Consider the following 56,703-nt stretch of genomic DNA (forward strand, 5'->3'; position numbering starts at 1 on the left):
ACGCGTTCATTTCATTCAGCCCATCGCGATCTGATGCCGGGCCGTTCGTGAACGGAGTCGGCCGTTCGGTGCGAAGTGGCCGGTCGCGGCTCATCGATACCGCGACCGGTAAGACCGCCTTTGTCAATGCGCGTCAGACCGCAACCGCGCCGACGTAGTTTTCGGCCATCGCCATCGCCGCCGGGCGCGACGTCGTCACGTGCTCGAGCTCCGCGACCTGCAAGCGCTGCTCGAACGGCGACGCGTCGTCGAGACGATGCATCATGCGCGTCATCCAGTACGAGAAGTGTTCGGCACGCCAGATCCGGCGCAACGCGGTTTCGCTGTAGGCGTCGAGCAGATCCGTGCGGTCTTCGTCGTAGAACGCCTGCAGCGCGGACGTCAGGATGCGCACGTCCGACACCGCGAGATTGAGCCCCTTCGCGCCGGTCGGCGGCACGATATGCGCGGCGTCGCCGGCGAGGAACAACCGGCCGTGCTGCATCGTCGTCGACACGAAGCTGCGCATGCCGACGATGTTCTTCTGGAAGATCCGGCCTTCCACGACTTGCTGGCCATCCGCCGAATCGACGCGCGCATGCATCTCCGCCCAGATGCGATCGTCGGACCATTGCTCGACCGAATCCTTCGGATCGCACTGGAAATACATCCGCTGCACGTTCGGCGAGCGTGTACTGACGAGCGCGAAGCCGCGTTCGTGACGCGCATAGATCAATTCGTCCGACGACGGCGGCGCTTCGACGAGAATGCCGAACCAGCCGAACGGAAACACCCGCTCGTAATCCTGCCGCAACGCGGCGGGAATCATCGTGCGCGACACGCCCTGCGAGCCGTCGCAGCCGATCACGAAGTCGCAGTCGAGCGTCTGTTCGACGCCGTCGTGCGTGAAGCGGATCGACGGCGCATCGGTGTCAATGCCGGAAATAGTCGTGCCGGATACGTTGAAGTACAGCGCACCGCCGGCTGCGACGCGCGCGGCCACGAGATCCTTCAGCACCTCATGCTGCGCATAGACGGTAATCGCCTTGCCGGTCAGCTCCGTCAGATCGATACGGCGGCGCTTGCCCTCGAACGCCAGTTCGAAACCGTGATGCAGCGCGCCTTCCGCTTTCATCCGGTCGCCGACACCCGATTCCGCGAGCACGTCCATCGTGCCCTGCTCGAGCACGCCGGCACGAATGGTGGATTCGATCTGTGCGCGGCTGCGCGACTCGAGCACGACCGACTCGATACCGCGCAGATGAAGAAGATGGGAAAGCAGCAGGCCCGCGGGCCCAGCGCCGATGATGCCGACTTGCGTACGCATGAATGTCTCCTAGTGGGATTGATTTTGCGCAAGTGTGGCGGCGACGCGTGCTATCCCGCAACGCGATATCCGGAATATGGACTATCTCGATAATAGATAAAGGTGGTGCGCGAAGGGCGGCGCTATTCGTGGGGCGGGATGCAGCTCGAGCGACATGCGGCCTCTCGCGATGCTGCTGTTGCGCCGTCCGTTCCGGCGCATCGCGCGACCGGAAGCAGACCAGCGTGCGTTCGCGCTCACGCGGGCGGAAATGGCCGTCGCGACCGGGGTCGCCCGCGGCCTGACGCCGGCCGAATACGCGGCATGCAACGGCGCGGGGATCAGCACAGTGCGCGGTCAGATCAAGGCGATCTTCGCGACGATGGGCGCAACGCGGATCGTCGATCTCGTCGCGCTGTTCGGCGATTGAAGCCGCTCAGTTGCGCCGGCCGCGCGCGGGCTTGGTCTTGGCGTCGGTCTTGGCGTTGGACTTCGCGTTGATCTTCGTTTTCGTTTTGGTCCTGCCGATGTCCGCCCCCGGCCACTCTCCCGCGGTCATCCTGTCCAGCTGCCGGACGATCTCCGCGCGCAGCTCGGCCGAAATCTCCACGCTGTCGAGCAATTCCGAAATCCACAGCCCGTCGGCCGCGAGCCGGCAGATCATCAGCGTCGCCGCCTGCTCGAGCGGCACCGGGTCAGGCCGCGTCCACTCGCGCATCGGCACCGACCAGCGCGCACGCGTCTCCTGCTCGGTGATCATCGATGCGACCAGCACGCGCAGCACGTCGGTGCTCGCCGCCGGCTGTGCGGTATCGAGCACCGCATGCAGATACGCGCGGGCCGCCGCGCCGTCGCCGTGCGGATCGGCCGCGCGGCGCGCGTTCATCTGCGTCGCGAAGCGCTCGGTCGCCTGCCCGAACAGCGCATCGAGCAAGCCCTGTTTGTTCGCGAAGTGATACTGCAGCGCGCCCTTCGTCACGCCCGCGCGCTCGGCGACCGCGTCCAGTGTCAACGCGGCCACGCCCTGGTGGGTCGCGATGTCGGATGCCGCTTCCAGCAGTTGCGCGCGCACCTGCCCGGGCGCTTTTTTTCGGCGCACACCGGCGACCGGTGCGGGCGCCGCTTCTGCCGCGCCGGAGGCCCGCGCGTCGGCCGGTTCAGCCGTGTCGGCGGGCGTGGAAAGGTCGCGCGGAGCGGGTTCGAGGCGTTTTTTCATGACGGCGATGTTAGCACCCGCGGTCTCCGTATAAACATTCCGGCTGGATGGTATGATCCGCCGCATGAACAAACCCGCCCCTTCCTCCTGGTCCGCGCTCGACACCGCGATCGCCCGTGGACGCGACGCGTTGATGCGCCTTCAGCAGCCCGACGGCAGCTGGTGTTTCGAACTCGAATCCGACGCGACGATCACCGCGGAATACATCCTGATGATGCATTTCATGGACAAGATCGACGACGCGCGCCAGGAGCAGATGGCGCGCTACCTGCGTGCGATCCAGCGGCTCGACACGCACGGCGCGTGGGACCTGTACGTCGACGGCGATCCGGACGTGTCGTGCAGCGTGAAGGCGTACTTCGCGCTGAAGGCCGCGGGCGACCGCGAGGATGCACCGCACATGATCCGTGCGCGCGATGCGATCCTGAAGCTCGGCGGCGCGGCGCGCGCGAACGTGTTCACGCGCATCCTGCTCGCGACGTTCGGCCAGGTGCCGTGGCGCGCGGCGCCGTTCATGCCGATCGAATTCGTGCTGTTCCCGAAGTGGGTGCCGATCTCGATGTACAAGGTCGCGTACTGGGCGCGCACGACGATGGTGCCGCTGCTCGTGCTGTGTTCGCTGAAGGCGCGGGCGCGCAACCCGCGCAACATCGCGATTCCCGAGCTGTTCGTCACGCCGCCCGATCAGGAGCGTCACTACTTCCCGCCGGCGCGCGGGATGCGCCGCGCGTTCCTCGCGCTCGACCGAGTAGTGCGTCACGTCGAGCCGCTACTGCCGAAACGGCTGCGGCAACGCGCGATCCGGCATGCGCAAGCGTGGTGTGCGGAACGCATGAACGGCGAGGACGGGCTCGGCGGAATCTTTCCGCCGATCGTGTACAGCTACCAGATGATGGACGTGCTCGGCTACCCGGACGATCATCCGCTGCGCCGCGACTGCGAGAACGCGCTGGAGAAGCTGCTGGTGACGCGGCCCGACGGCAGCGTGTACTGCCAGCCGTGCCTGTCGCCGGTGTGGGACACCGCGTGGAGCACGATGGCGCTCGAACAGGCGCGCGGCGTGGCCGTGCCGGAAGCCGGCGAGCCCGAAGACGCAGGTGCGCTGCACGAACTCGACGACCGCATCGCCCGCGCCTACGACTGGCTCGCCGAGCGCCAGGTGAACGACCTGCGCGGCGACTGGATCGAGAACGCGCCCGCCGACACGCAACCGGGCGGCTGGGCATTCCAGTACGCGAACCCGTATTACCCCGACATCGACGACACCGCGGTGGTCACCGCGATGCTCGATCGCCGCGGCCGCACGCATCGCAACGCGGACGGCTCGCATCCGTATGCGGCGCGCGTCGCCCGCGCGCTCGACTGGATGCGCGGGCTGCAATCGCGCAACGGCGGCTTCGCGGCCTTCGATGCCGATTGCGATCGCATGTACCTGAACGCGATCCCGTTCGCCGATCACGGTGCGCTGCTCGATCCGCCGACCGAGGACGTGTCGGGCCGCGTGCTGCTGTGCTTCGGCGTCACGAAGCGTGCGGACGAACGCGCATCGCTCGCGCGCGCGATCGACTATGTGAAGCGCACGCAGCAGCCGGACGGCAGCTGGTGGGGCCGCTGGGGAACGAACTACATCTACGGCACGTGGAGCGTGCTGGCCGGGCTCGCGCTCGCGGGCGAGGACCCGTCGCAACCGTACATCGCCCGCGCGCTCGACTGGCTGCGCTCGCGGCAGCACGCGGACGGCGGCTGGGGCGAGACGAACGACAGCTACATCGACCCGGCGCTCGCAGGCACCAATGCGGGCGAAAGCACATCGAACTTCACCGCGTGGGCGCTGCTCGCGCAGATGGCGTTCGGCGACTGCGAATCCGACTCGGTGAAACGCGGCATCGCGTATCTGCAATCGGTGCAGCAGGACGACGGGTTCTGGTGGCACCGCTCGCACAATGCGCCGGGCTTTCCGCGCATCTTCTACCTGAAGTATCACGGCTATACCGCGTACTTCCCGCTGTGGGCGCTTGCGCGTTATCGGCGCCTGGCCGGCGCGAAACAGGCAGGTATGCCTTCGTCAAGCGGGTCGGGCGCGACGACCTCGCACACTGCGGACACCGCGCTCGCCTGAGCACGAGTGCAAGCGCGCGCTCGCACGGCTCAAACTCAAGCGGCAACGCGCCGGCACGCATCACGGCGTCCGGCGCGATCTCGCTCCCTTCCCTCCCCGCTCATTCGTCGCGCCGATCCCGCATCCGCGCGAACGCGTCGCGCAAATCCGTGCAGAATGCATCCCCGATCATCGACAGCGGCTGCGACGCGGACGTCACCAGATAGAAGTGATCCGGCACGGCCGGCTCGAACGGCTTGACGGCCACGCGATTGGCCGCATACGCGGCCGTCACCGGATCGATCAGCGCGACGCCCGCGCCGTTCGCGACGAACGCGACGATCGTCTGCGACAGCTGCGCCTCGATCGACAGCACGCGCGACACGCCGGCCTCGACGAACACGCGATCGATCGCGCTGCGCGCCTCGAAGCTCGGTGGAAACGAGATGAACGATTCGTCGCGCAGGTCGGCCGGCTGCACCACGCGCTTGCGTGCGAGCCGGTGCCCGCGCGGCACGATGCAGCACATCGCGCTTTCCGCGAGCCGCTCGCCGCGCACCGCCGGATGCGGCACCGGCTCGGCGATCAGCCCAACGTCGCATTGGCCTGACGCGACCTTGTCGACGACCGTCGACGCGCTGTGCGCGAGCAGCGTGATGTCGACGCCCGGATGCGCGGCCGAGAAGCGCGTGACGAGTTCAGGCAGCAGATCGAGCGCGACGGCGGGCGAGCCGGCCACGCGCAGCGTGCCGCGCCGCATCGCGCGGATCTGCTCGGCGGCCTGCGCGACGCGATCGAGCCCGACGAACGCGCGCTCGACTTCCTCGTACAGCACGCGCGCTTGCGCGGTGGGCGTGAAGCGGCCCTGCTCGCGCTCGAACAGCACGAAGCCGACACGATCCTCGAGGTCGGCGATCAGCCGGCTCACGGCCGGCTGCGAGATATGCAGATCGCGCGCCGCGCGCGTGACGGTATGACGCTGCATCACCGCGCGAAACGCTTCGATCTGACGGATCCTGAGTGAAGGTGTGGTCATAACACTGGGTTATGGATCGTTGATCAACCTGTATTGGACAGTCTATTTTGCCTGCCCGAACATCGGTTCAGCAACGTCAAATACGCAAGGAACCGCGCCGCCATGCCCCATAACATGCAGACACCGACCCGACAGTTCCGGAGCCGCACATGACCGTGCGCAGCTTCGACGTCGTCGTGATCGGCGGCGGGCTCGTCGGCATGGCGCTCGCGTGGGGCATCGCGCGCGTCGGCAAGCGCGTCGCCGTGTGCGACGGCGACGACATCGCGTATCGCGCTGCGCGCGGCAACTTCGGGTTGGTGTGGGTGCAGGGCAAGGGCGGGCGCTGCCTGCCCTACGCGCGCTGGTCGCGTGAATCGTCCGAGCGCTGGAGCGCATTCGCCGCGCAGTTGCAGCGCGAGACCGGCGTGAACTGCGGGTTCGAACGCCCGGGCGGCATCGAGCTCTTCGAACATGGCGCCGAACTGGAAAGCGCGACCGCGCTGCTCGAATCGCTGCATCGCCAGGACGCAGCGCTGTCGTACGAAGTGCTCGATCCGGCCGCGCTGCGCAAACGGATTCCCGCTGCGTCACCGGCGCTGGCCGGCGCGCTGTGGTCGCCGAACGACGGACACGCGAACCCGCTCTACACGCTGCGCGCGATGCTCCAGGCGTTCGTGCAAAGCGGTGGCGTCTATCTGCCGCGCAACGAGGTCAGCGAAATTCGTCCGCGCGCCGGACGCTTCGAGATCGATACGCGCGACGGCCGTCTCGAAGCCGCGCGCGTCGTGCTCGCGGCCGGCCTCGATAACGCGCGCCTTGCGCCGATGGTCGACATGGTCGCGCCGATCTCGCCGCTGCGCGGGCAGATCATGGTCACCGAACGCCTCGCACCGTTTCTCGACTATCCGACGCTGGTCGTCCGCCAAACGCCGGAAGGCTCGGTGCTGCTCGGCGACTCGGCGGAAGACGTCGGTTTCGACGACGGGCAGACGCGCCCGGCGATGGTCGACATCGCGCGCCGCGCGCGAAGCGCGTTTCCGGCACTCGCGCATGCACGCATCGTGCGCGCATGGGGCGCGCTGCGCATCATGACGCCGGACGGGCTGCCCGTCTACGAAGCATCGACCACGCATCCCGGCGCGTTCGTCGCGATCTGCCACAGCGGCGTGACGCTGGCGGCCGCGCACGCCGATCTGGTCGCGCCGTGGATCGCGGGCGCCGCCGCGCCCGCCGACCTGTCCGCCTTCAACACCGCGCGCTTCGCCGCGCCCACGGATGCCCGGCATGTTTGAATCCATCGTTCCCGCCGCCGCGACGCACAAGCGCGTGCGCATCCATATCGACGGCACGCCGCACGACGTGCCCGCGCATTACAGCGTCGCGGCCGCGCTGCTCGCCGCCGGCACGCTCGCGCGCCGCGAGAGTGCAGTGAGCGGCGCGCCGCGCGGCCCGTTCTGCATGATGGGCGTGTGCTTCGACTGTCTCGTCGAAATCGACGGCGTGCCGAACGTGCAGGGCTGCATGACGCCCGTGCGCGACGGCATGCAGGTGCGTGCGATGCACGGCAAGGCGAGGCTCGCATGACGCGCCGCCAGTGTGACCTGCTGATCGTCGGCGCGGGGCCGGCCGGGATGGCGGCGGCCACTGCCGCACGCGCGGCCGGCCTGTCGGTCGTCGTCGCCGACGAGGGCCGCGCGCCCGGCGGCCAGATCTATCGCAATGTCGCTGACGCGCCCGCGCAGCTCGCACAATGGCTTGGCAAGGATTACGTGGCCGGCCGCCCGCTCGTCGACGGTCTGCTCGCAAGCGGCGCACAGTACCTGCCGCGCAGCACGGTGTGGCAGATCGCGTTCGAACCTGAGCCGGTCGCGATGCTGACGCAGAGCGGCCCGTCCGGCGGCACGCTCGAAATCGGCGCGCGCGCGGTGCTGATCGCGACCGGCTCGCAGGAGCGGCCGTGGCCGGTGCGCGGCTGGACATTGCCGGGCGTGATGGGCGTCGGCGCCGCGCAAACATTGTTGAAATCGTCAGGGCTCGCGCCGTCGCCCGACACCGTGCTCGCCGGTAGCGGCCCGCTGCTGTGGCTGTTCGCCGCGCAGTTGCTGAATGCGGGCCGGCGCGTGCGCGCGCTGGTCGACACGACGCCGCGCGACGCATGGCGCAACGCACTCCCGCATGCGTTGCCGGCGCTGCGCGGCGCCGACTATCTGCTCAAGGGCTGGCGCATGCTGCGCGCGGTGCGTCACGCAGGCATTCCCGTCTATCGCGGCGCGACCGACGTCGGCATCGACGGCGACGGCCGCGCGCGACGCATCCGCTTTCGCGACGCGGACGGCATTCCTCAAACGCTCGACACATCGCTGGTGCTGCTGCATCAAGGCGTGATTCCGTCGACGCAGCTCGCACGCTCGCTCGGCTGTGCGCATGAATGGGACGAACGCGCGGCGTGCTGGCGCCCGCAATGCGATACACGCGGCCGCAGCAGCGTGCAGCAGGTGTGGATCGCCGGCGACGGCGCGGGAATCGGCGGCGCACAGGCCGCAGCGCTTGCAGGCGAGCTGTCGGCGCTCGACATCGCGGCCGCGCTCGGCGCGCTCGACCGTCAAAAGCACATCGAACGCGAACGCCCGCTGCTGCGCGCGTGGCGCCGTCATCTCGCGGTGCGTCCGCTGCTCGATGCGCTGTACACGCCGCCCGCCGCGCTGCGTCGCCCCGACGGCGACACGATCGTCTGCCGCTGCGAGGAGATCACGGCCGGCGAGATCCGCGAACTCGCGGCGCTCGGCTGCCAGGGACCCAACCAGATGAAGGCGTTCACGCGCTGCGGGATGGGCCCGTGCCAGGGACGCTGGTGCGGGACGACGGTCGGCGAACTGATCGCCGACGTGCAGCAGCGTGACGTCGGCGACGTGGGTCACTACCGGATCCGCGCGCCGATCAAGCCCGTCACCGTCGGCGAGATGGCCGACGCCCTCGAACTGTCGAACGATTTCCGGCGCGGCGAATTCCCGAGCTGAAGCGCGGCCCGCGCATGCCCGCGCTTCCCCACACGAACGGAGCCTGACCATGAAGAACAAGACGCGCATCACGATCCTGCTGTCCGCCGCCGCGATGACCTTCGCGACGCTCGCGTCGGCGAAGGAATGGACGACGATCCGCATCGGCGTCGACCCGACCTACCCGCCGTTCGAATCGACCGCGACCGACGGCACCGTGCAGGGCTTCGACGTCGATCTCGGCAACGCGCTGTGCGCGAAGCTCAACGCGAAATGCGTGTGGGTGTCGAGCAGCTTCGACGGATTGATTCCGGGGCTGCAGGCGCGCAAGTTCGACGTGATCCTGTCGTCGATGGCCGCGACCGAGCAGCGCCGCCAGCAGATCGACTTCACCGATCGCCTGTACCGCAACCAGACGCGTCTGATCGCGCGCACGGGCTCGGGGCTGCTGCCCGAAGCGGCGAAGCTCGCGGGCAAGCGCGTCGCGGTCGAACAGGGCACGATCCAGGAAACCTATGCGCGTGAAAAATGGGCGGCGGCGAAAGTCGAGGTCGTGCCGTATCCGAGCTACGACCAGGCGTATGCGGACCTGGTAACCGGGCGCGTCGACGGCGTGCTGATGGATGCGGTGCAGGGCCAGCTCGGCTTCCTCGCGACCCCGCGCGGCAAGGGCTTCTCGTTCGCGGGCGGTGTGGTGTTCGATCCGAAGATCATGGGTAACGGCGATGCGGCCGGCGTGCGCAAGGCCGATACCGACCTGCGCGATGCGCTGAACCGTGCGATCGCGCAGATCCGCAGCGACGGCACGTACAACAAGATCCAGTCGAAGTATTTCGATTTCGACATGTACGGAAATTGACGTCGGTCATCGCGCGTTGCGACGCGTGCGGCGCCGGTTCGCCGCACGCGCGCGAGCCGGTGCTGCATTAGCGGTCCTCAGGATCGCGTCCTTCGCGAACCGGACTATAATCGCCGCTTTCGGTTTGGTCGTTGCCATGAAGCCGCTGGCCGTTCCCTCTCTCGCGAACATCGCGTCGCGCCTTCGTCTGAAGCAGCTCAAGCTGCTGATCGCGCTCGAAAACCACGGTTCGCTGCACAAGGCCGCCGAAGAAATCGCGATCTCGCAACCCGGCGCCACCAAGGTGCTGCGCGAGATCGAGGACATCCTCGGCATGCCGCTGTTCGAGCGGCAACCGAAAGGTCTCGTTGCGAACGACCTCGGCCGCTGCGTCACGCGCTATGCGCGCCTCATCTACAGCGATCTCGAACACCTGCATACCGAAGTGCTCGCGATCACGCAGGGGCATGGCGGCCATCTGGCCGTCGGCGTGGTCATGGGCGCGGTGCCGCTGCTCACGCGCGCCCTCACCGACCTGCGCCGACGCCAGCCGCACCTGTCGGTCGAGATCGTCGAAGGCACCAGCGCGAGCCTGCTCGCGCTGATCGACGAAGGCCGCATCGATCTCGCGATCTGCCGCAACGGCAACAATCGGCGCCCGGAGGCATACGACTACGTGCCGCTGCAATCCGAACCGCTCTCCGTCGTGACCGCGCGCACGAATGCGCTGGCCGAACGTGACGCGCTGACGCTGCGCGATCTCGTCGACGCCGAATGGGTCGCGTATCCGGTCAACACGCCGATGCGGCTCGCGCTCGAGCGCGCGCTCGCGGATGCCGGCATCGAGGTGCCGCGCTATCCGATCGAAACGGCGTCTACGTTCGCGACGCTGACGCTGCTGCAGGCGAATCCGGAACTCGTCGCGGTGATTCCGCGCGCAGTGGCGGAATTCGGCGAGCGCTTCGGCCTCGTCGCATGCCTGCCGGTCGCGATTCCGGCGCTCGACGAGCCGTTCGGCGTGGTAGCCCGCGCGTTCGCGCACCTGACACCCGGCGCACGCCTGCTCGTCGACACGCTACAGGGTGCGCTGCTTGCCTGATCGGCGAGAACGCGGCGGACACAGCCGGTAAGCGCGTCGACCTTGCGTGCAGTGGTCAGACGTAGCGGATCCCGCGCGCCGACGCGGCTTCAAAAGTCGCGGAGGCTGCTTTGTCGGGGATATCGCGGAACGTGTTGCCGAGCGGCGCAGCGCGGAAACCGAGCGCATTGCCGCCCGGCAGCGTGCCTTTGACACGCGTGGATTTCTCCACAGGTTGCGGAAGGTGAGCCCAGTCTAGGTTGCGTAGTTATGTCTTCCAGAGACATAATTCTTACAACTTGAGTCTGCGAAGGTCTTATATGCTCGACATCCGTCAGCTTCAATATTTCATCGCGGTCGCGGAAGAGGAACACGTCGGCCGCGCCGCCGAACGCCTGCATATTTCCCAGTCGCCGCTCAGCCGCCAGATCGCGCAGCTCGAGGAAAAGCTCGGGCTGACGTTGTTCGAACGCAGCCAGCAACGCATTCGCCTGACGCGTGACGGCCGCACGTTCCTCAGCGAGACGCAGGCGTTCCTGCGTCACGCGAACCGGCTGGAATCGCTCGCGCGCCGACTTGGCCGCGGCGACGAAGGCGGGCTCTGCATCGGCTACCTCGAAACGGCCACGCACTCGGGCGTGCTGCCGCGCGCGCTGAAGACGCTGCGCGCGGATCGTCCGGCGGTGCATATCGCGCTGTACAACTACACGTCGGCTGCGCAGCTCGAAGGGCTGCGCGAGCGCAGCCTCGACATCGCGCTCGTTACCGAGCCGCCCGCGCCCGACGATCCCGAACTCGAGTCGATGCGCGTGCTGAACGATCCGATGCTGCTCGCGTTGCCCGAAGGGCATCCGCTCGCGAAGAAGAAGACGCTGGCCGCCGACGATCTCGCGACGCAGCCGTGGATCGGCGTCACGCAACAGGAAAGCGCGCCGCGTCACGGCGCGTTCGTCGCCGCGTGCGCGAAGGCCGGATTCTCGCCGGATATTTCCGTCGAGGCGAGCGAGCCGCTCGCGGCGCTCGGGCTCGTCGCCGCCGGGCTCGGCGTGACGATGATCCAGCAGAGCCTGCGTCACCAGGTGCCGGAAGGCGTCGTGCTGCGCGAGCTGCCGTGGTTCAGCTATCGCACGCCGCTGTGGGCCGCGTGGCACAAGGTCAATCTACGTCCGCTGGTGGGGGTGTTTCGCGAGATTCTGACCGGTGAGGACGTGGTCGCGGCGGTCAAGTGAGATCGGGGGCGGCGTATGTATTGACGGCGACTCCGGCCGGCATCGATGCGCGCGCAACTACATCGCATACGCGTCACACGATGCCGGCTTCCCGCTCGCGCGCTACTTCGCGAGCACAACCTTCCCGTCGAGCAACCGGTTGATACCCAGCGGATTCGACGCCTTAAGCGCATCGGGCAGCAGCGCGTCCGGCAGGTCCTGATAGCAGACCGGCCGCAGGAAACGACGGATCGCGAGACTGCCGACCGACGTCGAACGCCCGTCCGAAGTGGACGGATACGGGCCGCCGTGCACCATCGCGTGCGCGACTTCCACGCCGGTGCCGAAACCGTTGACGAGCACGCGGCCCGCACGCCGCTCCAGCGCCGGCAGGAGCGTGCGCGCGGCGGCGTAATCGGCCTCGTCGATGTGAATTGCCGCCGTCAGTTGCCCTTCCAGCGATTCGATCAGTTCGAGCATCGTGTCCAGGTCCGGACATCGAACGATCAGCGACGCCGCACCGAACGCCTCCTCGTGCAGCGCCTTCGATTCGCGGAACGCTTCCGCGCTCGTCGAGAACAATCCGCCGTGCCCCTGGTTCGCGCCGGTCGGCGCATGCGTGCGTGCGACGGTGCGCACCTGCGGATGCTGCGCGAATGCGTCCACCGATCGCTCGAACGCGCGATGAATGCCCGGCGTGAGCATCGTCGCCGCGGGCGCCTGCGCGAGCCGCTCCGCCGCCGCCGCGATAAAGCGCTCGAGCGCCGGCCCGTCCACCGCGAAGATCAACCCGGGGTTCGTGCAGAACTGCCCGGCGCCGAGCGTCAGCGACTGCACGAACTGCTGCGCGATCGCTTCGCCGCGCGCGTCGAGCGCGTTCGGGAACAGCAGCACCGGATTGATGCTGCTCATCTCCGCGTACACGGGAATCGGTTCGGCGCGCGCGCTTGCGATCGCGACGAGCGCGGTGCCCGCATGGCGCGAACCGGTGAAACCGACGGCCTTGATGCGAGGCTCGCGCACGAGACCCTGACCGATCTCGATACCGCTGTCGAACAGCAGCGAGAACGTGCCTTCCGGCATCCCGCAGGTCTTCACGGCCTGCTGCACGGCCAGCCCGACGAGTTCCGACGTGCCCGGATGCGCCGGGTGCGCCTTCACGATCACCGGGCAGCCGGCCGCGAGCGCGGACGCCGTATCGCCGCCCGCCACCGAAAACGCGAGCGGGAAATTGCTCGCGCCGAACACCGCGACCGGCCCGAGGGCGATATGGCGCAGGCGCAGGTCGGGTCGCGGTGCCGGCTGGCGCGCCGGTTGCGCGGGATCGATGCGCGCTTCGAGGTAGTCGCCCGCGCGCACGACGTCGGCGAACATCCGCAGCTGGCCGACCGTGCGGCCGCGTTCGCCTTCGATGCGTGCACGCGGCAGGCCGGTTTCGGCGATGCAGCGCTCGACCAGTTCGTCGCCGAGCGCGAGGATGTTCGTCGCGATCGTTTCGAGGAAGGTCGCGCGTGCTTCGGGTTGCGTTTCGCGATATGTGTCGAATGCGGCCCACGCGAGTGCGCATGCTTCGTCGAGATCGGCGACGCTCGCGCCGCCGAATGCCGGCTCCATGCGTTCGCCGCTGGCTGCGTTGATCCCATATAGCTCGCCGTTCGTGCCGCGCCGCGCGCGCTGGCCGATCAGCAGGTTGCCTGCGAGTGTCATTCCGTTGTTTCCTCTGTAGATGGATCGATTGCGAACGCCGTCCGATGACGGGTTCGCGTTTGTGTTGTGTGGCGTGCCGGCATGCATGTCGCGTCGTCGCGCGTGTGCCGGACTGGCTCGAATCCGAGCATGGTGGTGTGTCGGGCCCGGCGCGCATCGCACCACCCTGGCAATGCGTGCAGTGCCACAGAGCCGCTGCACCGACTTTGTCGATCAGAACGTGGCGGGGTACGCGCCGCCGTCGAGCAACACGTTCTGTCCGTGACGGCCGGGTTGAATTCGCGAAACTCGCGGGCAGTCGCTTCGAGCGCGGCGCCGGAAAACCCGCGCGATAGGCCAGCATAAAGAGTCATGCGCCGCGCGACAATTGACAGGATGTGATACCGGTATAACCGCTCGTTATCGCTCCGGCTCCGCCGTGCCTGGCGGGCTTGTCCCGCCTTCACCTCACGCAGTTGCGGCGCCGGTCACAGCATCTGCGCGCACGCTCCAAGGCCTTCCTCAGACAATTGACGCGCACGCGGCGACGCCGGTTCCGTGCCTCGTCACGCATGCAACCCGCAACGAACACAGGGAACCGGCCGGTGCCGAAAACTACCGGCACCCGATCGCGGCGCGCGACATCGTCACGCGATCACACCATCACTCCCCGAACCGCTTCGCCAGTTCGGCGAGACCGTCTTCGTAGATGCCGCGAAAGAGCTTGATCGCTTCATCGTCGGTCGCGCCGTTCGGCGTGAACGAACCCGACCACTCGACCGTCGACGCATTCGCGCCGTTCTCGCGCACGCGCAGCGTGGAGCGATAGTTCACGACCGGAAACGGCGCCGCGAGGATCGCGTACGTATAGCTGCGTGCCGCATCGTCGAACGCGACCAGACGCTCGACGATCGCGTCGCCGTCCGGGTTCGCGAGGCTGCGCACGCGACCGCCTTCGCTCAATTCGCTCGCCGGGATATACGACAGCCAGTCGGGCAACGACCCGAAGCCGCCGATCAGTTTCCAGACCGTGTCGGCCGAAGCCGCGATCTCGATGCTTGCATTTGCATTTGCCTGTGCCATGTCATCACCTTCGATGCATCACGCTTGACGATCAACGATCGATCGGCAGCGGTGCGTTGGCTGCGACGAGACCTTGTTCGCGCATGTCGCGCCAGAAGTCGGCCGGAATCGTCACGTTCAGCGCGGCCTGGTCTTCCGCGATCCGCTCCGGACGGCTTGCGCCCGGAATCACCGCGGCGGTGGCCGGATGCGCCATCGAGAACTGCAACGCGGCGGCCTTGATCGGCACGTCGTGGCGCGCCGCGATCGCCTTGATCCGGTCGACCTTCGCGAGAATTTCCGGCGACGCCTTCTGGTATTCGAAGTGCGTACCGCCTGCCAGCACGCCCGAGCTGTACGGGCCGCCGACGACGATCCCGACGCCTTGCGCGGCTGCCGCCGGCATCACGCGCTGCAGTGCGCGCTCGTGATCGAGCAGCGTGTAGCGGCCGGCCAGCAGCATGCCGTCCGGTTGCGGTTCGGCGAGGTCGAGCACCAGTTCGATCGGCTCGACGCGGTTCACGCCGAGACCCCAGGCCTTGATCACGCCCTCTTCACGCAGCTTGCTCAGCACGCGGAATGCACCCTTGCGCGCGATTTCGAATTGCGCGAGCCATTCGTCGCCGTAGAAGTCCTGCGCGATGTCGTGCACCCAGACGATGTCGAGGCGATCGGTGCGCAGGCGCTTCAGGCTGTCCTCGATCGAGCGCATCGTCGCCTCGGCCGTGTAATCGTTGACGATGCGGTTCGGCCGGCCGTGTTCGAACAGGCCGCCCTTCTCGCCGAGATCGCGCGCCGACACGTCTTCGACTTCGTCGAGGATCACGCGGCCGACCTTCGTGCTCAGCACGTATTCGTCGCGCGGATGGTGCGCGAGCGCGTCGCCCAGACGCATTTCGGCCAGACCGGCACCGTAGAACGGCGCGGAATCGAAGTAGCGGATGCCTTGCTGCCATGCGGCTTCGACGGTGGCCGCGGCTTCCGCGTCGGGGATGTTGCGGAACATGTTGCCGAGCGGCGCCGTACCGAAGCCGAGGATCTTTTCTGCGGGCAGCTTGCCTTTGAGACTCATGATTTTCTCCAGCTGTGAGGGAAAGTGAGCTCAGTCTAGGCAGACGGGTTAAGTCTGTCCAAGACGGAATTCGACACAGTTGAGTCCCGCGAGGTCTTATCGGGGGTGTAGACGGGTGACGCGCGGATCGCTCACCGACCGTGCCCACCCATCCCTAAGCAACTCCGCACGGGCGGCCACGTCGGGGGTTATTGCTTGCCGCCCAGCGACTCGACGATCCGGTACGCGGTCTTCACGCGATCCTCGATCGGGAAGCTGCGATTCGCGAGCATCACGATGGCAACGCGCTTCGCGGGGACAAAAGCGACATAGGTGCTGAACCCGTTGGTCGAGCCCGTCTTGTTGATCCACGTGTCCGGGCGCGGCGCGAGCGGCGGCTCGATGGCGGTCGCCGGCGTCGCGTCGTAGAGCATCGGCGGCGCATTGCCCGCGAGCAGGGTCGTCAGCGCGACCGGATACGGATACTGTTCCCAGATCAGATCCTGCGTGAGCGGGCCCGCACGGAAATAGCCGGTATGCGTGCGTTCGAGCGCGCGCCGCAGCCGTGGCGTCGTGTCGACGAGCCCCATGTTCGCCTGAACGAAGCGCAACAGGTCGGCCGCGGTCGTCCTGACACCGTAGGCCGGCTGCCACAGCATGCCGCCTTTCATCCGGATCGGCTTGCCGTCCTGCGTATAGCCCTGCGCATAGTCGGCCTGCCGCGCGGCAGGCACGTTGATGTACGTGTGCGTCATCCCGAGTGCGGGAAACAATCGCTGTTCCATCAGCGTCGCGAAGTCGCGGTTCAGCGCCTTCGCGGTGAGCTGCCCGAGCATCCCGATCGCGACGTTCGAATACGTGCGGCGCGTGCCCGGTGCATACGCGGGCCGCCACGTGTCGAGATAGCGCATCAGGCCCGCATCGTCGCGGATGCCGTCGGGCACCTGCAGCGGCATCCCGCCCGGCGTGTGGGTGCCTAGCTGGAGCAGCGTCACGCCGCCGAACGGCTTGCCCTGCAGCGCGGGCAGGTACTTGCCGGCCGGGTCCGACAGCGACAGCTCGCCGCTCTCCTGCGCGTCGGATGCGAGCGTCGCGGTGAGCGTCTTGCTGACGGAGCCGATCTCGAACAGCGTGTCGCCGGTCACCGGCTGGCCGGTTTGCGTCGACATCACGCCGTAGTCGAACACATAGGGCTTGCCGTCGGCGACGATGCCGATCGCCATGCCGGGAATGGCGAACTGCTTCATCAGCGGCGCGACGTTGCGCGTCACGGTGTCGTGGATCTCGTCCGGCGTGGCGGCGGTTGCACGGGCGGCCGTGGCGGCGGCGCACGCGGCGACGAACAGGGTCGCGGCGATGCGGATCGCATTGAAGCGCATGATTGCGGTTCCTTCGATTTTCTATTGGTTGCGTGAGCAACAGGTCCGGACGCGCCGCGCGACGGCTGCGGCAGCCGGCCTGTCGAAGCAGGACTATCCGCTGCCGGCCGCTCGTCAACAATCGACGATAAGTTGCGCGAGCCTAAAGAAAATCTTATGTGGGGCGGAAACCGGCCATCCGGACATCAGGCCGGCAACCGGTCGAGAAAGGCCAGCATCGCGGCGTTGAACTGCGCCGGCCGTTGCAGCGGCGCGAAGTGGCTCACGCCGGGCAGGATCGTCAGCGTCGCGTCCGGAATCGTGTGCGCGAGATACGCCGCATGTTCGGGACGGATGAACTCGTCGTGCTCGCCCTGCACGATCGCGACCGGCACCGCGATCGTCGCGAGGTCGGCCGCGCTGTAGTTCGGTTGCGTGCGCATCATTTCGCTCACAGCCGCGACGAACGCATCGAACGCGTCGGGCGTCGCCGACAACCGTACGTAATCCTTGCGATGCCGCGCGAAGCAGCGATCGATCAGCGTGCTTGGCGCCATCTCTTTCGTGCCGCCCGGGTCCATGTTGCACGCGAAGAAGAACACGCCCGCCGCGCGCTCCGGCGCGCGGGCCGCCAGCACGAGCGACACGCACGCGCCGTCGCTCCAGCCGACGAAGCGTGCGCGCTCGATGCGCAGCGCATCGAGTATCGCGAGCACGTCGGACGCCATGCGTTCGTACGAATAGGCGCGATCGTCGCGCGTGCTGCGGCCGTGGCCGCGGCTGTCGATCACGATCGCGCGGTAGCCGGCCGCGCGCAGCGCCGGCACCTGGTTGCCCCAGTTGCCGCCATGACCGAGGCCGCCGTGCAGCAGCACGACCGGCGGGCCATCGCCGAACGTCGCGTGCCAGAGGCGCGCGCCGTCGTGATCCAGCCATCCTTCGCTGTCGGCCGCGGGCAGCGGCGTGCCGCCCTGCGCGTCGAAGCGGACGAGGTCGTCGTCGGCGAATTCCGCATTCATCGTTGTGCCGTCCTGTCGAGGGAGACGAGCTTGCGATTGTAATGCGCGGGGTGGCGCACCGCGACGCGGCGGTGCGTAGGGGCGCGTACCGGTGCGCGGTGGTGCGCGCCGGTGCGCCGCCGTGCCGTCAGGCCTGCGTCGACACCAACCCGCCGGACGTCGAGCTGCCCGACTTCTGCAGGGCCTGCGCGAGTTGCGCGACGGCCGTCGACAGCGCGGCGGAGATCGAGCTCGCTTCCGAACTGAGCGTCTGCTGCTCGACCGCGGCGGCCGGGTCGTCCTTCGCGCGCTGGGCAGCGGCCGCCATTTGCTGCTGCAGCTGCGCGAGCTGCTTTTGCAGACGCTCGATGAGCTGTTTCAGCTGCGCGACCGCGGGATCCTCGGCCGAGGATCCCGATGCGCCCGGCGTCTGCCCCGCGTCGCCGGCCGGCGCGGCGCCGCTCGTCGAGGTTTTCGGTGCGGTGCCCGTCGGCGACGATGTGCCGGCCGTGGCCGTCGATGTGGCGCCGACGCCGGACGGGCTGGCGGTCGCGTTGCCGGCGGTGCCGGCGGTGGCGAGCGGGGTTTGCGCGGCGGAAGTGGGTTCGATCTGCATCGTGTCGGTCCGTAATGAATGGGCAACTCGGGTCGGTTGAACGGGGGAATACCTTGCAACCCGTTTACGGTATTCGTCCGACAAAACTTTAATCGCTGCGTCCGCGCCGTATCGACCCGGACACGCGCCGGCATGTGGCCTGCCGGCTACGGCACCGCCGAATATCGCGAAGGGGCCAGAATGACTCGCGTGCCACGCTGGTAAAATCTCCGGCTGGCCTGCCGCGGCACCACACCGGCTGCGTTCCGGCTGCTTCCGGCAACGCCGCGCGCCTGCGCAACTGCGCACGCCCGGGCGGCCACGGCACGCGATGCCGCACGACGCCGCCGCGGCGCGAGCCCCGCGCCCGCAGCGTCATCGCGACGCGGCAACGTGTCCGCTTTCGCGCGCACTCCCCTTCATCACGCATTTCGAGGAATTGACGATGGCCCGCATCGGCGCCTTCTGCCTGACCACGTGGCTCGCGGCCGCGATTCTCTATTTCGGCCAGCATTCGGTCGCGATGATTGCGCTCAGCGGCGTGGTCGTGTTCGGCGGATTCGACCTGCTGCGTCCGTAACGACGGCGCGTGCATGGCGGCGCCGCTGCCCGCCACGCGAAATCATCGCATCACGGATACGACACGCGCGGCTCGCACCGGACCCCGCGCGACGGCCTGCCCGCTCATCGATTTGCCGTCGCACGGGCACGAGCGCGACGTTGTTCGCGGTGACCTTCGTGCTGCCCGCGTCGCTGTTGGTCGATTCTCCGAAACGGTTGCAGGCGCAAGGACTCGCACGGCCCCTGCATCGACGGGTCGATGCAACCGCATGATGCATGAACGCGGGCGAAACCGGCGTCTCGTTCCCGTGTCCGCCGATCAGACCATACGCGTGCCTGCGCTGTCCCAACACTCGACGTCGTCGAGCGGATACACGGGCCGCACGAGCCGCTCGTAACGGAACAGCCCGTAGTCCGACCCGGTCACGCCGCGACTGTCGCACTCGACGAGCGCGGCCGCGATCGGCACGAACACCGGCCGGCAATACATGCGCGACTTGAGCAGCAGGAAGCGCGCGCGACGCGGATCGATGCCGACGCTCTCGAATACGCCGAGATCCCACGGTTCCTGCGTGCGCTCGGTGACGACCAGTGTCGCCGCGCCGATGTCGAGCACCGCCGCGCGGCCCATGTACGCGCGCTGGCCTGTATACGTCGGCCCCGTGATCACGTATTCGCCGTCGGTGATCGCACGCACGACGCCCGCGTCGATCAGCGCCGCGACCGCGTCGGGATCGCACAACGGCCCGCTGACGATACCGTCGAGCCCCTGCGCGAGTGCAGCGTCGAGCACGTCCATCGTGTCGCACGGGCCGCCCGACATGCAGTTGTCGCCGTGATCGAGCATCAGCACCGGACGGTCCGCGCCGCGCGCCAGCGCCGCGGCCTGCGCGACGGATTCCGCGAGCGGCGCGCTGCGATACACGAACTCGTCGCGCGCGTCCCAGATCTGCCGCGCGACGCGCTCGGCCACCGCGTCGGCCGCCGCGCGCTCGCCATCGCCGACCACCACGACGCTGATGCACGGCGCCGGAATATCCGCGAGCGAGAAGCCCGGCAGCACCGATACCGCGAGCATCCCGTCGGCCTCGGCCGCGCGGGCGGCCTCCAGGGCGCGCCGCATCGCGCCTTCGGCGCTCGCGCTGCGCAGCGTCGACGTCATCAGCGGCGGCTGCCGCCACGCGAGCACGGGCCGCGCGCGGCCGCGCAGCCGGTCGAACAGCACGCGCGCCGCGTGCTCGCCCGTCTCGTACATGTCGACGTGCGGATAGGTCTTGAAACTGACGATCACGTCCGCGTGATCGATCATCTTCTGCGTGACGTTCGCATGCAGGTCGAGCGCGACCGCGATCGGCGCGGCGGGCAACGCCGCACGCACGCGCGCGAGCAGGTCGCCCTCGCCGTCCGCGCTCTGCTCGGCGACCATCGCGCCGTGCAGGTCGAGCATCACCGCGTCGCAACCGGGTGCGGCCGCAACGATTGCATCGCAGATCGCCGCATACGCATCGGCCGCGACCGGCCCGCTCGGGTTCGCGGCCGCCGACACCGGTGTGACGATCTCCGCGCCCTCGCGTGCCGCCGCATCGATGAACGCCGCCATCGCGGTGCGCATTCCGTGGTTCGCGCGATACGCGTCGTCGCCCCAGTCGGGGCCGTTGCGGCCGAACGCGGCGAGCGGCGTCGGCACCGGCGAGAACGTATTCGTCTCGTGGTTCATCCGCGCGATCAGAATCTTCATCGTGTGCCCCCCTCCGCGTTCGCGGCCGTGTCGCATCGGCCGGCTGTCGTGCCCCTCACACGCATCGTCGAATTCCTCTCCATCGATGCAACGATCAAACGACTAAACGCCACGGCACCGCACGCGCCGCGCGCCGCGTGCGGAATCGCGCCACGGCCCATCGGCACACGTGCGCCCGCGAACCGGGGCAGCGGCGCTGCATCGCTCATGCGTACCCCGTCGTGCCCTTCGTCTCCAGATATTCGACGAGGCCGAACTCCGCATACTCGCGGCCATTGCCCGAACGCTTGTAGCCGCCGAACGGCGCCGCCGGATTCCATGCGGGATAGTTGATGTGCACGTTGCCGACCCGCAATCGCGCCGCGACCCGGCGTGCGCGTTCGGGATCCTTCGTCTGCACGTACGCCGCGAGCCCGTAGATCGAGTCGTTCGCGAGCGCGATGGCCTCGTCCTCGGTCCGGTAGGTCAGGATCGACAGCACCGGTCCGAAGATCTCCTCGCGTGCAATCGTCATGCCCGGCGTGACGTTCGAGAACACCGTCGGCTTCACGTAGAAGCCGTCGCCGAGCCCGTCCGGCCGGCCGAGGCCGCCCGCGACGAGCCTCGCACCTTCGTCGATGCCGCACTGGATCAGCTGCTGGATGCGGTCGAACTGCGTGCGGCTGACGACCGGCCCGATACCCGTTTCCGGCGAACGCGGATCGCCGACGACCGTACGCGCCGCCTCGTTGCGCGCCGCCGCCTCGGCCGCGGCCAACTGGTCGACATGCACGAACATCCGCGTCGGCGCGTTGCACGACTGCCCGCTGTTGCTGAAGCAACTGCGCGCGCCACGCGTGACCGCATCCTCGATATCGGCATCGGGCAGAATCAGGTTCGGGCTCTTGCTGCCAAGCTCCTGATGCACGCGCTTCACGGTATCGGCGGCGGCTTTCGCGACCTCGACACCGGCGCGCGTCGAGCCCGTGAACGACACCATGTCGACGTCCGGATGCCGCGACAGCGCATCGCCGACCTCGTGCCCGTAGCCATGCACGAGATTGAACACGCCCGGCGGCACGCCGGCTTCGTGCAGGATCTCCGCGAACAGGATCGCGCTGAACGGCGCGATCTCGCTCGGCTTGAGCACCATCGTGCAGCCGGCCGCGAGTGCCGGCGCGACCTTGCACACGATCTGGTTGATCGGCCAGTTCCACGGCGTGATCAGCGCACACACGCCGATCGGCTCGTGCGACACCAGCAGCGAATCGGTCTGCGTGCTGAACCGGAACGACTGCAGCGCACGGATCGTCTGTTCGAGATGTGCAGTGCCGACGGCCGCCTGCATCGCGCGCGCGAACGCGATCGGCGCGCCCATTTCCTGGCTGATCGTGCGGGCGACTTCGTCGTAGCGGCGCCGGTAGATCTCCAGCACGCGCTGCAGCAGCGCGACACGCGCGTCGACCGTCCAGCGCGAGTAGGCGTCGAATGCCTGCTTCGCCGCACCCACCGCGCGGTCGACATCGGCCGGCCCGCCGATCGCAAGCCGCGCATACGGCTTCGCGGTAGCCGGATCGATCACGTCGATCGCGCGCGCATCGGCCGGGTCGAGCCACTGCCCGGCGATATAGCTCTGTTGTGAGGTTCGCATCGAATGCTCCTAAGGTGACGAATACCGGTGCCGCGCTCAGCGCGTCGCACGCGCATAGGTATCGGCGAGGAAGTCGCGGATCTTCGCGACGAACCACACGATCTCGTCGCGCGACATCACGAGCGGCGGCGAGAACTGCACGATCGGCGTGCCTTCGTGATCGACGCCCGCGCGGCACAGCAGCCCCGCGTCGAAGATCGCGGGCGCGAGCAGCGTCGAGACGAACGTCTGCGCGCTGATGCCGGCCGCCCAACGGCGCGCGGCCTTGTCGGTCACGAGCTCGAGCGAGTAGTGGTAGCCGTCGCCGCGCACGTCGCCGACGCACGGCAGCTCCAGCAGCCCGTCGAGCGTCTCGCGGAACACCGCTTCGTTGGCGCGCACGTTCGTGAGCACGCCTTCACGTTCCATGATCGCGAGGTTCGCGAGCGCGGCCGTGCACGCGACCGGATGGCCACCGTAGGTCGCGCCGTGCAGGAACATCTGCTGCGGGCCGGCAAGCACGGTATCGACGACCGTATCGCTCGCGATCACGCCGCCGAGCGGCACATAGCCCGACGCGATGCCCTTCGCGAACGTGATGAGGTCCGGTTTCAGCCCGTAGCGCGTCGACCCGAAAAATTCGCCGAGCCGGCCGAACCCGCAGATCACTTCGTCGGCGACGAGCAGCACGCCGTGCCGGTCGCACAATGCGCGCAATCCCTCCGCATAGCCGGCCGGCGGCGTCAAGCTGCCGCCCGCATTCTGCAGCGGCTCGACGACGATCGCAGCGACCGTGTCCGGCCCTTCCTGGACGATCAGCGATTCGATCTCGTCGAGCAGATGCCGCGTGAACTGCGCTTCGGTCTCGCCTTCCGGCCGCCCGTAGCGCTTCGTGTTGCTCACGTGCCGCACGCCTGCCATCAACGGCTCGAAATGCTTGCGGAAGTTGGTCATCCCGTTCAGCGCGAGCGCGCCGAACGACGTGCCGTGGTACGCAACGCGCCGCGCGATGAACTTGCGCCGCTGCGGCTCGCCGCGCGCCTGGTGATACTGGCGCACCAGCTTGATCGCGGATTCGTTCGACTCGGAACCGCTCGACGTGAAGAACACGCGGTTCAGGCCGCCCGGCGCGAGCGCCGCGAGCTTGTGCGCGAGACGGATCGCCGGTTCGTGGCCGTAGCCCCAGTTGGTCGCGAACGGCAGCCGCACCATCTGCTCGCGGATCGCATCGCCGATCTCCGCGCCGTGGCTATAGCCCACCTGCACGCAGTACAACCCCGCGAGCCCGTCGAAGTAGCGCTTGCCGTTGCGGTCGACGAGCCAGCAGCCTTCGCCGCGGTCGAACACCGTCAGCGCCTGCTCGCGATACGCATCGGCGTGCGTGAAGTGCATCAGCAGATGGCGCTTGCCGAGCGCCTGCAGGTCCGCATCGAGATTGACGTCAATACCGTTCATGGGTCACTCCTCCTTCAGGGTTTCGACACCGGCGAGCGAAAGCCGCCGGCCGGTCATTCAGTTCATCGACAGCGTCGGCGCCGGGCGCGTGAAGCCGCGCGTGAGCCACAGCAGCTGGCACAAGCCGAGCGCGAGCCAGCCGATGCCGACGTAGAAGGTCTGGCGCGACAGGCCCGACCACAGCCACACGTTCATCGCGAAGCCGAGCGCCGGCACCACACCGAACTTCATCCAGCCCGCGACGCCGCGATGCTCCGCGCGGCCGAGGTAGCTGCGCATCACGCACAGGTTCACGACCGCGAACGCGACGAGCGCACCGAAGCTGATCATCGTCGACGCGAGATCGAGCGTGATGAACAGCGCGGAGAGCGACACCGCGCCGACCGCGAGCGTTGCGCGCACCGGCGTGCGCAGCCGCGCATGCAGATGACCGAACACACGCCCGGGCAGTACCTGGTCGCGGCCCATCGCGAACAACACGCGCGTGACGCTCGCCTGCCCGGCCATCGCACTCGCGAAGCAGCCGGCCACATAGACCGCGACGAACAGCGCGGACAGCGTGCTGCCGCCGATGCGCCGCATCAGTTCGAGGCTGGCGGAATCGAGATCCTTGAATGCGTGCCAGTCCGGAAACACGACCTGCCCCGCATACGCGATCAGCATGAACAGCACGCCGCTCGCGAGCGTGCAAAGCAGAATCGCGCGCGGCACCGTGCGGCGCGGCTCGCGCGTTTCCTCCGACAGCGTCGACACCGCGTCGAAACCGAGGAACGACAGGCACAGGATCGCGGAGCCCGCGAAGATCGCACGTGCGTCGCCCGACGACGGCAGCGCGAGCGTCGGCGTCAGCCCCTCGCCGGCCGCGACGTGCGCGGCCGCCGCGACGAACACCGCGATGAACACCAGCTGGCTCGCGATCAGGATCAGGTTCACGCGATTGACGAGCCGGATGCCGACGATGTTCAGCCCGGTAATCAGCGCGATGCTGCCGATGATCCACACGCTCGCCGGCACGCCGGGAAACAGTTGTTTCATGTAGATCCCGATCGCGAGGTAGCTGATCATCGGGATGAACAGGTAGTCCATCAACAGCGCCCAGCCGACCATGAAGCCGGCCGACGTGCCGAAGTTGCGGCTCGCGAACGTATAGGCGGAGCCGGCGCTCGGCATCAGCCGCGCCATATGGCCGTAGCTGTGCGCGGTCAGCAGCATCGCGACCAGCGTGACCGCATACGCGATCGTCAGATGGCCGTTGGTCTCGCGCGTGACGATCCCGTAGGTCGTGAACACCGTCATCGGCAGCATGTACGCGAGGCCGAAGATCACCAGTGTGAAGAGCCCCAGCGAATGTGTGCCGCGCGGTTCCGCATCGGCTTGCGGATTCGCGCGCTCTCGCGCATCGTCTGCGGCGATCTTGAACCTGCGCTGCTCGGGCCTGGTGTCTTTCATGCTGTCCTCGCGTGGATGTCTTTCATGACTTCAACACTCGTGTCGTCGGCAATACGGGCATGGCGGGCATGGCACGCATTGCGCGATTCGGAAACGAGTGTCGTGCGCCAAAAAATCCACGACGAATGAGAAAAGCGGACGTAATCGGGGGATATTTCCGGACGTGAGGTAACCGGCCTGTCGCCGGCCGTGCAGGCCCTCTGGCGTTTCGCGAACATTCCAGCTATGTTCTACGCGAACCCGTCGCCGCCCTCCGCCCCATGGACAGCCAGTCCCATCGACATCAAAGCCGTGCCGAACGCAGCCTGCGTTCAGCGCTCGGTCTCGCGCGTCCGGCCGGACGCCAGCGGGACATTCCCGCCACCGTGCATGCGATCGCGGTCGCGCTCGACGAGTGCCGCGTCCGGCACATCGACGGCGCCGCGCTGCTCGAAGGTACCGGCCTCGGCGCGGCCGAAGTCGCGTCACCGAACCTGCACGTGAATCGCGAACAGGAGCAACGTTGCTTCCGCAATCTGCTGCGCTGCAGCGGCGTGCCGTCGATCGGGCTCGCGATCGGCGCGCGGCTCCATGTATCGACGCTCGGCCTCGCGGGCTACGCGATGCTGATCAGCGGCTCCGTGATGCAGGCGTTCCGCTGCATGAGCCAGTTTCCGCTGTTCATGGGGCTGTATTTCGACGTGCGCGTGCACGCGCATGCGGACGCGATGAGCGTGACGATCGAACGCTACAACGGCGAACCCGATATCGAGGTGTTCCAGACCGACATGTGCCTGTCGAGCGTGCGCCTGATCGTGTCCGATCTGGTCGGCAAGCCGGTGTGGCCCGCGCAACTGCATCTCGCGCGCCGCACGCCGCGCAACGCCGCCGACTACGCGCGTCACTTCGGCTGCCCGGTCACGTTCAATGCGGGCGAGAACCGGCTCGTGTTTACGAGCGTGAACGGCACGGAGGCGCCGCGGCTCGCGAACGAAGTCAGCTTCAATGCACTCCATGGGCAGTGCGAAGTACTCGAACGTCAGTGGGCCGCATCGATCGGCACGCGCTTCGCCGATCGCGCGAAGGAGTTGATGGCGCGCGACCTCGCGCGCTTCAAGTCGATGACGTCACTCGCAGGCGCGCTGCATCTGACCGAGCGCACGTTGCGCAGGCGGCTGGAGAAGGACGGCATCACATTCCAGTCGCTGCTGGATGATGTCCGCCATCATGAAGCGGTGCGGCTGCTCGACGAGCCAACGCTGAGCGTGGCCGCGATCGCGGAACGGCTGGGCTACAGCGAACCGCGCAGCTTCCGCCACGCGTACCGGCGCTGGACCGGCAAGACGCCGCGGGCGGGCGCGGACGACGACGCGTGATGGGGGGCGCGACGATCAGCGGACTCGTGACGCACTTGCCCGCGTCGACCTCTGCCGTTTACGTCGAACGTCGTCGTCGACGGGCGCGTCGTGACTGGACAGAATCCGCAGTCGGCGAAGGCGACGGCCGAACAGATCGTCGCGCTGCTGTAACGCGACGCGGCGCCGCGCCGCGCACTCAAAGCTGTTCGAAACGCAGCCCCGCGTGACGCTCGAGGCGCTCGACGAAGCGCTCGTCGAACATCGTCGCGGGCGTCCAGAAGCCGCCGCCGCGCCCGGTCTTCTCGCCGTCGCGGGCGCAATCCAGCGCGAGGCTGAGTGCCGCCTGGCCAAGCATCTTGCCGGTCGAGCCGTAACCGGGATCGCGATCGCCGGTGACCTTCACGCGCAGCGTTCGCCCGTCGTCCGCGCGCCCGAAGAAGCGCAGATCGTAGCGGCCGGCCAGTTGCGCGGCAGCGCTCGGCCCCTCGCCGGGCTTCGGTAGCAGGAAGCGCTCCATCAGGCCGCGCACCGGCCCGATCAGAACGCCGACCATGAACGCACCGAGGCCGGCCACCATCGCGAGCGCAGCGACGCGGCCCTTCAGGCCGGTGCCCGTGATGACCGCCTCGTCATAGGCGAACTTGCTGCCATACGCGTAGTCCGCCAGCGCATTGGAGCGATGCACGACGCGCTCGTTGACGGCCGCCATCACGAACGGCGCGATCCACGCGCCGGCGTCGCGATCGAATTGCGCCGACCGGACCGCGTGCTGGCGCACCGTGAAGCGGTGATCCTTCGGACACAGCGCATACGGGTCGAGCAGTTCGCGACGCAACGCGGGGTCGGCCGCCGCTTCCCGCACGACGTTGATCACGCTCGCGACCGTTCCGCCCGACGCGCCGCCCTTCAGCGTCTTCACGCGCATCGTCACCTGCGTGGCCGGCGCGCCCCACTGCCGCCGCGCGTGCTGCTGCAGGAACAGCACGCCGATGTCCGACGGCACCGAATCGAATCCGCAGCAATGCACGATGCGTGCGCCCGATTGCCGCGCCGCCGGCTCGTAGCGTTCGATCATCCGCTTGATCCACTGCGTCTCGCCGGTCAGATCGCAGTAGTCCGTACCGGTTTGCGCGCAGATGCGGACCAGCGGCTCGCCATACAGCGCGTACGGGCCGACGGTCGACACGACGACGCGCGTGCGCGCACACAACGCCTGCAACCGCACGTCGTCGGCCGCATCGGCGACGATGATCGGCAGCGTCTGCCACGCGGCGCCGAGCGTGTCCCTCACCTGCCGGAGCTTCGCGTCGGAGCGGCCGGCGATCGCCCAGCGCAGCGTTTCGCCGCTGCCCGCCAGATGTTCGGCCAGGTAGCGCGTCAGGATCTGCCCGACGAAGCTGGTGGCACCGAATACGACTAGGTCGAGATCACGGGTCGGCTGGGTCATTCATGCTTCCTTTGAACGAATGGGTCCGTCGAACGCCTGCAACGGCGTCGGCAGGTTCAGCACCAGTTGCGCGTCCTTGACCACGTCGAACCGCACGATGGTGGTGACGCCCAGCCCGTCGAGCAACTGGCTCAGCGGGCCGCCGTGCCGCACCAGTTCGACGCCGCGCGGCAACACGCGCTGCGCGAACGACAGCGTATTGGTCTGCACCGAGCTCTGGTGCCACACGCCGTCGACGAGATTGATCATGGTATTCGTGCCCATCCGCGACTGCGACGGCACGTCGCTCAGCGCCGGCGACGGCGCGTTCAGCGTCAGGTCTGGCCGACCGTCCGGCCCGGCGATCCGCGCGCTGACCCGGGCGCCGATGTTCAGGTCGATATCGGCAAGCCACTTGGGCAGCTGATAGCCGTGCACGCCGCGCAGCCGCGCGATTTCCGTCGTGACGGGCAGCGCCAGCACGTGCGCGAAAAAGCTGCGGCGCCGCATCGCGTCGAGCAGCTCGAGCGCATGCGAGCCGAGCGCGCCAGGCCGGCGAATCACCACGGCGACGGACACCTCGTCGTACGGATCGTTGTCGCAGACCGAATACGAAAAGAACGTCAGCGCGACGAGCCCGTAGCCGGGAACCGCGCGCAGCGGTTCGAGCGGCACCGGCAGCATCGTGCGCAGGCGCTCGAGCGGCGCAAGAAACAGCAGCTGGACGCTGCTCGAACGATAGTAGAAATTTGGCGCCCAGGTCGGGCCCACGCGCGACGCCACCTGACGTTTCGGAATCCGACGGAAAAAATCGATGTTCCCAGCGGCGGGATCGCGCGCGACCGCGTCGAGATCCGGATTCATCCGGAACCGGTCGTAATACCCGCCTGCGGGCACGTCGACCGTATGCGGCCCGAATTCGACCTGTGTAAAGCGCCTGTCCATGGGCGTCGTCTCTCGTCGAAGATTGATCGTGGCAGGCAACCTTCTCGGCCTGCTGATTCACTACCGTCGGTAGGCACTCTAAGATTCAAGTTGACTTCAAGGTCAAGAATCCCGACTAGAGGAACAGGTCGGAACGCCCGGCGCCGCTCATTTCGCGGATTTGGCGGCCGCCCGGCGGCCGTTGCCGCGTATCGAGACCACACCGCTGTCGTGCAGACGCTCCATCACCCAGCGCGTGCGCTCGGCGCAGTCCAGATCGGTCGGCCGGTTCCGGATGCTGTCGATCGCGATGCGCAGTTGCGCCTTGTTTTTCTTAGAGCCCGGTGCACTTCAACGATGCGTAGTACTACGACAGGTCGAACAGGTGAGACTGCGCGCTAGCGGTGATGCCGTTCGCCGGTCTTTCCATTTGCCGTCACCCGCCGCGCGCCGTCATTCGAGTTCGACGCCCTTGAACTCGGGAATCAGGAACAGCGTCGCGACCATGTCGAGCACGTAGAGTCCGGCCAGCAGCGCGATCGCCGTCTGGAACGAGTAGTGCGCGGCCAGTGCGCCGACCGCCACCGGCCCGAAGCCGCCGACCGCGCGGCCGATATTCCACAGCACGTTCTGCGCGGTCGCGCGCGCGGCGGTCGGATAGCCTTCGGACATCAGCGTGCCGTAGCCGCCGACCATCCCGTTGACGAACATCCCCATCAGCGCGCCGGCCCACAGCATCGCGGCCGGGTCCGACAGGCGCGCATACGCGAGCACCGTCACGACCGCGCCGAACTGGTACAGCAGGAACGTCGGCTTGCGGCCGATACGATCGGCGAGCTGGCCGAACACCCAGACGCCGATCATCATCCCGACGACGGTAGCCGCCGTCCACAGCCCCGACTTCGTCAGCGAGAAGCTCATCTGCTTCGACAGGAAGGTGGGCAGCCAGATCATGATCCCGTAGTAGCCGAAGTTCTGGACCGAGCACAGGATCACGATGCCGAGACTCGTGCGCGCGGTGTGGGCATCGGCGACGAGCATCCGGAACGCGTTGGCGCGCGGCTGCGTCGCGCGCTGCACGAACACTTCCGGTTCATGGAGCCGGTTGCGCAGCACCCACGCGAGCAGCGCCGGCAGCACGCCGACCACGAACATCCCGCGCCAGCCGATATGGAGCAACAGCAGCGGCGTCAGCAGCGCGGCCAGCAGCACGCCGGCCTGCCAGCCGAGCGCAACGTAGCACGACACGCGCGCCCGCTTGCTTGCCGGCCACGCTTCGGCCGCGAGCGCCATGCCGATCCCGAACTCGCCGCCAAGGCCGATGCCCGCGATGGTCCGGTACACCAGCAGATCGCGGAAGCCCTGCGCGACTGCGCACAGGCCGGTGAACACCGCGAACAACATGATCGTCCAGGTCAGCACGCGCACGCGGCCGTAGCGATCGCTCAGGGCACCGAACAGAATGCCGCCCGCGACGGCGCCGATCAGCGTCCACGTGACGAGCGCGCCGCCCTGCCCGGGCGTGAGCTGCAACGACGCGGTAATTGCCGGCAGCATGAAGCCGAGGATCAGCAGGTCGAAGCCGTCCATCGCGTAGCCGATCGCCGAGCCGGCCAGTGCCTTCCACGCGTACGCGCCGACCTGCTCCGCGCGCGGCGCCCCCGGATCGCCGAGCGCCGAAGATTTCATGTTTGCTGCCATGGTGTCCTGCCGGAATGCCGGAAATGTCCGGGCGACATTCTAAAGCCTGTTTCCGCCGGCGGCCGGCCGGCACCCGTATGCGCGCAGAAAGGGCCGCGCCGCCCGCGTCCGGGAACGGATGCAGGCAGCAGCGGGTAATGAAATTGAAAGATGTTGAAGCCGGGGCCCGCAATCAGACGGGACACCGAAAGAAAGGATTGAAGCGGGTGTTGCGTGGCCGGCGTCGCCGCCGGCGCGGGTCGAACGGCACCGCAGCGGTACCGGTGCGGTGCGGCATCAGCCCTGATCGTCGCCGGGCCACCAGGTTTTGGCCTCGCGGTCGACGAGCAGCGTGTCGAGATCCTTGCCTTCGAGCCATTTGGGCCTCGGGCCGCGCCCCGTCCAGGAACGACCGGTCGTCGGATCGTAGTACTTGGCAGGCGCCTTGCGTTTTCGCTGGACGATGTAGCCGAGGGCGCTCAGCACTTCCTGCTGCGAGATGCCCAACAGCTGGACCTGCTCCTTGAATGCCGCGAGCGCGGCTTGCTTCTCCTTCTGCTTGGCTTCCGACAACTTGATGTTCAGGTCCCGAAGTTGTGCTTCGAGTTCCTGCAGAGCCTGGGTCATGTATTCATCCTCTTTGGGCATGTTTTTTTCAAAAAACCTCCGATGGCAGAACCTATCACGAAGTTCCGCCAATCTGTGTTGCGAGATGTGAATCGTTGGCCTGAATCAGCAAGGCTGTCGACGTGTGTCGCAAAGCGACGCGATCGTCGAAAGCCGCACGCCGTCGGCCCGCAACACGTGGCGCACCGCGTTCGCACGCGTGGCCGCGTCGGTGGAGACCTCCTCGCCACCGGGCGCCGCACCTTTCAAGGGCACGGCATGGCGCGAATGATAGCAGTGCGCATCGCTCGTGTTCGAGGAGTTTTGCGTTGCAGCGCCGCCCTGTCTCGACCGGCCGCGGAATGTCGATGCCGGCGCGTCGGTTCATGCGCCTCAGCTGCGCCCGTCCCACGCGATTCGCGCGAGCAGCGCATGCAGTTTCGCGCCGCGCGCGGCGTTCAGCGCGCTTGCATGGGCGACGCGTCCAGCCAGATGCGCGCGGAAATCCGCGTGCGCGGTGCGATTCTGCGACACCGGACCGTGGCGGATGCAATTGGTCAGGATGGCCTTCAGGACATCGAACTCGTCGCGCGCCAGATTCGGATGGCGATTGACGACGACGCCGGCCAGTTGCTGCCGCATGCCGCGCCGCATCACGCGCGTCTTGCGCAGCTGCAGCGCGAAGCCTTCCTCGAGCGCGATCGCCGCGACCCTCGCCTGCAGCCGCCCCGCGTCGCGCACGAGCGTGCCGCCGCCCGAGAACGCGAGATCGTCCGCGTAGCGCGTATAGGCCGCGCCGAGCGAACGCGCGAGCGCGGCGAGCCGCAGGTCGAGCCGGAAGGCACACAGGTTTGCCAGCGCCGGCGAGGTCGGCGCGCCCTGCGGCAGGTGCCGGTTGCGATAGCGCTGGCGCGCGGTCCAGTCGAACCGGTCGCGCAGGTCGGGCGCCAACAGCCGCGCCGACGGCACGCGATTGGTGCACAGCGCGGTCAGCGTGCGTGCAACCTCGGCGGGATAGCCGAGCGTCGTGAACAGCGCATGGACGCGCGCCGCGCGCACCGACACGAAGAAGTCCGCGAGATCGAACCGGACGACGACATCGCGATCCGCATGCGGCGCGGCGAACGACACGATCCCGCGCCCCTTGCGAAAGCCGTGCGCCGCGTCGTGCGGCGGAATCCGGTCGAGCAGCCCGTGCAGGATGCGGCGCTGCGCGTCGCGCAGCCGGCCCTTCGGCATCTCGATCAGGCGGCAGCCGCCGCGCCGCTTGTCGTAGCCGGCGTAGGTGTAGTGATGCAGCGGCGCGTCGCTGCCGCGCGCGTCGACGCGCCAGCGGTCGGCCAGCCAGTCGAGCTCGGAGGTGCTCACGTCGAGCCAGCGCGCGAGGTCGCCACAGGTCGGCCATTGCGGTACGTCGACGCCGGCAAGCCGCGGCGGCAACGGGCGCTGCACCGGCGGCCGCTGCACGATGCGGACGACCGTCGGCCGATGATCGCCGTACCACGCGATCATGAAGGCCGATGTATCGGCCAGCGCGCTTGCCAGCCGATCGGTATCGACGTCGGTCCAGTGCGTGCCGAAGTGTGCGAACGCGTGGTCGACGAGCTCGTGCGCCCATGAAGGCGCGACGCCGATTACGGCCGCGATGCGCTCGAGCACGCCGGCGCGCTCGGGCGGACCGGCCAGCATCGCATCGGCAATCAGGCGGGCTGTATCGAACCGGGACGTCTGCATGGAGAAGAATGGGCGGGACGATGAGTCAACGTGACAGGTGCTGCGAGAGCAGTCGTTGCGCAACGCGCAACCTGCGCTCTGGCGACGCATCGGGGTGTCGGGCTCATCCACGGGGTAGCCCCGTGGTCCTGGAACATCGACTGCCTGTTCCGGGGGTTGTGCTTGACCCACCGCCCCGCGACGCGACTGTAAGGGCCGCGCGCGCGGCGTGTCAATCGGCGAACCTTCGGCGACACGCGCGCGATGCTCAGGCGCGTCGTGCGAACAGCTCGGCGAACGCGATCGCGTGCCGAGCCACCGTGCATGCAACCTGTCGGCATCGATATGTACGACGTAACGTTCCGCTTCGCCCTCGCGATCTTGTTCGTCTGCATCGGCGTACCGGACGCGCCGCGGCGCTGACGCTTCCAGTTAGTCAGAATGTTGCGGAGTGTAGCGCCAAGCGATGCACGGACGATGACCGCGACCGCCCGCGGCGCGGCACCCCGCGCGGCCGTTACGGCAGCGGCGGCGCGCTGCGCAATACAGCCTCCAGCCCGGTCGCGAACGGCGTCGCATGCTCGATGCCGAGCGCGCGCACGCGTCGCGCATCCAGATGGCAATCGTAGGGCCGCGGCGTCGCATCGGCCGGCGTGTCGATCCGTGCGAGCGCGGCGTCGATGCCGAGCGCGGTCGCGATCCGCCGCGCGATGTCGTACTTCGTCATCGGTTCCTCGCCCGACCAGTGCCGGATACCGGTGACGGACGCACCCGCGAGCTGGCGCAGCGTCAGGTCGCGGATGACGTCCGCGACGTCGGGCGTGTAGGTCGGATAGCGGATCGCCCACGCGTCCATGCCGACCGCCTCGGCGCCCGGTCGTGCGGATGCGACGACCGCCGGCACGAGGGTCGTCACGGCCGACTCGCGCCAGTCGACGATCGGCCCGTAGAGCAACGGCAGACGCAGCACGCAGGCCAACGGCGACGCGACGAGCAACGCGGCCTCGCCTTCGAGCTTGGTGCGGCCGTAGATGTTCAACGGATTCGGCGTCGCGTCTTCGCGGTACGGCGCGGCCTTGCCGTCGAACACGTAGTCGGTGGAGATCCCGAGCGTCCACGCGCCGTAGCGTGCGGCGAGCGCGCCGATGCGGGCCGGCGCGTCGACATTGATCGCGCGCGCGGCCGCGGGGTCGCGTTCGCAGACGTCCGGGCGACGCTCGGCCGCGCAGATGATCACGGCAGCCGGTCGGCGCGTGTCGAAGAGCCGTTCGAGCGCCGGCTGATCGAGCACATCGAGCCGGGCGACGTTGTCGGGCGGCAGTGCGAGTTGCCGTGCGCCGGCGGTGTCGGGGTTCCGGATGGTCGCGACCAGCGTCAGCGACGCTTCGCGGGACAGCGACGCGGCGACCGCACGGCCGAGCAGGCCGGACGCGCCGATGAGGAGGATGGTCGGGTGCGACACGATGGCCAACGATGCAAAGGAATGACGGGGCCCCAATCTAACCGAGAACCGACAGCCGATGTCGATTTAGCTCGCCCGTCGGCGCCATGCGCTTGATGAAACGAGGCCCGGTGCGCCATCCAGCGCACCGGGCCCGTCGTGCCGCACGCAACCTGTCGTGCTGGCTTACTTCCGGTCGAACGAATAGCGTCCCGGCCCGGTGAACGCGAGCAACAGCAGCCCGCCGATGATGCTGATGTTCTTGTAGAAATTGATCATCGCGACGAACTGATCCATGCCCTGCAGCGCCCAGTAGCGATGCCCGATCACTGCTGTCGCGAGCGTGTAGGCCGCGAACACGAGGGCGAGCGGACGCGTATAGAAGCCGGCCGCGATCAGCGCCCCGCCGAGCAGCTCGACCGCCACCGCGATCCCCGCCGACAGCTCGGGCAACGGTGCGCCCGTCGACGTCATGTACGCGACCGTGCCCGAAAAGCCGTTCAGCTTCTGCCAGCCGAACATAACGAACAGCACCATCATCAGCACGCGAGCGGCCAGCAGCAGCTCGTCCTTCTTCGACTCCAGCGAAACGTAACGCATGACAATCACCTTGATTTGACGGTTTGACGCATTCGCTGCCGACGGCCGCCGCAACGGCGAACCCACGAATCGGCAACGAACCCTCCTCGCACGCTCGAACCGCGGGCCGGTCGGCCCGCTGCCGAGGAATCCGTCCGGCCGCGCCATCGTGGCGGGCTGCGGAGCGGTTCTGGCGAAGCACAGGTGCAGTCTACTGTCTCACTGGAAATCATCAATCCGTCGAAACAAGATTGGCTGTCTCGGTTTGGTGGACAATTGTCACGTAACAAATGCGGCATATGCGCGGCGGACGGCCGGCACACCGCTTGATGCGCCGGCCAGCCGGATCACATCTTCAGCGTCGCGAGATCCGCCGGCGGAATCGCCCGCGCCAGCAACGCCGTCGCGCAGTTGCCCCAATACGTCACGCCCGCGCCGGCGCGGCACTCTGCGTCGCGCGAGCCACGCCAGCACGCGCGCGATCCCGCCCGGCAGGCGACTCACCGCATCGCTCGACCATCTCCGCAAATCCTGCGGTGATTACGCGCGTGCTCGCCGCACACCCGCTCCGCTACGGCCTGCGCCCCGCGCCGCCGTCCGCCGGCGGCACGGCCGTCCCCAACCGTTCCGCCAGGAACCCGATGAATGTGCGCAGCGTGACGAACCCTTCCCGATGTTGCGGAAACACCGCGTTCAGCGTGAGCGGCGACGGCGCATACGCGTCGAGCAGCGGCACGAGCGCGCCGCTGTCGAGCGCAGCGCCGACGATGAAATGCGGCAGCAGCGCGATGCCGAGCCCGGCGATCGCCGCGTCGCGCACGACTTCGCCGTTGTTCGCGACGAGCGGCCCCTGCACGTCGAACGTGCGCGACGCGCCGTCGATCCGGAATTCCCAGCCGACGCGCCGCTCGCGTCCGTACATCAGGCACGTATGGCCGGCGAGATCGGCCGGCGTGTCGGGCGTGCCCTGCCGCTTCAGGTAGGCAGGGCTCGCGCACGCGATCATCTTCCACGCGCCGAGCGGGCGCGCGATCAGCGTCGAATCCTCGAGCGCACCGATCCGCAGCACGAGGTCGAAGCCCTCGCCGATCAGGTCGACGCGCCGGTCGGTCAGGTCGAGGTTCAGCCGCACGGCCGGATGCGCGGACAGGAATTCGGCGATCAGCGGCGACACGTGCGTGATGCCGAACGACAGCGGTGCGCTGATCTTCAGCGAGCCGTGCAGTTCGGTGCTGCGCACCGACATCGCCTGCTCGGCATCGGCGATCTCCGCGAGGATCCGCTGCGCACGCGCATAGAACTCCTGCCCCGATTCCGTGACCGCGAGATTGCGCGTGTTGCGATGCAGCAGCCGCACGCCGAGCGACGCCTCGAGCGCCATCGTGCGCCGGCTCACGAACTGCTTGGACAGCATCAACTGGTCGGCCGCCGCCGTGAAACTGCCGGCATCGACGGTCGCGACGAAGATCTTCAGGTCGTTGAGTTCCATATTGTCCACCCCAGAGTGACAGTCATTATCTCCACGGGCATTTATTTGTCAAATAGATTGACCTAAGATTCATCTCAACGAACGGCCGGCCCCACTTCCGAGGACCGGCGACATCAAGGACAAAATCATGATCGAGACTCGTGCAGCAAACCAACGTGGCCGTGCCGAGCATGGCTGGCTCAGCTCGCGTCATACGTTTTCTTTCGCGAATTACTACGATCCGAAGCAAGTCGGCTTTTCCGATCTGCTGGTGATCAACGACGACCGCGTCGCCCCGGGCCGCGGCTTCGGCACGCACCCGCACCGCGACATGGAAATCCTGTCGTACGTGCTGGACGGTGCGCTGGAGCACAAGGATTCGATGGGCACCGGGTCGGTGATCGTGCCGGGCGACGTCCAGCTGATGAGCGCCGGCACGGGCGTGCGTCACAGCGAGTTCAACCACTCGCCCGAGGCGCCCGTCCACTTCCTGCAGATCTGGGTCGGGCCGGCCGAGAAGGGTGCCGAGCCGCGCTATCAGCAGACCCATGTCGCGGCAGCCGACAAGCGCGGCAAGCTCGCGCCGATCGTGTCGCCCGATGGTAACGGCGGCTCGCTGGCGATCCGGCAGGACACGCGGATCTACGCCGGGCTGTTCGACGGCGACGAGCGCGCCACGCTCGAACTGGCACCGGACCGCTTCGCCTACGTGCACGTCGCACGGGGCAGCGTGACGGTCAACGGCGTGACGCTCGGCGAAGGCGACGGCGCGCGCATCCGCGGCGAACAGGCGCTGACGTTCGCCGACGGCAAGGATGCGGAAGTGCTGGTATTCGACCTGCGTCCGGTCGAAGTGACGGCCGAGTGGGCATGACGCCCGTTCGGAACCTCGGGCCCCGCTGAACGCGGGGCCTTCTTACTCGGAGATTCGCAACATGGCCAAGGTACTCGTTCTTTACTACTCGTCCTACGGGCACGTCGAAACGATGGCGCAGCACGTCGCGGAAGGCGCGAAATCGGTGCCCGGCGTCGAGGTCACGCTCAAGCGCGTGCCGGAAACCATCCCCGTCGACACGGCGAAGTCGATCGGCGTCAAGGTCGACCAGGCCGCGCCCGTCGCGACCGTCGACGAACTCGCGAACTACGACGCGATCATCTTCGGCACGCCGACCCGCTTCGGCAACATGGCCGGCCAGATGCGCACGTTCCTCGACCAGACCGGCGGCCTGTGGATGAAAGGCGCGCTCGTCGGCAAGATCGGCAGCGTGTTCGCGTCGACCGGCACGCAGCACGGCGGCCAGGAAACGACCATCACGTCGTTCCACACCACGCTGCTGCACCAGGGGATGGTGATCGTGGGCGTGCCCTACGCATGCAGCGGGCTCGTCAACATGAACGAAATCACGGGCGGCACGCCGTACGGCGCGACCACGCTCGCGGGCGCGGACGGCAGCCGTCAGCCGAGCGCGAACGAACTCGATATCGCGCGCTACCAGGGCAAGCACGTCGCGGAACTCGCGGTGAAGCTCGCGTCGTAACGCGAGCCCGTGCCGCGTGCCCCGGGAAGCCCGGGGCCGCGGCGTGTGGCGCCTGCGCGGCACGCACACGAACGAACGGCGCCGGTCGAACCCGGCGCCGTTTTCCATTGAGCGGACCGTAGCGCTGTGTTCGCCGCCTGCGGTCGTCAGCGGTCGTCAGCGGCCGGTAGCGACTGGCCCGCTATTGACCCGTCATTGGCCCGATGCCGGCGCGGCCGGAGCCGGTGCCGCCTTCGTCGCCGGCGCCTTTTCCACCGCATTCTGCGGATAGTTGCTCTGGTCGTTGGTCAGCCGGTAGCCGCTGCCCGTGCCGATCGCCTTCAGGTCCTTCGCGTGACGCGCGCGGGCGGCCTTGCGGGCCGCCTTCTTCTGCGCCTTGTCGAGCTGCTTCTGCGTCGGCGCGGATGCCGGGTTCTGCGTCGGCGCGGACGCCGGATCCTGCGCATATGCTGCGGGCGCGGCGGTCAACAGCAGACCGACCGACACCGTTACTGCCACTGCCACCGAAACTGCGCGAGACTTCTTCATGGCCGGATCTCCTTGTCGATTGTTGATTGTGGGTCGAACGCCGGCGTACGAGGACGGCGCCGATGCAACGTTAGCCGATCGCCACGCAAATGTCCGTGCGGGTTCCTGAATTCTCCTGATAACGGCAGCGATACGTCGGCGGCACGCACGTTGACCGGCCGGCGCCGCGGCCGGAACGTCACGGACGCCATCAGGGAAACCGATAGCATCGCGCGCCGCCGGTGCCCGGCTTCCGCCCCCGCTCAGATCCAGCGCGACAGCACCGGCAGCAGGATCGGCACGACGAACGCGGTCAGCACGCCGTTCAGCCCCATCCCGAGTCCCGCGAACGCGCCGGCCTCCTCGCTGACCTGGAACGCGCGCGCGGTGCCGATGCCGTGCGACGCAACGCCCAGCGCGAAGCCGCGCACCGCCGGCTCGTCGATGCGCAGCGCGTTCAGGATTCCGCGCGCACACACGGCGCCGAAGATCCCGGTCGAAATCACCAGCACGGCCGTCAGCGACGGAATGCCGCCGATCGCCTGCGCGACGGCCATCGCGATCGGCGTGGTCGCGGATTTCGGCGCGAGCGACGCGATCGTCTGGTGCGACGCGCCGAACAGCGCGGCGATGCCGACCGCCGACACGATCGCGGTCAGCGAGCCCGCCAGCAGCCCGACCAGCAGCGGCACCGCGGTGCGCCGCAGCTTCGACCACTGGCGGTACAGCGGCAGCGCCAGCGCGACGGTCGCCGGGCCAAGAAGGAAATGGACGAACTGCGCGCCCTCGAAATACGTCGGATACGGCGTGCGCGTGATCGTCAGCAACACGACGATCAGCGCGACCGCGATCAGCACCGGGTTCGCGAGCGGATTGAAACGGGCCCGCGCATAGACGGCCTGCGCGATCAGGTAGGCGATCAGCGTGATCGTCAGGCCGAGCAGCGGGGTCGCGGCGAGATAGACCCAGATCGCACCGAGTTTCGGGAAGGCCGTCATTGCGTGCCCTCCGCCGTGCCGCCGGCGCGCCGCTGGCGCCGCAGCAATGCGCGCGTGACGAGCGCCGTCACGGCGATCGCGAGCGACGTGCTCACCGCCAGCGCGACGACGACCGCGAGCGCATCGCCGCGCACGCGATCGGCCGACACCATGATGCCGACGCCGGCCGGCACGAACAGCAACGACAGGTGGCGCAGCAGCTCGAGCGCGGTCGGCTCGATCGCATCGGCCAGCTGCGGGCGCAGCATCACGAAGCCGAACAGCAGCAGCATGCCGATCACGGGGCCCGGCACCGGCAGCCCGAACAGATAGGACACGCCTTCCCCGAGACACTGGAAGGTCAGCAAGACCGCGAACGCCTGCAGCATGAAGCGCTTCTCCCGAACGTGGCCGCGTGCGCTGGTGCCGATCATGCCGATCGTGCAGCCGCGCGAGCCGATAGGCCGGCTGTGTGCGACGCCGGCGTGGACAATACGCGCGATCGTACCAACTTCCACGCGACCGGACATCGCTACGAGCGCCTGTCACGAAGCAGCGGCTTCGCGCATGCGCGTAGGCAAACGCCGCCACGCGCCGACACAGCAAGGTGGAGAAAATGAATCACGCCGTTGATTCGGGACGGGACGGAGCGAACTGGCCCGCCTCTTCCCGTCATTCGCACGCGCGCCGCGTCGAGCGCGGCGCACGTGCGAATCGGCCGCTTACTTCAGCCGCGTCGCGATTTCATTCGCCATCGCCTTCATCGCGGCTTTCGTCGGCGCATCCGTGGCCAGCGCGTTCAGCAAGCCGAAGTCATGGATCGTGCCGTCGTAGCGGGTCGTCGTCGCTTCGACGCCCGCTGCATCCAGCTTGCGGCCGTACGCTTCGCCTTCGTCGCGCAGCACATCGAACTCCGCGACCTGGATCAGCGCGGGCGGCAGCCCCTTCAACTGCGCAGTGCTCGCGCGCAGCGGCGATGCGTAGATCTCGTTGCGTTGCGCTTCATTCTTCGTATAGGCGTCCCAGAACCACTTCATCATCGGTCGCGTCAGGAAGTGGTCCTGCTGATACGCGTGGTACGAACCGGTGTTGAAGTCGTGATCCGTGACGGGCCACAGCAGGCCCTGGAAGCGGATCGCCGGGCCGCCCTTGTCCTTCGCCATCAACGCCACGGCAGCCGCCATGTTGCCGCCGACGCTGTTGCCGACCACCGCGAGGCGGCTGCCGTCGACGCCGATCTCCGCACCGTGCGCGGCCACCCATTTCGTTGCCGCATACGCCTGGTTGATCGCGACCGGGTAATGCGCTTCCGGCGACGGCGTGTAGTTCACGAACACCGCGACAGCGCCCGCTTGCACGACGAGATCGCGCACGAGACGCTCATGCGTCGGGAAGTCGCCGAGAATCCAGCCGCCGCCGTGGAAAAACATGAACACCGGCAGCGTGCCCGTCGCACCTTGCGGGCGCACGATCGTGACGGGCACCGACAGGCCGTCCTGCTCGATCGTGCGGTTCGACACGTCGATCCCGGACAGGTCGACCTTCACACCGTTCTGCGCATCGACCAGCACCTGGCGCGCCTTCGCGGGACTCAGCGTTTCGAGGCCCGGCCCCTTCTGGCCGTTCAGTGCGGCGAGGAGCCCGCGCGTGGCCACATCGGGCTGGGCAGCAGATGCGCCGGCAGCGAATGCGGCGGGTGCGGTGGACAATGCGGCGGCAACGGCGGCAGCAACCAGCAGCGGCTTGATGATCTTCATGATGGATTTCCCGGATTTGATCGGTGAATGAGGTTCGGTTGTTCGTAGTCCGATGGATCAGACGAGCGTCAGCGTGACGTCGATGTTGCCGCGCGTCGCGTTCGAATACGGGCAGACGACGTGCGCGCGCTCGATCAGCGTTTGCGCGATCTCGCGGTCGAGGCCGGGCAGCGAAATCTTCAGCTCGACTTCGATGCCGAAGCCGTTCGGAATCGCACCGATGCCGACACTGCCTTCGATCGCGGCGTCCGCGGGGATCGCGATCTTGTCGCGCGCCGCGACGAACTTCATCGCGCCGATGAAGCACGCGCTGTAGCCGGCCGCGAAAAGTTGTTCGGGGTTCGCGCCGGCGCCGCCTGCGCCGCCGAGTTCGCGCGGCGTGGTGAGCTTCAGGTCAAGGCCGCTTTCGGGCACCGTGGCACGGCCGTCACGGCCGCCGGTGGCTTTTGCATGGGCGCGGTACAGCACTTTTTCGATCGACATCACAGACTCCTTTTCAACAGTGAGAGAAACAGCGTTGCAACTCGGGACTGCGAGGCGATGTCGGTATCGTCCGAATCGCATTTATTTATCTACTCATAGGTAGATAAACGTCCCCAAAAAATGCAGGTGGCGGATCCACCTGCTCCAATTCCCTATCTACCATCAGATAGATAATGAGATTCAATAAAAAGGCGGCGAACCGCCTTACTGCTTGCCCCGTCGGTCAGGACCGGGCCTTCCAGACTGCCTCGACATCCTCGAGGCGCGCCCGGGTGTGAAACAGCCGGCTGGCCAGCACGCTGCCCTGGAACGCCGCGTACAACGTGCGCGCGGCCGTTTCGGGCTTGCCGCTGAACTGCAGCGTGCCTTCCTGCGCGCCCTGCGCCAGCAATGCGGCAAGCCAGCTCTCGTTGGCCTTGAAGAACGCCTGGACCGCCTGCCGAACGCTATCTGGCAGCGATTCGATATCGGCCGCCAGCATCCCGCACAGACAGATCTGGTTGCCGTCGCCAAGCGTCCGGCCGAACAGCTTCGTGTACAGGCTCAACTTCACGTCGGCCGGCAACGCCGGATCGATCGCCCGCATGGCCGCGAGGACTTCGTCGCTATAGTCCGCCACCGCTTCCAGCACGAGATCGTCCTTCGACGGGAAGTAGTAGTGAATGCTCGACGTCTTCACGCCCACCAGATCGGACAGGTCTCGATAGCTGAAGCCGTTGTAACCGCGCAGCATCATCAGCGTGATCGCGTGGTCGAGAATCTGTTCGCGGACGGTCGGTTTCGTTTCCATGGATCGAACTTTATCTACTCGTAGATAGACAGTCAAGCATTTTTTTTAATACGACGATGCGCGCTGCGGTGGGAATTCCCCGCCCCGACAGCAGGCCCCGTCCCGCACACCGGCTGCCTGCTTACAACCGGCCTGCAGCCGAATCGAATCGATGCGACACTCGCAGCCGAACCGCCAATATCGCGCCGTTCACCGCACACGCCAGACCGCCGGGCCGCCCGCCCGCGCGGCATCAAGGAGAGGTTTCAATGTTTTCGTGGTTTGAACGGCGCCTGCCGACATTCCCGCTCGAAGATCCCGCCACGCCGCCGAAGGGGTTCTTCTCGTTCGTCTGGGCGTGCACGAAAGGCGCGCGCGGCTGGATCCTGCTGATCGCGCTGACCTCGGCCGCGCTCGCCGCCTACGAGGCCGCGCTGTTCGCGATGATGGGGCGCGTGGTCGACTGGCTGTCGTCCGCGACGCCGGCCGACTTCGGCGGCCGCCATTTCGGCACGCTCGCCGGCTTCGCTGCGATCCTCGCGGGCAGCACGCTGCTGATCGCGCTGCATACGATGGTCAAGCACCAGGTGCTCGCGATCAACTTCCCGATGCGGCTGCGCTGGCTGTTTCACCGGCTGATGCTCGATCAGAGCCTGTCGTTCTACGCGAACGAGTTCGCGGGCCGCGTGACGACCAAGATCATGCAGACCGCGCTCGCGGTGCGCGACGCGCTGTTCATGTCGGTCGACGTCGTGATCGGCGTCGCCGCGTACCTGATCGGCATTCTCGCGCTCGCGGCCAGCTTCGACTGGCGGCTGATGATTCCGCTCGTGTTGTGGGCGCTCGGCTACGGCGCCGCCTGTGCGTACTTCGTGCCGCGCCTCGGGCGCGTCGGCAGCCAGCAGGCGGACGCGCGCGCGTTGATGACGGGCCGCATCACCGACGCCTATTCGAACATCACGACGGTGAAGCTGTTCTCGCACACGCGCCGCGAAGCCGACCACGCGCGCCGCGCGATGGAGGCGTTCAAGGCGACCGGCGACGCGCAGATGCGGCTCGTCAGCGCGTTCGAGGTCGTCAACCACCTGCTGTCGACGCTGCTGCTGGTCGGCTCGAGCGGCCTCGCGCTCTATCTGTGGCTGCACGGCGAAGCGAGCGCGGGGGTGGTCGCGGCCGTGATCGCGATGGCGCTGCGCCTGTCGAGCTATTCGCACTGGATCATGTGGGAGATGACGGAGCTGTTCGAGAACGTCGGCACGATCCAGGACGGTATCAACACGCTGACGAAGGTGCGCAGCGTGGTCGACGCGCCCGATGCGAAGGCGCTGGTCGTGCAGCGCGGCGGCATCGTGTTCGACGACGTGCGCTTCGCGCACGACGACAACGACACGCCGGTGTTCGACGGGCTGAACCTGACGATCCGGCCGGGCGAACGGATCGGCCTGATCGGCCGCTCGGGCGCCGGCAAGTCGACGCTCGTGAACCTGCTGCTGCGCTTCTACGACGTCGACGGCGGCACGATCCGGATCGACGGGCAGGACATCGCGCACGTGACGCAGGACAGCCTGCGCGCGGCGATCGGGATGGTCACGCAGGATACGTCGCTGCTGCACCGGACGATGCGCGAGAACCTGCTGTACGGCCGCCCCAATGCGACCGAGCGCGAGATGCAGGACGCGGCCGTGCGGGCCGAAGCGTCCGATTTCATCGAACGGCTGCGCGACCGGCACGGGCGCAGCGGCTACGACGTCGAGGTCGGGGAGCGCGGCGTGAAGCTGTCGGGCGGCCAGCGGCAGCGCGTCGCGATCGCGCGCGTGATGCTCAAGGACGCACCGATCCTCGTGCTCGACGAAGCGACGAGCGCGCTCGACTCGGAAGTCGAGGTCGCGATCCAGCGCAGCCTCGACAGCCTGATGAGCGGCAAGACGGTGATCGCGATCGCGCACCGGCTGTCGACGATCGCGGCAATGGACCGGCTGATCGTGCTCGACGAAGGCCGCATCGTCGAGGAAGGCACGCACCAGCAGCTGCTTCAGGCCGGCGGCATCTACGCGGCGCTGTGGGCGCACCAGAGCGGCGGTTTCCTCGGCGAAACGGCCGACGCGGAAGGGGCCGAGCAGTAACGCGGGCGCGGCGGCCAGGCACGCGAGCAAACGCCGTCAGCCTGCCGCCGCGTTGACATCACAGCCGCACGATCGTCGATTTCAGCTCGGTGTATTTGTCGAGCGCATGCAGCGACTTGTCGCGACCGTTGCCCGACTGCTTGTAGCCGCCGAACGGGAAGTTCATGTCGTCGCTGCCGTCGCCATAGCAATTGACCCAGACGGTACCGGCGCGCAGCCGGCGCGCGACCGTGTGCGCCGTCGCCATATCGGCCGACCAGACGGCCGCCGCGAGCCCGTACTCGGTGTCGTTGGCGATGCGCACGGCCGAATCGACGTCGTCGAACGCGATCACCGACAACACCGGCCCGAAGATCTCCTCGCGTGCAATCGTCGCGTGCGCGTCGACGTCGAACACGGTCGGCTCCACGTAGAAGCCGCCCGTCTCCTCGCGCACGCGCGCGCCGCCCGTCACGAGGCGCCCCTCGTCCCGGCCGATGCCGATGTAGCGCATCACGCGCTCGAGTTGCACGCGATCGACGATCGCGCCCATCGCCACCGCCGGATCGAGCGGGTGTCCGGGCGCGAAACGCCGCGACGCGGCAACCAGCTTGTCGACGAACGCATCCTTGATATCGCGATGCACGAGCAGGCGCGAACCCGCCGTGCAGACTTCCCCCATGTTGAAGAAGATCGCATCGGCGGCCGCCTGCGCGGCCCGATCGAGATCGGGGCAATCGGGCAGCACGATGTTCGGCGACTTGCCGCCCAGTTCGAGCCACACGCGCTTCAGGTTCGACTGCGCGGCGCACGCCATGATCTGCTGCCCGGTGCGCGCCGAACCGGTGAACGCGATGCAGTCGACGTCGCGATGCAGCGCGAGCAGCCGGCCCGGCTCGGCACCGCCCGGCACGACGCTGAACACGCCGGGAGGCATGCCGGCGTCGCACGCGAGCTGCGCGACGCGGATCGCGGTCAGCGGCGATTTCTCGGAGGGCTTGAGCACCACGCTGTTGCCGGCAGCGAGCGCCGGCGCGAATTTCCACGCGGCCATCAGCAGAGGGAAATTCCACGGCACGACCGCCGCGACGACGCCGATCGGCTCGCGCGTGACGAACCCGACCAGATGACGGTCGGCCGGCACGACCTCGCCGCCGACCTTGTCGATGGCCTCGGCATACCAGTCGACGCAATGCGCGGCGGCCGGCACGTCGATGGCCGTGGTATCGGCGATCGGCTTGCCGGTGTCGAGCGTCTCGAGCAGCGCGAGTTCGTCGCAATGCTCGCGCATCAGCGCCGCCCAGCGCTGCAGCACGGCCTTGCGCGCACGCGGATTCATGCCGGCCCACGCCTGCGCGTCGAATGCGCGACGCGCGGCCGCGACGGCCGCATCGACGTCGTCGGCACCGCAGTCGGCCACCTGCGCGAGCACGCGAGCGTCGATCGGACTCACGCATGCAAAAGTAGCGCCGCTGTGCGCGGCGCGCACGTCGCCATCGATGAACGCGCGCGCTTCGATCCGCAGCACGGCCGCACGGGCCTGCCAGTCTTCGAAAGTGGATGGATTCATGGGAATTCCGTTTTCGTCAAAGGTCGGCCATCACGATCCGGGCACCGGATCGATGGGCGTGAACGTTCCGGCGCGCGCCTCGATCGCTTCGCCGGCGGCGAGGCACAGCGCCTCCTGAAAGCGTCCGGCGACGAGCTGCACGCCCGTCGGCACGCCGTCGCGCACGCCGGTCGGCACCGACAGCCCCGGCAGCCCGAGCAGCGCGGTCGCCAGCAGCGGCCCTTGCATGGCGACGATGTCGCGCATCGCGTCGTCGCCGTGCTGATCGGCATCGATCGCGAACGGCTGCGCGCACGACACCGGCATCAGCAGCAGCGGGTAACGCACGAAGAACTGCTGCCAGTCGCGCAACAGCGCGGTGCGCCGCGCGAGCCCGTTCACGTAGCCGGCCAGGTCGAGCGGCGCCGCGAGGTTGCGCTGGCTCGTGAACGCGGTCCGGATCGCCGCGTCGCCGTGCTGCATGATTACGTCGCCCAGTCCGCTGCCTGCTTCGTTGGTCACGAGGTCCAGCCACAGCGCGCACGCTTCGGCGATCCGCGGCGGCTCCGCCTCCTCGACGATGCAGCCGGCCTCTTCGAGCCAGCGCGCCGCCTGCCGGACCGCATCGACGACCACCGGGTCGGACGGCACGCCGGGCAGCGCCGGACACACGGCGACGCGTGTCGGGAACGCCGCGTCGCGACCGGCCGGCGCAACCGGCATCCACCACGCGTCGCGTGCGTCGCCGGCCGCCATTGCATCCAGTGCGATGCGCAGGTCGCCCACCGTGCGCGCCAGCGGGCCCTGCACGGACGCGAGCTGCACGGCGAGCGTACGGTCCCGCGATTGCGTGGGGTTGTAGGCCGGCACGCGGCCGGTGCTCGGCCGCAGCCCCGCGACGCCGCATGCGTAAGCCGGGTAGCGGATCGAGCCGCCGAGATCGTTGCCGTGCGCGATCGCGCCGATACCGGCGGCAACCGCCGCGGCCGCGCCGCCGCTGGAGCCGCCTGGCGTCAGCGCCGGATTCCACGGATTCGCCGTGCGGCCGTGCAGGTCGTTGTCGGTGAACCAGCGATACGAGAACGCCGGCGCATTGCTGCGCCCGATCACGATCGCACCGGCGCGGCGCAGGTTCGCGGTCACCGGGCTGTCTGCGTGCGCGACCAGATCCGCGAACGCGCGCACGCCGTTCGTCGTCGCGCGGCCTGCCGTATCGACATTGATTTTCACGGTCACCGGCACGCCGTGCAGCGGGCCGACGCTCGCGCCGCGCGCAATCGCGGCGTCGGCTTCAGACGCGGCCTGCAACGCGCTGTCGGCCAGCACGTCGACGATCGCGTTGATGACGGGATTCACCTGTTCGAGCCGCTGCAGGCAGCTGTGTACGAGTTCGGTCGACGATACGTCGCGCGTCACGACGTACGCGGCCATCTCGGCCGCGCTCAGACGCCACAGTTCCTGGGTCATGGAATGCTCCTCGTTGATGATGGGATTGAGCAGGATCGGCCGCGCGCTACGCACATGACGGCGCGGCCTGCGGCGCATGCGACGCGTAGATTTTCCGGCACGTCTCGACGACTTCCCACGTGCCGCGAAAGCCCGGCGGAATCACGAAACGGTCGCCGGCGCGCAGCACGCGCTCGCCGCCATCCGCATCGCGCACGATCGCGACGCCGCTCAACATCTCGCAGTACTCGGATTCGTCGTAGTCGATCGTCCAGCGCCCAGGCGTGCATTCCCAGATTCCGCAACTGAATTGCCCGCACGGGCTGATGTAGTGATGCGACAGTGTCTGCATCGGATTGCCGTCGAGCAGCAGCCCGGCCGGCACACGGCTTTGCGTGAGCCGGGCCGGCGCCTGCATCAGGTCGACGAGATGGGTGACGTGAGTCATGAATGCCTCCAGCGGATGAGTGAGTGGGTTCAAAACGATGCGTTGCCGCATGCGTCAAAGCAGGTCCATCGTCCGGTGCCACGCCATCGCGAGCGCGAGCAGCGGCGTGCGCAGCGCGCGGCCGCCGGGAAAATCGCGATGACGAATGCGGCCGAACAGGTCGAAACGCGCCGCCTGTGCATCGACCGCTTCGGCGATCAGCCGCCCGGCGAGGCCGGTCACGTTTACGCCGTGTCCGGAGAAGCCCTGCGCGAAATACACGGTAGGCTCGAGCCGGCCGAAATGCGGCGCGCGATTCATCGTCGCGTCGATCAGGCCGCCCCACGCGTAGTCGATCCTCACGTCGGCCAGCCGCGGGAACGTCTTCAGCATGTCGCGCCGCATCGCCGTCGCGAGATCGCGCGGCGTGTGCGTCGAACTGCTCGCCTTGCCGCCCCACAGCAACCGGCGGTCGCGCGTCAGCCGGAAATAGTCGAGCGCCGAATTGCAGTCGCTGATCGCCGCATTGGCCGGCATCGTCGCGGCCGCGCGCGCGTCGCCGAGCGGCTCTGTCGCGATCAGGTAGGTCGCCACCGGGATGATCTTGCGTGCGAGCGCGGGCGCCAGCTGCCCAAGGTATGCATTGCCGGCCAGCACGACGTAACGTGCGTCCACGTGCCCGCGCGCGCATCTGACGCGGTGGTATGGCGCGGCACGATCGAGCGCGAGCGCCGGCGTGTCCTCGTGGATCGTCACGCCGGCCGCGCGCGCCGCGCGCGCGAGGCCGAGCGTGTAGTTCAGCGGATGCAGGTGGCCGCTGCCTTCGTGACGCAGGCCGCCGACGTAACGATCCGATACGACGAAGCGCTGCATGTCGGCACGCTCGACGATTTCATAGCCGCGATAGCCGAAGCGTTTCGCGGCGGCGTCGCGCCATTTGCGCAGCGCGTCGATGTGGCGCTGCTTGTTCGCGGCCGTCAAATAACCGAGGGTGAGGTCGCAATCGATGCCGTATCGCTCGACGCGCTGCCTGACGATATCGACCGATTCGAGCCCCATCGCCCAGATCCGCCGCACGTCGTCTTCCGGCAGATGGGCCGCGAACGTATCGATGTCGCACGAGTACCCGGCGATCAGTTGGCCGCCGTTGCGGCCGCTGGCGCCCCAGCCGATCCGCGACGCCTCGACGAGCACGACCGAATGGCCGCGCTCCGCGAGATCGAGCGCGGCGGACAGGCCGGTGAGCCCGCCGCCGATCACGCACACGTCGGCCGACACGGCGCCGTCGAGCGACGGATGACGGGTCCGGTCGTTGGCGGTATCTGCGTAGTACGACTGAACATGTTGCTGATTTTCGAACTTGAGCATGAGTGACATTCGCGATCGTCGTCGCGTCAGAACGCGTAGATGAGCTGGGTCGCGAGCAGGTCGTTCGACTTCGCGTACGACCCGTCGTGGCGCAGGAAGACCTTGTTGCTGGCCCAGTCGTGCCGGTACTCGACCTTGACCGTCACCAGCTGGGCCGGATAGAACAGCAGGTCGAACGCGGCCGCCTGCCGCGTGGCGCCCTTGCACTCGAAGCCGACCCCGCCGTTCGCCTTCGACGTCGCAAGGCAGTCCGCGTCGATCCCGAAGCCGTTGTACGGGTCCATCCCGTTGCCGTTCAGCCCGATCGACGATCCGCCGCCGCCGTTCCTGCGGTTCACGAGCAGGTCGTAGCGCAGCGTCGCGCCCATGCGGCCGACCACCGGTACGTTGAACTTGCGATGCGCGAGCAGCGACAACCCGAACCACTGCGCCAGGCCGCCGTTGAACGCGCCGTGCTGCTGCTGGCCATAGTCGAACTCGGCGTTGTACTGCGCATCGGCGAGCGTGTAGGTCGCATCGGCTTCCGCAAAGAAGAACGCACCGTATGCGCTCGGTGCATTGCCGCCCACGCCGTAATGCACGTTGCCGGTGGCCGGGTCGATCGCGCTCGGCAGCGTCTGGCGGCCGATGTTGATCGAGCCGCCGATATCGAGCGCGCTGCCGCGCAGGTAGTCGACGCGCGCGGTGAAGGTCGGCACCTTGTTGCTCGTCGTGATCGGATCGCCGAGCGCGTTCACGCCGGTCCGCGTGATCGCGCCCGCGCTGCGGAACTGCTCGTTGCCGACGAAGAATTTCCATGCCCACTGGCCGCTCGGGCTCAGGTAGTTGATGCCCGCGCCGATCGACGAACCGGGATCCGAGAAGTCGTACAGCAGGTTGTGCGTGAGCGCGAGCATCTGGTTCGACTGCTGGTACTCGTAGCCGCCGAACCCGAGCACCAGGCCGCCGATGAACGCGGTCGTGCCCGACAGCGGCACCGTGACGATCGCCGTATTCACGATGTCGAGGCCGCTGGCGCCGCTGCCCGTCATCATCGACAAGCCGGCGCCGCGGTTCGGCATCAGCGTGATTTCGGCGGACGGCGCGGTCGGCCCGACGCCGAAGGTCTTCTTGATGTCGAGGAACACGTCGCCGAACGTGCTGTTGTAGTACGTGTAGGCGCTCTCGTGGTTCGCGAACTGGAACGACGACGTGCCGGCGCCGCGGTTGTACACGTAGGTCGGATCGAGGTAGCCGGTCACCGACAGCCCCGCGATCGGGCCGGTGCGCGCGGCGTCGGTCAACGAGTCGACCTTCAGCTGCTGGTTGGCGACCTGCTGGCGGATTTCGGTCACGTCGTCGTTGGTCAGCACGGCCGGGGCCTGCCCGTAGCCGGGCGCGGACGGGTCAGCGACGGCCGCACTTGCCGCCGCCGGCGCAACTACCGACGCAACTGCGGGCGCGGCGGCCGGTTTCGCGGCGAGTTGCGATTGCAGCGCACTCATTTGCCGCTGCAGCACCGCGAGCTGCTGCTGCAGCGCCCGGATCTGGTCGGCGCTCGAACTCGCGACGGCCAGCCCCGGCAACGCACCGGCGATCAGCACGCCGAGCATCTTCTTTTTCATTCAATGTCTCCTTGTCGTTCTTCACTTCACGGGATGCGGTGCGGGGTCTTGCCGACTATGTGCGGCCGACGGACGGACGGGGGGCGACGCGGGCGACGCGGACGACGCAGCCGGCTCGTCCGGCGCAGCGCCCGCGTGCCACGCCCGGGCGTCGCGGACCTGCCGTCGCTCGCGGGCCAGCATCGCGCGGTTCACGACGAATACGCCGATCGTCACGATCGCGATGAATACCGTCGCGAGCGCGTTCATCTCCGGGTTGAGTCCGAGCCGAACGCGCGAGAACACGACGAGCGGCAGCGTCGTCGAGCCGGGGCCCGACAGGAACGCGGAAAGAATCACGTCGTCGATCGACACGGTGAACGCGAGCAACCAGCCCGACACCAGCGCCTGGGCGATCAGCGGCAGCGTGATCACGAAGAACACTTTCAGCGGCCGCGCGCCGAGATCGAGCGCGGCTTCCTCGATGGAGCGGTCGAGCTCCTTCACGCGCGACTGCACGATCACGGCGACGAACGACAGGCACAGCATCACGTGGCCGATCCAGATCGTCAGCCAGCCGCGCCCGGCCGGCCAGCCGAAGGTCTGCTGCATCGCGACGAACAGCAGCAGCAACGAGATGCCCTGGATCACTTCGGGAATCACCAGCGGCGCGTTGATCATCGCCGCATAGAGCGTAAAGCCGCGAAAGCGCCCCATGCGGGCCAGCACGAAGCCCGCCCACGTGCCGATCGCAACGGACGCGGTCGCCGTCAGCAGCGCGATCTTCAGCGACAGCCATGCGGCCGCCAGCAGTTCGCCGTCGTGCAGCAGCGCGCCGTACCAGCGAAACGAGAAGCCGGACCACACCGTCACGAGCTTCGACGCGTTGAACGAATAGACGACGAGACTGATGATCGGGACGTACAGGAACAGGAAGCCCGTGCCGAGCACGCAGACCGACAACAGGCGATTCGCGCGGATCATGAGCGCCCCTCCGCTTCGGCCTGGCTGTAATGGAGCAGCGCCATCGGCACGAGCAGCAGCGCCACCATCGTCACCGTCACCGCGGACGCCATCGGCCAGTCCATGTTGTTGAAGAACTCGTCCCACATCACGCGGCCGAGCATCAGCGTGTTCGCACCGCCGAGCAGTTCGGGAATCACGTATTCGCCCACGGCCGGAATGAACACCAGCAGGCTGCCTGCAACGATCCCGTTGCGCGACAGCGGCAGCGTGATGCGCCAGAACGCGGACCACGGCGTCGCGCCAAGATCGTGCGCCGCCTCGAGCAGCGTGAGGTCCAGCTTCACGAGGTGCGCGTAGAGCGGCATCACCATGAACGGCAGGTACGAATACACCATGCCGATGTAGACGCCCGCATCGGTGTGATAAAGGCGCAGCGGCGTCGCGATCAGACCAATGGCGGCGAGCGCGCGATTGAGCAGGCCGTCGTCCTTCATGATCCCGACCCACGCATAGACGCGAATCAGGAACGACGTCCAGAACGGCAGCATCACGGCCATCATCAGCAGGTTGCGGCGCGCCGGGGTCGCGCGGGCAATGCAGTACGCGATCGGGTAACCGGCGAGCAAACACATCAGCGTCGACGCGGCGGCCATCTTCAGCGAACTGACGTAGGTTTTCAGGTACAGGTCGTCCTGCAGCAGCAACGCGTAATGCTTCAGCGACAACGCGACCTGCAGCGTGCCGGCTTCCAGCCGCGCGAGCGCTGTGTACGGCGGGATGCCGAGCATCTGTTCCGCGAAGCTGATCTTCAGCACGAGCACGAACGGCAGCGCGAAGAAGACCGCGAGCCACAGGAACGGCACGCCGATCGCGATGCGGCGGCCCGACGGCAGGAAGCGCGACAGCGCGGTGAAGCGGCCGCGGAGCGCGTGGCCGGCGTCGGTGCTTGCTGCGCCGGCTGCAACCGGCGCGGACGGGGTAGAGGCGGAGGTTCTCATCATGTCTCCCTCACTGCGTCAGCACGACGCCGCTTGCCGGCGACCACGACACGAACACGTCGTCGTTCCACGACGGCGCACCGTCGTGCAGCAGGTGCGAGCTCGACAGGTTCGACACGACCGTCTTGCCGCTCGGCAGACGCACGTGATACAGCGAGTAGCTGCCCATGTACGCGATGTCGGTCACGACGCCGCGCGCCCAGTTGTGATGCGAGCCAGGCTTGTCGCGCGATACGTGCACGCGCTCCGGGCGTACCGAGATGCCCACCGGCATCCCGAGCGGGCCGGTCACGCCGTGGCTCACGTACATGCGCGCCTCGAGGTCGTCGCTCTCGACGAAGATGTGATCGGGCTCGTCCTCGACCACGCGGCCTTCGAACAGGTTCGTCGAACCGATGAATTCGGCGGAGAAGCGGCTGTTCGGGTATTCGTACACTTCGCCCGGCGTGCCGATCTGCACGATCTTGCCTTCGCTCATCACCGCGAGGCGGCTCGCCATCGTCATCGCCTCTTCCTGGTCGTGCGTGACCATCACGCAGGTCACGTCGACCTTCTCGATGATGTTCACGAGTTCGAGCTGGGTCTTCTGGCGGATCTTCTTGTCGAGCGCGGACATCGGCTCGTCGAGCAGCAGCAGCTTCGGGCGCTTGACGAGCGAACGCGCGAGCGCGACGCGCTGCTGCTGGCCGCCCGACAGCTGATGCGGCTTGCGCTTCGCGTACTTGCTCATCTGCACGAGCGCGAGCGCGTCGGCCACGCGCTCCTTGATCTCGTTCTTCGGCGTGCCTTCCTGTTTCAACCCGAACGCGACGTTCGATTCGACCGACATGTGCGGAAACAGCGCGTACGACTGGAACATCATGTTCACCGGCCGGCGGTACGGCGGCAGCGACGCGAGGTCTTCGCCGTCGACGAAGATCTTGCCGGACGTGGCCGTCTCCAGCCCGGCGAGCATGCGCAGCAGCGTCGACTTGCCGCAGCCCGAGCTGCCGAGCAGCGCGAACAGCTCGTTCTTCGCGATCGTCAGGTTCACGTTGTCGACGGCGGTGCTGTCGCCGAACTTCTTCACGACGTTTTCGATGCGCACGAAGGCGTCGTTTTTCGAGCAGGCCGCGGCGGCCAGTGGGGCGGATGCGATGCGGTTCATGATCGTCGCCCTCAACCGCCCGACTTCAGTTGCAGCCACAGACGGTTCTGCATCCGCGCGATGTCGGCGCTGCGCGGCATCGCGAGCGCCGTCTTCGCGATCGTGCCGTCCGGCAGGTAGATACTCGAATCCTGCGCGATCGCCGGCGTCACGAACGCCTTCGCGGCCTTGTTCGCGCTCGGGTAGAAGATCTCGTTCGTGATCGCCGCGTTGGTCTTCGGCTCCTCGATGTAGTTGATCCACTTCAGCGCGGCTTCGGGGTGCGGCGCATCCTTCGGGATCGCCATCACGTCGAACCACAGCAACCCGCCTTCCTTCGGATTCACGTAGCGGATTTCGTACGAGCGCTTCGCGTCGAGCGTGCGCCGCCGCGCGACGCTGACGTCGCCGGACCAGCCGAGCACGACACACACGTCGTTGTTCGCGAGATCGTCGGAATAGCCGGCCGAGCTGAACTGCGTCACGTACGGGCGGATCTTCTTCAACACGTCGTAGGCGGCCTGGTAGTCGGCCGGGTTCCGGCTCGCCGGATCCTTGCCCATGTATTGCAGCGCGGCCGCGAATACGGCGTCCGGGGCATCGAGCAGCGAGATGCCGCAGCCCTTCAGCTTCGCCGCGTTCGCCGGATCGAACAGCAGCGCCCAGCTGTCGGTCGGCGCGTTGTCGCCGAGCCGCTTCTTCACCGCCTCCACGTTGTAGCCGATGCCCGTCGTGCCCCACGCCCACGGCACGCCGTACTGATTGCCCGGATCGGCCTTCGCGATCATCTTCATCAGCACCGGGTCGAGATGCGCGAGGTTTGGCAGCTTCGACTTGTCGAGCTTCTGGTACACGCCGGCCTGGATCTGCTGGGCGAGATAGTTCGACGTCGGCACGACGATGTCGTAGCCCGAGCTGCCCGCGAGCAGCTTGGTCTGCAGCGTGTCGTCGCTGTCGTAGCTGTCGTAGCGCACCTTGATGCCCGTCTGCTTCTCGAAATTGGGCACGGTGTCCTTCGCGACGTACGCCGACCAGTTGTACACGTTCAGGTTGTCCTCGCCCGCACGGGCGGACAGGCTGGCCGCGGCGGCCAGCGCCACCGACGTGACGATTGCGGCGCGGCAAGCCGCGCGACGACGGAAACGGACACGCATGGGGATTCTCCTTGTGATGGGTATCGGCCGTGCCGCGAGATCGGCGTCGGGCGTCCGGCCTCGCGTCATCGCCGTCCGGCGGTGTTCAGCACAAGGGTCAATGTAGGGATCGCGGCGCGCACCGTCAGTCCTGAAAACCGGGACAAACGTCATCGCCGCTCGGGGGCGCTTGGGTAGATTCCCGCGTAGGCAGTCGAAAATATTCGTGATACCTGTAGCGCCACCTGATTTCTTCGATACTCGACGCCATGAGCGCTGCGCTTTCCACCCCCGACCTCCCGCTGAGTCACGTCGCGTTCGTGACCGATACGCTCGGTGACATCGCGCAAGCAATCGGGACGCCGCAGTTCATGCGCGCCGTGTACGACACGCTCGTGCGCTACGTCGACTTCGACGCGGTGCATCTCGACTACGAACGCTGCGTGACGTCGGGCCGGCGCAGCGTCGGCTGGATCGGCAGCTTCGGGCGTGAGCCCGAACTCGTCGCACAGGTGATGCGCCACTACTACCGCAGCTATGCGAGCGACGACGTCACGTACGCGGCCATCGAGAGCGACAGCGACATGCAGTTGCTGCAGGTGTCGTCGCAGCGGGTCGCGAGCGAGTTGCGGCACCTGTTCTTCGATGCCGGCGACATTCACGACGAATGCGTGATTGCGGGGGTGACGGGCGGTACGCGCTACTCGATCTCGGTCGCGCGCTCGCGGCGGTTGCCGTCGTTTTCGCTGAAGGAACTGAGCCTCCTGAAACACTTGTCGCAGGCGGTGCTGCCGATGGCGTCCGCGCACAAGCGGTTGCTCGGCGCGGCCTGCGCGGACGAAGCGCCGCGCGACGAAGTCGATCTCGACCTCGTCGCGCAATGGCTTCCGGAGTGGCAGGAGCGACTGACCGCGCGCGAGATGCACGTGTGCGCGTCGTTCATCCAGGGCATGACGTCGACGGCGATCGCGCAGTCGATGGGGCTCAAGACGTCTACCGTCGATACCTACGCGAAGCGTGCGTTCGCGAAACTCGGCGTCGATTCGCGCCGGCAGCTGATAGCGCTCGTGCTGAGGAATGCGTCGCGTCGACACGCTGCGTGAGCGCGCGGCGGGTGCACGTGGTCGGGCAGCTTGGACACACTGTCGGCCTTCACCGCCGGGTGTGCCACGCGTGCCGTGCGTGCCGGCCTAATGCCGTCGCATCCCGCCGCCGACGCCGTGCTCCCCGCCGACGAAGGTGGGGCCATGGTGAAAACCCCCACCCATCGGCACGCCGATGCGGCCATGCACGACACCACCGCCGTGACCGAAGTGACCGAAGTGACCGAAATGCCCGAAGTGGTCGAAGTGATGGCGGTGATGGAAGCGGTCGATGAAGACGAAACTCGCGCCCGTGCCGACGAATACGGCCGGCCCCCAGTACCACGGATCGGCGTACGGATACCCGGTGTCCGAATACCACACGATGCTGCCGTCCGTGCTTTGCTCCATCTGCCAGG

At 67.7% G+C, this 56,703-nt stretch carries 51 protein-coding genes and 2 pseudogenes (1 of these 53 only partly in view); 16 read left to right on the plus strand and 37 right to left on the minus strand.

Annotated elements, in window-relative coordinates:
• Positions 1-133: 133 nt before the first annotated feature.
• Entirely contained in the window at positions 134-1,306 is a 1,173-nt protein-coding gene (locus C7H84_RS05990; RefSeq protein ID WP_121857939.1) for a 4-hydroxybenzoate 3-monooxygenase, read from the minus strand.
• A gap of 154 nt (positions 1,307-1,460) precedes the next feature.
• On the opposite strand from C7H84_RS05990, the gene C7H84_RS05995 reads away from it, so the two are divergent.
• Entirely contained in the window at positions 1,461-1,715 is a 255-nt protein-coding gene (locus C7H84_RS05995; protein ID WP_240461979.1) for a hypothetical protein, read from the plus strand.
• 6 nt (positions 1,716-1,721) lie between these two features.
• Here C7H84_RS05995 and C7H84_RS06000 read toward each other — a convergent pair whose 3' ends face one another.
• Positions 1,722-2,501: a TetR/AcrR family transcriptional regulator gene (locus C7H84_RS06000; RefSeq protein ID WP_240461980.1), complete on the minus strand. Its 780-nt coding sequence runs from the start codon at positions 2,499-2,501 to the stop codon at positions 1,722-1,724.
• Between the two features lie 52 nt (positions 2,502-2,553).
• Here C7H84_RS06000 and shc point away from each other — a divergent pair, with 52 nt between their 5' ends.
• Positions 2,554-4,620 carry a squalene--hopene cyclase gene (gene shc / locus C7H84_RS06005; protein ID WP_121857940.1) on the plus strand — a complete coding sequence of 689 codons (2,067 nt, stop codon included), beginning with the start codon at positions 2,554-2,556 and terminating at the stop codon, positions 4,618-4,620.
• 100 nt (positions 4,621-4,720) lie between these two features.
• On the opposite strand, the gene C7H84_RS06010 is transcribed toward shc, so the two are convergent.
• A complete protein-coding gene (locus tag C7H84_RS06010) occupies positions 4,721-5,635 on the minus strand; it encodes a LysR substrate-binding domain-containing protein (protein WP_121857941.1) in 915 nt (304 codons plus the stop codon).
• A gap of 149 nt (positions 5,636-5,784) precedes the next feature.
• On the opposite strand from C7H84_RS06010, the gene C7H84_RS06015 reads away from it, so the two are divergent.
• From C7H84_RS06015 to C7H84_RS06040, 6 genes are all read left to right on the plus strand, one after another.
• A complete protein-coding gene (locus tag C7H84_RS06015; RefSeq protein WP_121857942.1) occupies positions 5,785-6,909 on the plus strand; it encodes an FAD-dependent oxidoreductase in 1,125 nt (374 codons plus the stop codon).
• The gene (locus C7H84_RS06020; RefSeq protein WP_121857943.1) at positions 6,902-7,201 is read left to right on the plus strand and encodes a (2Fe-2S)-binding protein; all 300 of its coding nucleotides are present in this window, start codon (positions 6,902-6,904) and stop codon (positions 7,199-7,201) included. The genes C7H84_RS06015 and C7H84_RS06020 overlap by 8 nt, the downstream gene beginning before the upstream one ends.
• Positions 7,198-8,634, plus strand: coding sequence for an NAD(P)/FAD-dependent oxidoreductase (locus C7H84_RS06025; protein WP_121857944.1), 1,437 nt, complete (start codon positions 7,198-7,200; stop codon positions 8,632-8,634). Before C7H84_RS06020 ends, C7H84_RS06025 begins: the two co-directional genes overlap by 4 nt.
• Before the next feature lie 49 nt (positions 8,635-8,683).
• Positions 8,684-9,472 carry an ABC transporter substrate-binding protein gene (locus C7H84_RS06030; protein ID WP_121857945.1) on the plus strand — a complete coding sequence of 263 codons (789 nt, stop codon included), beginning with the start codon at positions 8,684-8,686 and terminating at the stop codon, positions 9,470-9,472.
• Positions 9,473-9,608: 136 nt separating this feature from the next.
• Complete coding sequence (locus C7H84_RS06035) at positions 9,609-10,550, plus strand: LysR family transcriptional regulator (RefSeq protein WP_121857946.1); 942 nt, start codon at positions 9,609-9,611, stop codon at positions 10,548-10,550.
• A 299-nt stretch (positions 10,551-10,849) separates the two neighbouring features.
• Positions 10,850-11,758 (plus strand): LysR family transcriptional regulator, encoded by a 909-nt coding sequence (locus C7H84_RS06040; RefSeq protein ID WP_121857947.1) that lies wholly within the window; start codon positions 10,850-10,852, stop codon positions 11,756-11,758.
• 102 nt (positions 11,759-11,860) lie between these two features.
• Here the strand turns inward: C7H84_RS06040 and C7H84_RS06045 are convergent, their stop codons facing one another.
• From C7H84_RS06045 to C7H84_RS06075, 6 genes are all read right to left on the minus strand, one after another.
• Positions 11,861-13,444: an aldehyde dehydrogenase (NADP(+)) gene (locus tag C7H84_RS06045; protein ID WP_121857948.1), complete on the minus strand. Its 1,584-nt coding sequence runs from the start codon at positions 13,442-13,444 to the stop codon at positions 11,861-11,863.
• 642 nt (positions 13,445-14,086) lie between these two features.
• Positions 14,087-14,506, minus strand: coding sequence for an SRPBCC family protein (locus tag C7H84_RS06050; protein ID WP_121857949.1), 420 nt, complete (start codon positions 14,504-14,506; stop codon positions 14,087-14,089).
• Between the two features lie 31 nt (positions 14,507-14,537).
• On the minus strand, positions 14,538-15,557 hold the full coding sequence (locus C7H84_RS06055; RefSeq protein WP_121857950.1) for an aldo/keto reductase: 1,020 nt from the start codon (positions 15,555-15,557) through the stop codon (positions 14,538-14,540).
• A gap of 188 nt (positions 15,558-15,745) precedes the next feature.
• Positions 15,746-16,915 (minus strand): class C beta-lactamase, encoded by a 1,170-nt coding sequence (gene ampC / locus C7H84_RS06060; RefSeq protein ID WP_121857951.1) that lies wholly within the window; start codon positions 16,913-16,915, stop codon positions 15,746-15,748.
• Positions 16,916-17,100: 185 nt separating this feature from the next.
• A complete protein-coding gene (locus C7H84_RS06070) occupies positions 17,101-17,913 on the minus strand; it encodes an alpha/beta hydrolase (RefSeq protein ID WP_121857953.1) in 813 nt (270 codons plus the stop codon).
• A 127-nt stretch (positions 17,914-18,040) separates the two neighbouring features.
• A complete protein-coding gene (locus C7H84_RS06075) occupies positions 18,041-18,508 on the minus strand; it encodes a hypothetical protein (RefSeq protein ID WP_121857954.1) in 468 nt (155 codons plus the stop codon).
• Between the two features lie 424 nt (positions 18,509-18,932).
• Here C7H84_RS06075 and C7H84_RS37550 point away from each other — a divergent pair, with 424 nt between their 5' ends.
• The gene (locus C7H84_RS37550; protein ID WP_006750603.1) at positions 18,933-19,067 is read left to right on the plus strand and encodes a hypothetical protein; all 135 of its coding nucleotides are present in this window, start codon (positions 18,933-18,935) and stop codon (positions 19,065-19,067) included.
• A gap of 300 nt (positions 19,068-19,367) precedes the next feature.
• Here the strand turns inward: C7H84_RS37550 and C7H84_RS06085 are convergent, their stop codons facing one another.
• From C7H84_RS06085 to C7H84_RS06100, 4 genes are all read right to left on the minus strand, one after another.
• Positions 19,368-20,786 carry a M81 family metallopeptidase gene (locus C7H84_RS06085; RefSeq protein WP_121857955.1) on the minus strand — a complete coding sequence of 473 codons (1,419 nt, stop codon included), beginning with the start codon at positions 20,784-20,786 and terminating at the stop codon, positions 19,368-19,370.
• Between the two features lie 205 nt (positions 20,787-20,991).
• A complete protein-coding gene (locus tag C7H84_RS06090; protein WP_121857956.1) occupies positions 20,992-22,416 on the minus strand; it encodes an aldehyde dehydrogenase family protein in 1,425 nt (474 codons plus the stop codon).
• Between the two features lie 36 nt (positions 22,417-22,452).
• The gene (locus C7H84_RS06095) at positions 22,453-23,850 is read right to left on the minus strand and encodes an aspartate aminotransferase family protein (protein ID WP_121857957.1); all 1,398 of its coding nucleotides are present in this window, start codon (positions 23,848-23,850) and stop codon (positions 22,453-22,455) included.
• Between the two features lie 57 nt (positions 23,851-23,907).
• The gene (locus tag C7H84_RS06100; protein ID WP_121857958.1) at positions 23,908-25,299 is read right to left on the minus strand and encodes an APC family permease; all 1,392 of its coding nucleotides are present in this window, start codon (positions 25,297-25,299) and stop codon (positions 23,908-23,910) included.
• A gap of 260 nt (positions 25,300-25,559) precedes the next feature.
• Here C7H84_RS06100 and C7H84_RS06105 point away from each other — a divergent pair, with 260 nt between their 5' ends.
• Both C7H84_RS06105 and C7H84_RS37085 read left to right on the plus strand, forming a co-directional pair.
• Positions 25,560-26,654, plus strand: coding sequence for an AraC family transcriptional regulator (locus C7H84_RS06105; protein WP_121857959.1), 1,095 nt, complete (start codon positions 25,560-25,562; stop codon positions 26,652-26,654).
• A gap of 51 nt (positions 26,655-26,705) precedes the next feature.
• Positions 26,706-26,807, plus strand: a pseudogene (locus tag C7H84_RS37085) (type 1 glutamine amidotransferase domain-containing protein); the annotation flags it as partial.
• A 25-nt stretch (positions 26,808-26,832) separates the two neighbouring features.
• Here the strand turns inward: C7H84_RS37085 and C7H84_RS06115 are convergent.
• The 4 genes from C7H84_RS06115 to C7H84_RS06135 all read right to left on the minus strand — a co-directional run bounded on the left by C7H84_RS06115 (position 26,833) and on the right by C7H84_RS06135 (position 31,293).
• A complete protein-coding gene (locus C7H84_RS06115) occupies positions 26,833-28,083 on the minus strand; it encodes a saccharopine dehydrogenase NADP-binding domain-containing protein (RefSeq protein ID WP_121857960.1) in 1,251 nt (416 codons plus the stop codon).
• Positions 28,084-29,007, minus strand: coding sequence for an acetoacetate decarboxylase family protein (locus C7H84_RS06120; RefSeq protein ID WP_121857961.1), 924 nt, complete (start codon positions 29,005-29,007; stop codon positions 28,084-28,086). It lies immediately after the preceding gene.
• Positions 29,008-29,439: 432 nt separating this feature from the next.
• The gene (locus C7H84_RS06130; protein WP_121857962.1) at positions 29,440-30,687 is read right to left on the minus strand and encodes an MFS transporter; all 1,248 of its coding nucleotides are present in this window, start codon (positions 30,685-30,687) and stop codon (positions 29,440-29,442) included.
• A gap of 276 nt (positions 30,688-30,963) precedes the next feature.
• Positions 30,964-31,293 carry an H-NS histone family protein gene (locus C7H84_RS06135; RefSeq protein WP_121857963.1) on the minus strand — a complete coding sequence of 110 codons (330 nt, stop codon included), beginning with the start codon at positions 31,291-31,293 and terminating at the stop codon, positions 30,964-30,966.
• Between the two features lie 124 nt (positions 31,294-31,417).
• On the opposite strand from C7H84_RS06135, the gene C7H84_RS36245 reads away from it, so the two are divergent.
• On the plus strand, positions 31,418-31,564 hold the full coding sequence (locus C7H84_RS36245) for a hypothetical protein (RefSeq protein WP_162999219.1): 147 nt from the start codon (positions 31,418-31,420) through the stop codon (positions 31,562-31,564).
• Positions 31,565-31,665: 101 nt separating this feature from the next.
• Here C7H84_RS36245 and C7H84_RS06140 read toward each other — a convergent pair whose 3' ends face one another.
• From C7H84_RS06140 to C7H84_RS06155, 4 genes are all read right to left on the minus strand, one after another.
• On the minus strand, positions 31,666-33,006 hold the full coding sequence (locus C7H84_RS06140; RefSeq protein WP_121857964.1) for a reverse transcriptase family protein: 1,341 nt from the start codon (positions 33,004-33,006) through the stop codon (positions 31,666-31,668).
• A 496-nt stretch (positions 33,007-33,502) separates the two neighbouring features.
• Positions 33,503-34,447 carry an SDR family oxidoreductase gene (locus C7H84_RS06145; RefSeq protein ID WP_121858026.1) on the minus strand — a complete coding sequence of 315 codons (945 nt, stop codon included), beginning with the start codon at positions 34,445-34,447 and terminating at the stop codon, positions 33,503-33,505.
• Positions 34,448-34,612: 165 nt separating this feature from the next.
• On the minus strand, positions 34,613-35,026 hold the full coding sequence (locus tag C7H84_RS06150) for a DoxX family protein (RefSeq protein ID WP_121857965.1): 414 nt from the start codon (positions 35,024-35,026) through the stop codon (positions 34,613-34,615).
• A gap of 550 nt (positions 35,027-35,576) precedes the next feature.
• Positions 35,577-36,494 carry a LysR family transcriptional regulator gene (locus C7H84_RS06155; RefSeq protein WP_121857966.1) on the minus strand — a complete coding sequence of 306 codons (918 nt, stop codon included), beginning with the start codon at positions 36,492-36,494 and terminating at the stop codon, positions 35,577-35,579.
• 127 nt (positions 36,495-36,621) lie between these two features.
• On the opposite strand from C7H84_RS06155, the gene C7H84_RS06160 reads away from it, so the two are divergent.
• Both C7H84_RS06160 and wrbA read left to right on the plus strand, forming a co-directional pair.
• The gene (locus C7H84_RS06160; RefSeq protein WP_121857967.1) at positions 36,622-37,347 is read left to right on the plus strand and encodes a pirin family protein; all 726 of its coding nucleotides are present in this window, start codon (positions 36,622-36,624) and stop codon (positions 37,345-37,347) included.
• A gap of 61 nt (positions 37,348-37,408) precedes the next feature.
• Positions 37,409-38,011 (plus strand): NAD(P)H:quinone oxidoreductase, encoded by a 603-nt coding sequence (wrbA, locus tag C7H84_RS06165; protein ID WP_121857968.1) that lies wholly within the window; start codon positions 37,409-37,411, stop codon positions 38,009-38,011.
• Positions 38,012-38,203: 192 nt separating this feature from the next.
• Here wrbA and C7H84_RS06170 read toward each other — a convergent pair whose 3' ends face one another.
• The 6 genes from C7H84_RS06170 to C7H84_RS06195 form a co-directional block, all read right to left on the minus strand.
• On the minus strand, positions 38,204-38,539 hold the full coding sequence (locus tag C7H84_RS06170) for a hypothetical protein (protein ID WP_121857969.1): 336 nt from the start codon (positions 38,537-38,539) through the stop codon (positions 38,204-38,206).
• Positions 38,540-38,781: 242 nt separating this feature from the next.
• Positions 38,782-39,516, minus strand: a complete 735-nt coding sequence (locus C7H84_RS06175) for an LrgB family protein (RefSeq protein ID WP_121857970.1) — start codon at positions 39,514-39,516, stop codon at positions 38,782-38,784.
• The gene (locus tag C7H84_RS06180; RefSeq protein WP_121858027.1) at positions 39,513-39,884 is read right to left on the minus strand and encodes a CidA/LrgA family protein; all 372 of its coding nucleotides are present in this window, start codon (positions 39,882-39,884) and stop codon (positions 39,513-39,515) included. Before C7H84_RS06180 ends, C7H84_RS06175 begins: the two co-directional genes overlap by 4 nt.
• Positions 39,885-40,217: 333 nt before the next feature.
• A complete protein-coding gene (locus C7H84_RS06185; RefSeq protein ID WP_121857971.1) occupies positions 40,218-41,252 on the minus strand; it encodes an alpha/beta hydrolase in 1,035 nt (344 codons plus the stop codon).
• A 57-nt stretch (positions 41,253-41,309) separates the two neighbouring features.
• Entirely contained in the window at positions 41,310-41,735 is a 426-nt protein-coding gene (locus C7H84_RS06190; RefSeq protein ID WP_121857972.1) for an organic hydroperoxide resistance protein, read from the minus strand.
• A 223-nt stretch (positions 41,736-41,958) separates the two neighbouring features.
• Entirely contained in the window at positions 41,959-42,525 is a 567-nt protein-coding gene (locus C7H84_RS06195; RefSeq protein ID WP_121857973.1) for a TetR/AcrR family transcriptional regulator, read from the minus strand.
• A gap of 248 nt (positions 42,526-42,773) precedes the next feature.
• Between C7H84_RS06195 and C7H84_RS06200 the strand changes: the two genes are divergently transcribed.
• A complete protein-coding gene (locus C7H84_RS06200) occupies positions 42,774-44,627 on the plus strand; it encodes an ABC transporter ATP-binding protein (RefSeq protein ID WP_121857974.1) in 1,854 nt (617 codons plus the stop codon).
• Between the two features lie 58 nt (positions 44,628-44,685).
• Here the strand turns inward: C7H84_RS06200 and C7H84_RS06205 are convergent, their stop codons facing one another.
• From C7H84_RS06205 to C7H84_RS06245, 9 genes and pseudogenes are all read right to left on the minus strand, one after another.
• Positions 44,686-46,176 (minus strand): aldehyde dehydrogenase, encoded by a 1,491-nt coding sequence (locus C7H84_RS06205; RefSeq protein WP_121857975.1) that lies wholly within the window; start codon positions 46,174-46,176, stop codon positions 44,686-44,688.
• Positions 46,177-46,206: 30 nt separating this feature from the next.
• Entirely contained in the window at positions 46,207-47,622 is a 1,416-nt protein-coding gene (locus C7H84_RS06210; protein WP_121858028.1) for an amidase family protein, read from the minus strand.
• Between the two features lie 46 nt (positions 47,623-47,668).
• Positions 47,669-48,049 (minus strand): cupin domain-containing protein, encoded by a 381-nt coding sequence (locus C7H84_RS06215; RefSeq protein WP_121857976.1) that lies wholly within the window; start codon positions 48,047-48,049, stop codon positions 47,669-47,671.
• A gap of 54 nt (positions 48,050-48,103) precedes the next feature.
• A complete protein-coding gene (locus C7H84_RS06220) occupies positions 48,104-49,396 on the minus strand; it encodes an FAD-binding oxidoreductase (protein WP_121858029.1) in 1,293 nt (430 codons plus the stop codon).
• A gap of 26 nt (positions 49,397-49,422) precedes the next feature.
• A complete protein-coding gene (locus C7H84_RS06225; protein ID WP_121857977.1) occupies positions 49,423-51,000 on the minus strand; it encodes a DUF3138 family protein in 1,578 nt (525 codons plus the stop codon).
• Positions 51,001-51,021: 21 nt separating this feature from the next.
• Positions 51,022-51,963, minus strand: a complete 942-nt coding sequence (locus C7H84_RS06230; protein ID WP_121857978.1) for an ABC transporter permease subunit — start codon at positions 51,961-51,963, stop codon at positions 51,022-51,024.
• A complete protein-coding gene (locus tag C7H84_RS06235) occupies positions 51,960-52,943 on the minus strand; it encodes an ABC transporter permease subunit (RefSeq protein ID WP_121858030.1) in 984 nt (327 codons plus the stop codon). Before C7H84_RS06235 ends, C7H84_RS06230 begins: the two co-directional genes overlap by 4 nt.
• Before the next feature lie 10 nt (positions 52,944-52,953).
• A pseudogene (potA, locus tag C7H84_RS06240) lies at positions 52,954-54,033 on the minus strand (polyamine ABC transporter ATP-binding protein); the annotation flags it as partial.
• Positions 54,034-54,101: 68 nt separating this feature from the next.
• Complete coding sequence (locus C7H84_RS06245; protein ID WP_121857980.1) at positions 54,102-55,223, minus strand: polyamine ABC transporter substrate-binding protein; 1,122 nt, start codon at positions 55,221-55,223, stop codon at positions 54,102-54,104.
• Positions 55,224-55,471: 248 nt separating this feature from the next.
• Here C7H84_RS06245 and C7H84_RS06250 point away from each other — a divergent pair, with 248 nt between their 5' ends.
• Positions 55,472-56,305, plus strand: coding sequence for a helix-turn-helix transcriptional regulator (locus C7H84_RS06250; protein ID WP_121857981.1), 834 nt, complete (start codon positions 55,472-55,474; stop codon positions 56,303-56,305).
• Between the two features lie 87 nt (positions 56,306-56,392).
• On the opposite strand, the gene C7H84_RS06255 is transcribed toward C7H84_RS06250, so the two are convergent.
• On the minus strand, positions 56,393-56,703 hold the 3' portion of the coding sequence (locus C7H84_RS06255; RefSeq protein ID WP_121858031.1) for a hypothetical protein. The gene runs 184 nt beyond the window's last position; the window shows 311 of its 495 coding nt (coding positions 185-495); the start codon falls outside the window, past its right edge; its stop codon occupies positions 56,393-56,395.

This window comes from Burkholderia sp. Nafp2/4-1b, from assembly GCF_003635165.1.
Classification (GTDB): domain Bacteria; phylum Pseudomonadota; class Gammaproteobacteria; order Burkholderiales; family Burkholderiaceae; genus Burkholderia.

Coding starts and splice junctions, on each gene's coding strand:
- C7H84_RS06020 (WP_121857943.1), top strand. CDS start 6,902: ATGTTTGAATCCATCGTTCCCGCCGCCGCGACGCACAAGCGCGTGCGC.
- C7H84_RS06210 (WP_121858028.1), bottom strand. CDS start 47,622: ATGACCCAGGAACTGTGGCGTCTGAGCGCGGCCGAGATGGCCGCGTAC.
- C7H84_RS06075 (WP_121857954.1), bottom strand. CDS start 18,508: ATGCAGATCGAACCCACTTCCGCCGCGCAAACCCCGCTCGCCACCGCC.
- C7H84_RS06070 (WP_121857953.1), bottom strand. CDS start 17,913: ATGAATGCGGAATTCGCCGACGACGACCTCGTCCGCTTCGACGCGCAG.
- ampC (WP_121857951.1), bottom strand. CDS start 16,915: ATGCGCTTCAATGCGATCCGCATCGCCGCGACCCTGTTCGTCGCCGCG.
- C7H84_RS06155 (WP_121857966.1), bottom strand. CDS start 36,494: ATGGAACTCAACGACCTGAAGATCTTCGTCGCGACCGTCGATGCCGGC.
- C7H84_RS06190 (WP_121857972.1), bottom strand. CDS start 41,735: ATGTCGATCGAAAAAGTGCTGTACCGCGCCCATGCAAAAGCCACCGGC.
- C7H84_RS06015 (WP_121857942.1), top strand. CDS start 5,785: ATGACCGTGCGCAGCTTCGACGTCGTCGTGATCGGCGGCGGGCTCGTC.
- C7H84_RS06025 (WP_121857944.1), top strand. CDS start 7,198: ATGACGCGCCGCCAGTGTGACCTGCTGATCGTCGGCGCGGGGCCGGCC.
- C7H84_RS06055 (WP_121857950.1), bottom strand. CDS start 15,557: ATGAGTCTCAAAGGCAAGCTGCCCGCAGAAAAGATCCTCGGCTTCGGT.
- C7H84_RS06040 (WP_121857947.1), top strand. CDS start 10,850: ATGCTCGACATCCGTCAGCTTCAATATTTCATCGCGGTCGCGGAAGAG.
- C7H84_RS06205 (WP_121857975.1), bottom strand. CDS start 46,176: ATGAATCCATCCACTTTCGAAGACTGGCAGGCCCGTGCGGCCGTGCTG.
- C7H84_RS06035 (WP_121857946.1), top strand. CDS start 9,609: ATGAAGCCGCTGGCCGTTCCCTCTCTCGCGAACATCGCGTCGCGCCTT.
- C7H84_RS06130 (WP_121857962.1), bottom strand. CDS start 30,687: ATGGCAGCAAACATGAAATCTTCGGCGCTCGGCGATCCGGGGGCGCCG.
- C7H84_RS05995 (WP_240461979.1), top strand. CDS start 1,461: ATGCGGCCTCTCGCGATGCTGCTGTTGCGCCGTCCGTTCCGGCGCATC.
- C7H84_RS06180 (WP_121858027.1), bottom strand. CDS start 39,884: ATGCTGCAGGCGTTCGCGGTCTTGCTGACCTTCCAGTGTCTCGGGGAA.
- C7H84_RS06235 (WP_121858030.1), bottom strand. CDS start 52,943: ATGAGAACCTCCGCCTCTACCCCGTCCGCGCCGGTTGCAGCCGGCGCA.
- C7H84_RS06105 (WP_121857959.1), top strand. CDS start 25,560: ATGGACAGCCAGTCCCATCGACATCAAAGCCGTGCCGAACGCAGCCTG.
- C7H84_RS06150 (WP_121857965.1), bottom strand. CDS start 35,026: ATGCGTTACGTTTCGCTGGAGTCGAAGAAGGACGAGCTGCTGCTGGCC.
- C7H84_RS06220 (WP_121858029.1), bottom strand. CDS start 49,396: ATGCTCAAGTTCGAAAATCAGCAACATGTTCAGTCGTACTACGCAGAT.
- C7H84_RS06160 (WP_121857967.1), top strand. CDS start 36,622: ATGATCGAGACTCGTGCAGCAAACCAACGTGGCCGTGCCGAGCATGGC.
- C7H84_RS06140 (WP_121857964.1), bottom strand. CDS start 33,006: ATGCAGACGTCCCGGTTCGATACAGCCCGCCTGATTGCCGATGCGATG.
- C7H84_RS06100 (WP_121857958.1), bottom strand. CDS start 25,299: ATGAAAGACACCAGGCCCGAGCAGCGCAGGTTCAAGATCGCCGCAGAC.
- C7H84_RS06135 (WP_121857963.1), bottom strand. CDS start 31,293: ATGACCCAGGCTCTGCAGGAACTCGAAGCACAACTTCGGGACCTGAAC.
- C7H84_RS06120 (WP_121857961.1), bottom strand. CDS start 29,007: ATGGACAGGCGCTTTACACAGGTCGAATTCGGGCCGCATACGGTCGAC.
- C7H84_RS37550 (WP_006750603.1), top strand. CDS start 18,933: ATGGCCCGCATCGGCGCCTTCTGCCTGACCACGTGGCTCGCGGCCGCG.
- C7H84_RS06170 (WP_121857969.1), bottom strand. CDS start 38,539: ATGAAGAAGTCTCGCGCAGTTTCGGTGGCAGTGGCAGTAACGGTGTCG.
- shc (WP_121857940.1), top strand. CDS start 2,554: ATGATCCGCCGCATGAACAAACCCGCCCCTTCCTCCTGGTCCGCGCTC.
- wrbA (WP_121857968.1), top strand. CDS start 37,409: ATGGCCAAGGTACTCGTTCTTTACTACTCGTCCTACGGGCACGTCGAA.
- C7H84_RS06000 (WP_240461980.1), bottom strand. CDS start 2,501: ATGAAAAAACGCCTCGAACCCGCTCCGCGCGACCTTTCCACGCCCGCC.
- C7H84_RS06095 (WP_121857957.1), bottom strand. CDS start 23,850: ATGAACGGTATTGACGTCAATCTCGATGCGGACCTGCAGGCGCTCGGC.
- C7H84_RS06250 (WP_121857981.1), top strand. CDS start 55,472: ATGAGCGCTGCGCTTTCCACCCCCGACCTCCCGCTGAGTCACGTCGCG.
- C7H84_RS06195 (WP_121857973.1), bottom strand. CDS start 42,525: ATGGAAACGAAACCGACCGTCCGCGAACAGATTCTCGACCACGCGATC.
- C7H84_RS06175 (WP_121857970.1), bottom strand. CDS start 39,516: ATGACGGCCTTCCCGAAACTCGGTGCGATCTGGGTCTATCTCGCCGCG.
- C7H84_RS06185 (WP_121857971.1), bottom strand. CDS start 41,252: ATGAAGATCATCAAGCCGCTGCTGGTTGCTGCCGCCGTTGCCGCCGCA.
- C7H84_RS06090 (WP_121857956.1), bottom strand. CDS start 22,416: ATGCGAACCTCACAACAGAGCTATATCGCCGGGCAGTGGCTCGACCCG.
- C7H84_RS06010 (WP_121857941.1), bottom strand. CDS start 5,635: ATGACCACACCTTCACTCAGGATCCGTCAGATCGAAGCGTTTCGCGCG.
- C7H84_RS06030 (WP_121857945.1), top strand. CDS start 8,684: ATGAAGAACAAGACGCGCATCACGATCCTGCTGTCCGCCGCCGCGATG.
- C7H84_RS06245 (WP_121857980.1), bottom strand. CDS start 55,223: ATGCGTGTCCGTTTCCGTCGTCGCGCGGCTTGCCGCGCCGCAATCGTC.
- C7H84_RS06215 (WP_121857976.1), bottom strand. CDS start 48,049: ATGACTCACGTCACCCATCTCGTCGACCTGATGCAGGCGCCGGCCCGG.
- C7H84_RS06225 (WP_121857977.1), bottom strand. CDS start 51,000: ATGAAAAAGAAGATGCTCGGCGTGCTGATCGCCGGTGCGTTGCCGGGG.
- C7H84_RS05990 (WP_121857939.1), bottom strand. CDS start 1,306: ATGCGTACGCAAGTCGGCATCATCGGCGCTGGGCCCGCGGGCCTGCTG.
- C7H84_RS06050 (WP_121857949.1), bottom strand. CDS start 14,506: ATGGCACAGGCAAATGCAAATGCAAGCATCGAGATCGCGGCTTCGGCC.
- C7H84_RS06230 (WP_121857978.1), bottom strand. CDS start 51,963: ATGATCCGCGCGAATCGCCTGTTGTCGGTCTGCGTGCTCGGCACGGGC.
- C7H84_RS06085 (WP_121857955.1), bottom strand. CDS start 20,786: ATGAAGATTCTGATCGCGCGGATGAACCACGAGACGAATACGTTCTCG.
- C7H84_RS06115 (WP_121857960.1), bottom strand. CDS start 28,083: ATGACCCAGCCGACCCGTGATCTCGACCTAGTCGTATTCGGTGCCACC.
- C7H84_RS06045 (WP_121857948.1), bottom strand. CDS start 13,444: ATGACACTCGCAGGCAACCTGCTGATCGGCCAGCGCGCGCGGCGCGGC.
- C7H84_RS06200 (WP_121857974.1), top strand. CDS start 42,774: ATGTTTTCGTGGTTTGAACGGCGCCTGCCGACATTCCCGCTCGAAGAT.